Genomic DNA, 57,671 nt, shown 5'->3' with positions numbered 1-57,671 from the left:
CCTTGATACTACTGCGATTTCGGGCGTTAGAAAATGCACGGAAAACGATACTTTGTGTACAAAATCAACATGGATGCAGCGGATTGGAGATCAAATGCGTGCATAAATTCGGTTGTCGACTGTCTTGAACGGCAGGGGACAATCCCTCATAATAAGTGCATACCGGCATAACGAATATGAACCGGGAGGGGACGTCATCGTGTTATGGGAAAAAATCCAATCCGTTATCGATTTTCGCCGCATCCAGTTGATCGGGTCCGGAGACTTTATTGTGAAACCCGGATGGGTTTACGGTCCGATCCGCCATCGGTATCGCCAAATCGTATACTTCCCGAACGGCACCGAGACAAGATACGTGTGCTCGACCCGCTCGATTGTTTTGAGCAAGCCAAGCATCATCATCACGCCGCCAGGGGAGGAGCATGCTTACGAGTTTGACTCGAAGCAGGCGGTACGGCATCTGTTCGTAACTTTCTCGTGGGGCCAGGAGAGTGGAGGCGAGGAGTTGCCTGAACCGGGGGAGCAGTCCGTGCACCTGCAATCCGTGGAGGAGACGTTCGTGCCTTTTTTGATCAAGCAAATTTTGTATTTGTCGAATAAAAAGACGCATCTGTGGGAAGAACAGTGTAAAATCCTGCTGGCGTCCGCTTTGACCGAACTGGAGGGGTTGAAAGGCGCCTCGCCCTCGAAGCTGGCATTGCATTCGGATACGAAGATAGCTTTGCCCATTTTGCAGGCTCTCGACTATATTGACCGCCATCTGGCCGAACCGATCAGCATCGAAAAATTGGCGCAGGAGGCAGGCTGGAGCCATCAGCATTTTACCCGCAAATTCGCTCAGTACATGGGGGTCTCTCCGCAGAAGGCGATTATTCAGCGACGCATCGAACGAGCCTGCCAGCTGCTCTTGCAAGAGAAGGGCACGATTTCGGAAATTGCCTTCTCCGTCGGATTCCAGAACGTGCATTATTTTTATCGAACGTTCATGAACGTAAAGGGCATAACCGCATCCCGGTATCGTGAAAAATATTCCGCCCCGCATCTCAAACATTTGTTCCCGGTCAAAGACTTGGAAACCTCGTATCCGCTGAACCACCGCTTCATTTATGTGTAACGCGGGAATTCTGCTATAATAGTGAGAATGAAGCGGTTGAAGAAAGGCGGCGATAAAGTGGAGAAAGTATTGCAGGAACAATGCGAAGATTCGTGTGAAGGCACGGTTAATATTAATGAGTTGAAGCACAATTTGATTCCGGAGCATATGGCAACAAATCTGGCGGATGTGTTCAAGGCGCTTGGCGATCCGACTCGCGTAAAAATTATTTATACCTTGCTTCAGAAAGAGCTATGTGTCCACGATTTGACGATGGTGCTGGATATGGGGCAATCTGCCGTATCGCACCAATTGCGTTATTTGCGAAACATGCGGATAGTCAAGCGTCGCAAAACAGGGAAGACCGTTTTTTATTCCCTGGATGATGAACATATCGAGCTGTTGTTTGTCCAGATGTTGCAGCACGTCAAGCATTCGTAGCTTTGCATCAATGATGGGTATGCGGAATCCTCCTTTGGAAATGAAAACCGGAGGATTTTTTTCGTTTCCGCAAAATCTGCAAAATTATCTGTTGGAACCGATTATGATATTTTATAATGGAAACAAGAAACAGGAATGAGAAATAAACGTAGCACGACGTGTATAATCATGGAGACTTTTGGAGGGATGCAAAGATGGGATTGTTGGATTGGTTCCGGGAAAATTTTTCAGGAGAAAAAACTTGTCCTCCCGAGCATTTGGAAAGTTATAAACGGTTAGGCGAACAGGTATACGAACTTCAAGTCGAGTTATCAAGCTGTCAGACTACCCGGGCACTCGCTTTTTTACAGGCGGCCAGAAGCTTGCAAACGTTGGCGGATGCACTGCTGGGGGATGTTTTCTCGAGTTCCGGGAAAACTTCGAAGACGGTTCCTGTCGTTACCCATGAACAGGCTGATCTCTGGTATGGAAGAATAACCGATTTGCTGGTTGCAGCACGGCAGGAAGCGGCATTTGCAGGCACATCCCCCATTGCATTGCCCATTAAACTGGGGGGATTGGTGGAAGGACCGAAACCATGCCCAATCGATCATCTTTCCGGCTTGCGCCGCGCGGCAGATAAAATGGAAGATATGGTGAAAGATCATATCGGAATGGCAAGAATGGAAGGAGAACGTTACAAAGAGGCCATCTTGTTGTATGAAGATGCGCGGACGCGCAAGCAAGCAGGGGACTCGATTGTCGGGACCATAACGACGGGAAGGCGTGTATCTCCGGAGAGCCATGAAGACGCGGAAGAGCAGTATGAGAGAGCGCTGTCGAGTTACTTCCTCGTTGCATAAGGTGTGAAAGCGCCAGAAATATTGACTCCGCTTCAAAACCCTCCCGTTCGAAAATGCAAATTGGATTCGGACGACATCTGGAAAGTAACCTCCAGACTTGCGATTCGACCTATCCGTGAAGCCGGCGAGTGGCAACAGGCCGAAAACGATTTAGTCGAGCACTGGGAACATTTCCGAATGACCGATACCGACAGAGAATACGAATCAACGGTGGAGCAGCTGCTTGAGCGCGGGGCCATCAAGGAGACGGCTTATTGGTACTGCTGCCCTTTCCCGTCGGTTTATCGCGTTGGCAAAACTCCTGTTCATGTGCTTGGTCAGGAAATTCCGAGCGGGTATGCGTTTGTATATGAATACGGCGATGACGGGGCGCCGGCCCAATTCATCGTGAGGCCAACATTTGGCGAAGCCGATTCGCGCAAATATTGCGACGATTAGACTATATCGTCCATTGAAAGGAGTCGCTAAGATTGGGGTTTGTAGAGCGACTGAAATCATTTTTCGGAAAGAACGATACGGAGGATCTTGAAGTTGCGCTGCATGTTCATATTGAATCCGCCACAGAAAAATTGCGCGCATTTTCCGTAACCGTAAATCGGATGGAAGCGGAGCAAGTGGTGACCAGCGAGCGTATTCATTTAATTGAAAAAGAAGCATCGTTACTGTGCGAACAGGCCGAACGCGCAATCGAGGAAAACGATGAACGCAAGGCCAGACAATTACTGGAAACCTCTCAAGCGAAAAAAAATCAACTGGAATCCTCAAAAGCGCAATTATCCCAATTAAACGTAACCCTTGGTTCCTTGAAGGCAGACTACTCTGCTATTCAACAACTAATACAGGAAGCCAAAGATAAGCTTCACAGTCTGATCAGGCGGAACCAAAACGCGCTTGCAAAGCAGCATGTCGGATCCATGTCTGCGTACGATGTGGAAGTGCGCCGTGTAATCGAGCGTATGAAAGACGAGATTTTATTGGCCGAGGCCAAAGCGGAGCTTGCCAGTGTTTCCGTGCATGGTTCCCTTGATGACGAGTTTGAAAAACTGGAGCGGGAAAAAAACAATTGAATAGGGCCCTTTCATAAGAAAGACGAGACTGCCCGCAAGGGGGCGTCTCGTCTCTTTACAACAGTGCTGCGGTTAATTCGATGCGCTCTTTCGTTGAATGAGGATGGTCAAGCTTACCAATGTGACAAAAATCGTCGCCCCCATGTCCGACAGGATCGCAATCCAGAGCGTCAACAGACCGGGGATGGTAAGCAGAAGCGCGATAGCCTTCAATCCGATCGCGACGATAATATTGAAGCGGATAATCCTGTTGACGCGTTTCGCTACTTTCACGGCCTCGGGGAGCTTGCCGAGATGGTCTTGCATCAATACAATATCCGCCGTTTCAATGGCGCTGTCGGTTCCTTTCCCCATTGCAATGCCCAACTGCGCGGAAGCAAGCGCAGGCGCGTCGTTGATCCCGTCGCCGATCATCGCGACTTGCCCTTCCCGGGCAAGCGATTTGATTTTATCCACTTTGTTTTCCGGCAACAAGTTGCCGTAATATTCCCTGACCCCGACCGCTGAAGCCACTTTTTCAGCCGTTTTTTGGTGGTCGCCGGTCAGCATAACGGTGCGCCGAATGCCGCTGTGATGAAGCGCGGCGATCACAGCTTTGCTTTCTTCGCGAATTTCATCGGCAATTCCGAATAAACCGAGAATTTGCGTGTCATCCGCAAGTAGAACCAGTGTCAACCCTTCGGATTTGAATGATTCGATGGCCGAACGCACTTGTTCCGGGATCTCCAGATGCTCCATGCTTTTTTCGTTGCCGAGCCGATATTTCTGACCTTCTACAATGGCATGAATGCCTTGGCCGGAAACGGTAGTTATTTCATCCGGCTCCGGAATCGGAATACGGCGACGCGCAATTTCTTTCATGATTGCTTTCGCAAGAGGATGAGACGAATGTTTTTCGATTGCCGCGGCAACGGCAAAGAATCGTTCTTCATCATAGGCAATAACCTTTTCTACATAAGGTTCGCCTTTGGTAAGGGTGCCGGTTTTATCGAAGGCGAGCGTGTCAATTTTGCCCAGTTGTTCAAGGAAAACGCCCCCCTTAATCAAAATGCCGTTGCGGGCATTCCGCGTAATACCGGCCACGATGGCGATCGGCGAAGACAAGATAAGGGCACAAGGACAGCCGACAATCAATACGGCAAGGCCCTGGTACAACCATTTGCCCCAGTCTCCGCCGAAGAGCAGCGGAGGGACGGCGATGACCAGCGCTGCGATGACGAGTATCAAGGGCGTATAGTATTTGGAAAATTTGTTGATGAACAACTCGGTCGGCGTTTTTGTTTCCTGCGCTTCCTGGACAAGATGCAGGATCTTTGCAAGAGAAGAATCCTGATAAGCCTTGTCAATTCGAATTTGCAAAACACCTTCGTTATTGATGCTGCCGCCAAAAACAGGTTCACCGGCGGCTTTCTCCACCGGAAGCGACTCGCCGGTAATCGCGGCTTCATTGACGGAGCTTTTTCCTTCCGTTACCGTACCGTCCGAAGGAATTTTTTCTCCCGGTTTCACGCGTACGATATCGCCGCTTTGCAGCGATGCGATGGGCACGACTTTTTCTTGCCCGCCTTCGATTATCAAGGCTTCTTTCGGCGCAACCTGGAGCAAGGTTTCCATCGAGCGACGCGCCTTCTCCATCCCGAATCCTTCCAGCAGTTCGTTCAAACCGAACAGAATGGCAACTAGCGTAGCTTCTTTCCATTCGCCAATAGCGACGGCTCCGACCAGGGCAATGGTCATTAACGTATCGATATTGAATCGAAAGCGGAGCAAGTTTTTCAGGCCGCGCCAGAACGTGGAATACCCGCTGATAATGGTGGCAGCAAGATACAGGGGGATCCGTATCGAACGGTCCACTTGATGATCAAGAATGATCGCGGCAAAATAAATGATCGCTGCGACAATAAGCAGAGTCAACATGCGTGAATTGCTGCCGCTATGGGAATGATCATGATCATGGCCATGACCATCGCCCGAATGATGTTCATGTCCTTTATGCTCGTTATGGTCATGCCCCGTATGGTCATGATCATGAGTATGGGATTGGTCATGATCTGTGTCATGTTCATGAGCAGAGGCAATGTACGCTCCATCCGATTGCAATATCTTTTTTACTTTCGCCAATGGAACCCGCGGGTCTAACAATAGTCGCCCGGAATGAAAGCTCAGTGTCGCGCTTTCGCCAAATTCAAGCTGCTTGATATCATGCTCAAGCAATTGGGTACAGTTCCCACAGGAAAGTCCTTTTACGCGAAATTCCTTCATCGAAGACCGTCCTTCGCCTAATATATGAATACATGTTCATATGATAAATGAGGTCGCATCATTTGTCAATCATCTACAAATGTTACCGCCAGAACCGGGCCAACTTCTTCAAAGTGCTTCGATTTCGGCTTTTTTGTTTCGCCGTTGTATCATATGCCTTCCCTTTACATAGGGGGAGGGGGGGTGGTAATGTATTTTCAAAGGAGTTGATTTTACAGTGGATGAAACAGAACAACAAGCATGCGATCACCAATCTTCATCGGTACGCAAAAGTCATCACTCGGAAAAAACCAAACTTCAACTAATACAGCGGCTGAATCGGATCGAAGGTCAGGTGCGAGGCGTCAAAGGGCTAATAGAAAAAGACACGTATTGCGACGATGTGTTAAACCAAATAGCTTCCATTCAATCGGCATTGAACGGTTTGGGGAAGCAACTGCTGGAACATCATCTGAAAAGCTGTGTCGTGGAACGGATTGAAGAAGGCGATCATGATGTTCTGAACGAGTTGCTTGTCACGGTTAGTAAGCTAATGAAGTAAAAAGCATCGCCTTGGGCTGGATGATTTAAGCTGCTAACGCGGTGTTTGCCCAGAATGATATGCTTCCGAAGCCGCTTTCTTACAGAAAGCGATCAGCTTCTCCAGAGCAGTCTTCCGCTTCGCTGCTTTGTGAACGAGCGTACTCGCGCGCTGCTGCAAGAAGCAGATCCTGGCGAGCCGCCCCCCTGAGCGGCCCGATTTAGTGCTTGGCAACCCAAATAGGCCATGAAAAATGGCCTATTGGTGCCTTTTCGGGCGGCTCGTCTGCAATAGCCAGTGAAATCACTGGTTATTTGCCCGTGATCGCCTGCAAATAGGCACTTCAAGCGAAATAGCCAGTGAAATCACTGGCTATTTCGCTTGGACGGCCCGTTTTTGGCGAAATAGGCAAGAAAACGTGGCCTATTTTGCGAGTGGGTAATTGGCGGATGGGGAATGGCGCACATGAAGCAGGTTATCCCCGGCTGCTGCGGCGGTTTCAGACGCCGAGCTCGATCGTAGCGCGATCCGCCGCCGATTGGTGGGCCGCCAGCGTGAAGGCAAGCGTTTGTTTCCCGTCCGCGTAGCCGCATAAAATACGGTCCGAAGCGCCAGACGCGACAGCTTCGACGAAAGCTTTATCCTGCTCGTAGATAGGATCCAGCCGGGAGGTAACCGTGATCTGCCGGTCTTTATCCGAGATGGTTACTACTTTGCCGTTGCCGCTGAGCGATACAAAAAAATCATGGCCAAAAAATTTGATCTCCGATTCGTTGTGATAATGCGATACGCATGATTCGGTAATGGTGCCGACCGCTCCCGATTGCAGCGTGAAGGCAACGGCGCCGCCGTCGGCGATCGTCGCATCGGGATACACGCTCCGAATGGAATTATGGCCGAACATCGCGGAGACATTCCGGTACTCGCCGGCCAGGAAACGAATCAGATCCGCCTGATGAGTCACGGCGTCGGCAAGATGCCCGCCGGACATATGCTGCTGCCTCCACCAAGGGGCGGGATGCGAGCCGCCGAAACGATGCGCCTGGATCAAATGGATCGTCTAATCCTTCAAGTATTCCTTCGCCTGCTGCACGGTATCGTAATATCGCAGGCAGTAGCCTACCGAATGGATGACGCCGGACTCGCGAATCGCCTGTTCCTTGCGCTGCACGGACTGCAGCTCGAGCCCAAGCGGCTTCTCCACGAACAAATGAATGCCTCTGCTCGCCGCCATTTCTTCCAGGCCTTCTCTTGCGAACTGCGGCGCGCAAATAAAGACGGCATCGATGGTTTCGGGATCAAGCAAGTCGTCCACGGAGTCCGATACCCGCGCTCCCGTAAGGGAAGCCATCGATTCCGCGCCTTCGCGATTGACGTCGTATACGCTCACGACTTCAGCCAATGCAATGTTTTGCAGCCCTTTTAAATGATGACGGGCCATGCCCCCCGCACCGATCATGCCGATTTTGACGGTCATAACGATCGCTCCTGTCTTGTCTCCGTTTATTATTGTTCCTAGAGAAAATAAGCCCGATCAAGCGCCCGGAAGCGTGACGCTCTTTCCTGTAGCAATGGATTCGTCAATGGCGAAGCTGGCTTCCATGGATTTGTATGCATCGCGGAATTCGCATCTTGTCGCCTTGCCGCTATTCACAGCGCGGACAAAGTCGTCGATTTCCTCCACGAACGGATGATGCGATACGTCGCCGCTGTCCGGCAGAATGGTCGGGATGACGGCGTAATCGGTTTGTCCGGGCCACTTGTGCGTGAACAGCTGATTGTTCATGATCGCCCCTTTTTCCCCGAGCAAATGCACGTTGAAACGGTAAGGCGTTTTGCATTCAAGCGAAGAAGACACTTTGCCAATGCCTCCGTTCTTCAGCTTGAAGATCGCGATGGCGTTTGGGTCGAATTCGTATTCGGAATCGGCCCAAGTTCCGCAGCTATATGCGGTAACCTCCGTAATATCGCCGGCAAAATACCGGACCGCATCTACCGCGTGACAGCCTGCCGACAATATGCTGCTGCCTCCCAGAGCTTTCGTTCTGCTCCAGCTGTACTGGCCGTATTGGGGCCCGACATGATGCCAGTAGTCGACTTGAGCCATAAAGATACGACCGAGCGCATCGTCATCGATTAATGCTTTCGTGTTGGCGAAAGACGGATTCCAGCGCAATACAAAGCTAACGGAGGTGCGAACCGGGTTCAGCTCCAACGCTTCGGCCATGCGGAGCAAGCCCGGACGGTCCATGGCCAGCGGCTTTTCAAGGACGAGATGTTTGCCGTGGCGGGCTGCCGTCACCGCTTGATCCGGGCGAAGATCGGGCGTAGAGCAAAGCACGACGGCGTCTACATTCGAAGCGCCGACCGCTTCCTCGTAGTTATCGGTGACGGCCGCTTCCATGCCGAGGCCGGCCAGCCTGCTTTTCGCATGCTTGATATTCCGCTTACCACCGTTACAACTTCCGCATCGGTTCTTGCCGCAATCGCTTTCAAATACCGCCGGCAACCCAACCCGTACCAACCACGGCAAAACGCAATTTTCCCATTTGGCTTATCCTCCTCAAGATCAGGGATACTGTCGATCTACATTTTGGCTTTTATCGTCTTGGCATACTCCATGGGCGACATCTGTACATTCGTTTTAAATTGCCTGGAGAAGCTGTGCACGCTGCTATAATGAAGCAAATCGGCGATTTCCGTCATATTGTGCGTATTTTCGCGGATCATGCGTTTGGCCTGTTCGATCTTCAACCTGCGAAAATAGTGCATCATGCTTTGCCCGGTTTTCTCCTTGAAAATCGACAAAGCGTTGCTGCGGCTGATGTTGAACGCTTTGCAGATGCGTTCGATTCGAACGTTCTGGAATACATGCTGTTCCATATAAGCGATGACATCCTCGACCCATTCGCGGTCGCTCTGCTGCTTGACTTCGCCTGACAGCCGATTTCGCTGCTGATGAACTTCGGCGTGCTCCAGCAGTCGGATCATCAATAGCTCAAGATGAATGCCGAGCAGTTGTTCTGCGGATCCATGCGCCTCGGGATTTCGATGCAGCTGATGATTGCGTGGGTCGTCGAAGGGCGGAACGAATGCCGCAAACCCGCTTTTCAGTATTTGAACGAGCAGTTGTTGATGTTCGGAATTCAGCGAAAAAATTTTGTTCTCGAACACGCTCATGGCCGGCGAATGGCAAACAAACGAAACGATCATGACGTTCGGCGCGATTTTGCGGTTGGCCCTCAGGTTGTGAAATTCATTAGGTTTGTGAAAAATGATGTCCCCCTGCTTCAGCAGATACACGTCCGTTTCCGCCAAAGCTTCCACTTCACCTCGATCCACATAAACAAATTCCCAGAAGTTATGCTTCTCACCGTCAAACATGAAATCCTTGGAAAATTCAAAGTAGTGAAAAGATACAATTTGCCTGATGGTGATATACTCGGTTAAGCTTGTGCGAGGAAATCGTTTGACTGCCATCAGGAATCAGTCCCCAATATGGTTTCTCGAGGTCAGTATAGCACGACAGCGGGCCTAGCGGTGGTGTTTTGTACGAAATGATCAATGAAACAGACGATTTGATAAAGCGGGAAAGTCATAGGCTGTAATACAATAAGCCCATGACTAATTCAGCCGGGTTTCTACACGGCATGAGGCTGGAGAGATGATGATGAACGTACTCGCTGTCGGTTGTCATCCCGACGACTTGGAGATCGGTTGCGGCGGAACGCTTGCCAAGCTGTCTGCCCTGGGTCATCAAGTTACGATGGTGCATGTGGCGGGCGGGGATAAAGGACATGCGGTCATAAAACCCGAACCGCTGAGGCAAATACGCGCCGTTGAAGCGCAGGAAGCGGGAGCGCTCATCGGTGCCGACGTGATCGGTCTGGACATCCCGGACTTGTCGGTCAAGAGCGACAATGACGAATTGATCCGCAAGCTGGTCGGCATCATTCGCCAAACCAGACCGGCCTATATCATTACGCACCCGCCCGAAGACTACATGAAGGATCATATGGAAGTTTCGAAGGCCGTGTTCGATGCCAGCTTCGCGGCAACGGTGCCTCACTTCGAGGCGGAAGGAAACGTTCGCCACTGCGACAAGCCAATGCCTGTCTATTACATGGATACGCTTGCCGGTGTTGCGTTCCTGCCCACGGAATACGTCGACATTACGGATTATATCGAGACGAAAATGCGGATGAACAACAGCCACCAGAGCCAACTGAAATGGCTGCGCGATCACGACGGGATCGATTTCCTCGACTTCGTCCGCACTGTATCCAAATTCCGCGGGCTTCAATGCGGCAAGCCTTATGCGGAAGGGTTCCGGCAGTGCATGGCTTGGCCGAGGTTGACGACGGAGCGGCTGCTGCCATAAAATTTGACAGATCGTGGAGATTCAAGCATAATAAACAATATAAATGGTCGGGGAAGCACCTCACAAAGATAAACACAACCCGTGTTTCTTTGCTGGGGTTTTATTTTTTTCATAAAGGGGGGAGAAACGCATGAGCCGGAAAAAGAAAACATACGAAGAGGTCATAAAGGAGTCGCCGGTAACTTACGATCTATATGCCAATATGATTGATGACGGCAACCGCTACGAAGTTGCAGGCGGTGTTCTGGAGCTGATGAGTCCTTCGCCAACGACTACACATCAAATGCTCATTTATAAAATGGTATCCGGCTTAGAGGCCAGCTGCGGCAACGAGTTCATTATCCTCCTGTCGCCGATCGACGTCATTTTGTCCGATACGGAGGTGCGGCAGACGGACATCGTCATGATTCATCGCAGCAGAATGGCGATCATTAGCGATCGCGGCATTAACGGCTCCCCCGATCTCGTCGTGGAAATTATGTCCGAGCATTCGCGCAGACGGGACAAAATACAGAAGCGCATCGCGTATGCGAAGTACGGCGTAACGGAATACTGGCTCGTCGACCTCTCCAACTTCACTTTGGAGCAGTACGTGCTGGACGGAGACCGATACGAGCTGGTCGAGGTTTACGCGGAAGACGAAACCATCGACTCCCCAACCGTTCCTTGCGCTTCGTTCAGCATGAACGGCCTTGTGCAAAGCTTGCCTGTGCATCCGAGCATGCTTGATTAGAGAGTTTTGATTAACTAAACGCTGCGGCAAGAATTCCGGACGATGAGCTTCGTCGGAATGACGACAGGCTCGAACGATTCCCCCGGCTGATTCGACTCGATCCGGTTGATTAAACTTTGGCCGAGCTGCACGCCGATTTCTTCAAGCGGTCGATCGATGACGGTAACGGAAGGCCGGAGCCATTGCGTCAATTCCGAGTCCCCGAGCGTAATGAGCGAAAGATCCCGGGGATACTCCAGCTCCGCTTCGTAGATCGCTTCAAGCATGCCGGAGAAACTGGCGTTGTTGATCGAGATTACGGCGGTAACCTCTCCTTTTCTGATTTCCGGCAGAAATCGTTCGATCATGGTTTTGCCAAACTCATGCGAGACCGCTCCGTACACAATCAGGTGCTCGGGAGGAGTCAGACCCTTTTCTAGATAGGCCGCATGAAAAGCATCGATGGCGACCCGGGTCGGACGAATCGGACGAAAGCCGCACGATAAAACAATATTGCGGTGTCCGAGGGAGAGCAGGTAGGCGGCAGCCTCTTTTACAGAACTGTAATAGTCGATGTAAACTCCCGAAGGGATGCCCGGTATATCGCGATCCATAACAACGATGGGAATATTCAGCTTGAGCAGAAAGCGGTGCAAAGCCTGGTCGTCCTCTCGCGCCACATGCAAGACGATTCCATCCAACTTTCTCCCCTGCAAAAACTTGCGCACCTTATCGAAAATATCCTCGCTGCCGGTGTTGCACAACGAAATGGAATAACCGGCCGAATCGAAAACCGAAAGCAGCCCGCGAACGATGGTGGGCATTGCCATATTGGATATATCGGAGACCAGGAACGCGACGTTTTTATACTTCTGCGAGCGCAGGCTTTGGGCCATGCGATCCGGCACATACCCGAGCTTCTCGATGCTGCTCAGCACTTTCGCTTTGGCTTCGTCGCTGATTTTCGGCGAATCGTTCAACCATCTGGAAACGGTCGAGACGCCTACGCCCGCTTCTTTTGCGACGTCTTTGATCGTTACTTTTTTTTGAATCGGCATCTGTTTTCCTCCATCATGAAAAGCTGCCCGTTTTTAATCACATCGGAAAGTTTAAGTTCGGTGAAGCACTAAAGCGCACCGAAACTTGCCGATTGGCATGAAAAGTTACCGCTAAAGCCGGGCCAACTTCTTCGAAGTGCTGCGATAGAAGCTTTTCTTATAATGACACCGCGTTTCAAAGTTGTCAAACAATAGGATATCCCCTCGCCGGCCTGGCGCGCAAAAGGAATTGACAGCCGTTCAAGCGCTGGTGTAAGATGGCAATGAAATCCGTGGTATCGATACCACGAAAAGGGAGGATGGGTGGCCGTTATGACGAATGAAAATAGCGGATACGATCGGATCGTAAAGATCGAAACGTTCCGCTGGGAGCTTGATCCGCGAATTCTGTGGGTGGAAATTACGACGGCGCACGGTTTGGTCGGACTGGGAGAAACGTATTATATTCCGGGCGCCGTAGAAGCCGTGATTCACGAGATGGCGGCGCCGTTACTGCTCGGCCAAAGCCCGTTCGAGATCGAACGGCATTGGGCGACCTTGTTCGGCTGCGCCAACTTTTACGGATATGCCGGAGCGGAGATGAGGGCATTTTCGGCGATTGATATTGCGCTGTGGGATATTGTTGGCCAGTCGGCGGGGAAACCGATTTACAGCCTGCTGGGCGGCAAGGTAAGAGACGATATCATGATTTACAATACATGCGTGGACAGAGCCCGGTTTCAGGATCATAGCCGCATGCTGCACAGCGCCGGGGAGTTGGCCGCGGATCTGCTCGAAAGCGGCATCCGGGCGATGAAGATTTTTCCGTTCGACCACCTGCTGCCGGCTATTGCGCCGGGACATACGATGGGACCCGTCGGTCATTTTCTGTCGCTCGAGCAGTTGAAGGAAGGACTACGTCCGGTGGAAGAAATTCGCCGAGCGGTGGGCGACAAGATGGAAATTATGATCGAAGGCCATTCGCGCTGGGACTTGAATGCGGCCATCAAGATCGGACGTACGCTCGAGCCTTATCAGCCGTTCTGGATGGAGGACATGATGATGCCGGACAGTGCGGACGATCTGGCCCGGCTGGCGGCCGAATGCCGCATTCCCCAGGCGGTCAGCGAACGGTTGTTTACCAAATATCACTATCGCCAAGTGCTTGAGAAAAAGGCTGCTCACGTGCTCATGGTCGATGTGGTGTGGACGGGCGGCATTACCGAAAGCAAGAAGATTGCCGCCATGGCGGACGCGTATCATCTGCCGATCGCGCCGCACGATTGTACGGGACCGGTAGCCGTATTTGCCAGTTTGCATCTGTGCGCAAGCTGTACGAATACCGCTGTCATGGAAACCGTGCGCGGCTTTTACGATGGCGGCTATTACGAGGATGCGGTCACACAGAACATTACGGTAAAGGACGGAAGAATTGCGTTTCCTTCCACTCCCGGTCTGGGAACGGCGCTGCGGCCGGATTTTAAAGCATCGAAGCAAATGGTGAAGCGGGTGACAAAAGAATGAAAATTGCCGTTGTCGGCATCATGCACGAAACGAACACCTTCGCACCTAGGCCAACCGTCATGGAACATTTTCATTCGGAATGGGTAGTTGGCAACGACGCGTTCTATAAGGAATACGAAAATACACGCACCTTGATCGGCGGCGCGATCGACGGAGCCAAGGCGGAAGGGGCCGCGCTTGCCTGCGGGCTGTACACGATGGCTCCCCCCGGCGGGGTCGTGCCGCGAACGGTTGCGGACGAATTGATCGCGTTGATGCTCGAATCGCTCGAGCAGGCGGCCGACGGGATTATTGCCGTGCTGCACGGGGCGATGGTAGCGGAAGGATATCCCGATATGGAGGGGGAAATCGTCCGCAGGTTGCGCGCAGCGGCGGGGGAGCGGGTCCCGCTTGTCGCGACGCTGGATTTGCACGCCAACATAAGCGCGCAGATGGTGGAACAAACCGATATGGTGGTGGGCTTCGATACGTATCCGCATATTGATATTTATGAGCGGGTGTTTGAAGGCGTTCAGCTGCTTGCGCGTCTCATTCGTAGGGAAATCCGGCCGACAAGCGCGCTTGTCAAGCCCGGCATGCTGGTGGTTCCCCAAGTGATGGTCACGGACGAAGAAGGGCCGATGAAAGAACTGATGGAACGGGCCTTCGCCATCGAACGCGATCCGGCCGTGCTGAATGTAACGGTAGCCGGCGGTTTTCCCTACAGCGATATCGCCGATGCCGGAATGGCATTTGTCGTAACGACCGACGGCGACAAGCCTGCTGCGGAGCGATATGCCGAAGAATTGAGCCGGATGGCCCGGGCGCGCCGGGAAAGGTTCGCTTATGCGGCCCGATCCGCCGCGGATGCGGTTGCCGAGGCGTTCCAAGAGGAGGAAGGGCCGGTCATCCTGGTGGAAGGCTCCGATAATGTGGGCGGGGGCGCACCGGCCGACGCTACTCATATACTGGCCCAACTGCTGCATGCGCCGAAAAAATCGCTCATCGTCCTGTATGACGAAGAAGGGGCGGCGCTTGCCCACCGGCTTGGCGTGGGCGGCACATTCGAGGCGCCAATCGGCGGCAAAAGCGATCATATGCACGGCGAGCCTGTCCGCATCACGGGCGTCATTCGCCTGCTGTTTGACGGGAAGTTCGTGCATAACGGCCCTTATATGGCCGGCTATCGCTCGAATATGGGGAAATCCGCCGTGATCGAATGCGGGCAACTGACGATCGTTCTTACCGGCAAACGCGTCGCCCCCTTCGATATCAATCTGATTCGGTGCGTTGGCCTGCAAGCGGAGTCGTTCCACGTGATTGTCGTCAAATCGGCGATTGCCTGGAAAACGGCGTTCGGGTCCGTCTGCCGCAAGGTCATTCCTGTGGATACCCCGGGCTGCTGCGCCTCCAATCTGGCTTATTTTCAATACGAGCACCTGCAACGTCCGATTTATCCGCTGGATGCTGTTTAAGAGAGGCGAAAATCGAAATTGGCGAATGGGGAGAGGAGCGGCGGACATGGGACCGTTTCATACTCAGGTGGCGATCATCAGCGGCGGGCTGGGGGATATCGGGTATGCGATTGGGCAAGAGCTGGGCGGCCTAGGGGCGCGCATTGCGATCGGCGACTTGCTAGAAGAGGATCATTGCGACGTTGGCGAACGTCTGGCCGAACTGCGGAGCAAGCAGATCGAGGTGCGGTACTCCAAGGTCGATGTAAGCAGAGAAGACGAGGTAGCGCGGTGGCTGGAACGGACGACGGAGCAGCTCGGCACGCCGACGCTGATTATTCCGAACGCCGGGATTGTCACCGTCCGCCTCGGATTGGAAATCGGCATGGAGCAGCTGCAGCACGAGCTTGACGTCAACGTCAAAGGAGCGTTTTGTTTGGCGCAGCTGGGCGCCAGGCAGCTCAAGCGAGAACGGCGGGCCGGGAAAATCGTCTTTATCGGGAGCTGGGCGGGGCATAGCGCGCATATCCAGTCTCCGGCATATTGCGCGTCCAAAGCCGCTGTTCGCTCGCTTTGCCGGTGCCTGGCCAGAGAACTTGCTCCCGACGGCATTCTGGTTAACGAAGTTGCGCCCGGGGCGGTAGACGCCGGGCTGGTGAAAAAAATATTCACCCGCAATCCGGGCATGCGCGAGGAAGCCGTAAAAAACATTCCCGTCGGCTCCTTCATTCAAGCCGAAGAAGTCGCCTGGCAGGTCGCGCATCTCTGTCACCCGAGAAACCGCAATATGACCGGAAGCGTCGTTGTCGTCGATGGCGGACTTTCTTTGACGGACGCGTATACATCATGAAGGAACGGGGATCGCGATGCGCTGCAAACTGTGCGCGATCCATTCCTTTTTGGATGTTTTGCGGCATATTTTTGCGCGGGGAGGGCCGTTAAAATGAAAGTACCGGAGCCCGTTGCGGCGCAACCGTTCGAATGCGGTTCGATGCGGAAATCCGGCAATAGACGGGGAGGGGAGAAAGGCAATCAAAGCGCTGCGTCTCAAACAGTATTGGGTTCTCTACTTGCTTGCGCTTCCGGTGTTGGCCTATTATTCGGTTCTGAAGTTGTATCCCATGATCGTGCAAGCCGTTCTGTCGTTCAAGAATTATCGGCTTGCGGACGGCATCTGGCACAGCCCGTGGGTCGGTTTGGCGCATTTTACGCACATTTTTGCCATGTCCGACTTTCACAACGCGCTGCAGAATACGATTGTCATCAGTATGCTGCGCATCGGAATCGGCTTTTTGCCGCCGCTCGTTTTGGCCATTTTTTTGTACGACCTGTATTCCGCCAAGCTTCGCAGAATCAGCCAGACGATCGTGTACATCCCGCACTTTTTTTCAATGGTGATCGTTTACGGCATTGTATTCGCCTTGTTCTCCAATCTCGGCATCGTGAATCAGATGATCGAACGGCTTGGAGGAACGACGGTTAATTTCCTCCTGTCGCCGGGCTGGTTCAAGCCGCTGCTGATCGGGTCTGCGGTCTGGAAGGAGCTGGGGTGGGGAACGATCATTTACCTGGCCGGCCTAAGCGCGATCAACCCGTCCTTGTTCGAGGCGGCAACGATCGACGGCGCCGGTCCGTGGCGCAGAATATGGCACGTGACGCTGCCGAATTTGAAGCCGCTGATGATTTTCCTGCTTACACTTTCGCTCGGCAACATCCTGTATGCCGGGGGCGAGCAAGTGCTGTTGTTCTACAATCCGGCCACCTACGGCGTCGGAGACATTATCGATACGTGGGTATACCGGGAAGGGCTCGGCCAAATGCAGTACGGTGTCGCTTCGGCCGCCCAGCTGTTTCAATCGTTGTTCGGACTGGCCCTCGTGCTGGGCGTCAATAAGCTGTCGAAAAAACTGGCAGGAGTGGGAATATGGTAAAATACCAGATGGTAGCGCTCGCAACCGTGCTGCTTGTTTCCTTCGTATCGCTCTATCCGCTGGTATATATTGTCGCAACCTCGCTGGTGAACGAGCAGGAATGGATCGACAAGGGCGGTCTGGTGCTGTGGCCGTCTCATCCGACACTGCTTGCCTATGAGCGTCTGTTTGCCGGAAGCACGTTCGTGAACGCCCTGAAGATCAGCATCGAACGTACGGTCGTCGGTACGATCGTAACGCTGTCGCTGACGACGATTACAGCCTACATCGCGTCGCGGCATCATCTTCCGGGGCGCAAAGGACTCATTTTTTGCATCTTGCTCACGATTTTGTTTCCCAGCGGGCTCGTGCCCACGTATGTCGTTATGAAGGAGCTGCACTTGCTGGACAGCTTCTGGTCGCTCATCGTGCCGATGGCAATCGACAGCTGGAGCGTGCTAGTATTGAAGCAGTTTTTCGAGAGCATGCCCAAGGAACTGGAGGAAGCCGCCATTGTGGACGGTGCCGGGGAGGGCAGGCTGATGATGAGCGTCATGGTGCCGATGAGCGCCCCGGCCATGGCCGCGATCGGCCTTTTCATTGCCGTTGCCCATTGGAATGCCTGGTTCGACGCGCTCATTTATGTGAACGATAAATCGCTGTATCCGATCCAGCTGCTGATCCGCAATTTGCTGGTCAATCCGGAGCTGGGCCGCTATTTCAACCCGATCAACGTGCTGGATGCCTCCAACCGCGTATCGGTCGAATCGCTGAAAATGGCGGTCGTCGTGTTCGGCACCGTACCTATTTTGTGCGTATATCCGTTTCTGCAAAAATATTTTACCAAAGGCGTGTATATGGGGGCTGTCAAAGGATAGAGGAAGCCAACCACTATTTCCGGGAGGGTTATCTTGGATGAAAAAATCGGTAGGGACGTTGTCTTTGGCGCTGTTGCTCGTTGGTTCGCTCTTGGCCGGATGTACAAGCAAAAATAACGGCAATTCTGCCGCTTCGCCTAGCACGAGCACCGGCACCGCCGCCAGCACGGCTCCGTCCGGGTCGGCGAATTCGTCTTCGCCGAAGCCTGCTGCGGACAATATGGCGGAGAAAGTCAAGCTGCACATCATGGTAAACGGATGGATCAACAATCCCGCCAACGGGGAAGATCCGATCAAAAAATACCTCAACGACAAATTCAACGTCGATATCCAGTTTGACAACATCAACGCCAACGATTTGGAAAACAAGCTGCTGGTGCAGTTTTCTTCGAATCAGCCGCCGGATATTATTTTCGCCTCGGACAAGAACAAAATCGTCAAGCTGCACAACCAGGGCGTGCTGCTCGACGACTTGAAGCCTTATCTGGACAAGGTGCCCTCCATCAAGGCCAATTTCAACGACCTGTCGATTCCGTACGGCACGGTGGGCGGCAAGCTGATCGGTTTGCCGGTGGCGCCGCGAACGAATAACTGGGGCATGATGATTCGCCAGGATTGGCTCGACAGCCTGGGCATGAAGCAGCCGACGAATGAGAAAGAGCTGCTTGACGTGCTGCGCGCGTTCACCTTCAAGGATCCGGACAAAAACGGGAAAGACGACACATGGGGCATCAGCGCAGCGGGGGCGGGCAAAGGCGTCGGCGAAATCAGCTTCCTGGCCGCGATGTTCGGCCCGACCGGCCCGGCGACGTCCGGCGGCGATTCGGTAGGCTATTATATGGACGGCGGCAAGCTGACGAATACGATCATGGACGGCAATCACCAGAAGTTTCTGGACCTGCTGCGGACGATCGTCAGCGAGAAGCTGATCGATCCGGACTGGTACACGCAAGGCTGGGAGCAGCGGAAGGCGAAGCTGTTCGGCGACAAATACGGCATTGCCTGGTATCCGCCGGCGGATCTGTATGGCGAAGCGGACGTATTCGCGAATTCGGGCAAAGACCCGACGACACAATGGTTGCCGATGACGCTGCCGAAGGCGGGAAGCGCCGGCGGTCTTCGTCCTCCGGGCAGCGTGTCGAGCGGTATGTACGCCATCACGGCAGAAGCGGCCAAAAATCCGGTCAAACTGCAGCGGATTCTGAAATTGCTCAATGACGTGACGTATCCGAATGAAGCGTATTTTGCCTTGCGCTGGGGAGTCGGCGTGCCGGGAATCGGCAATAAGCTGGTGGACATGGGCGGCGGCTTGACCTATTTCGATACGGTGCCGGACACGGTGCGTACGAAAAATACGGGGTTGATCGACTGGGGTTCCTGGGTTGCGGTCGGAGACAAAGTGTTTTACGGCGCGGGCCCGCTGACGGACGCGACGAAAAAAAGAATCGGGCTGGACAACGGCGTGGCCGCCTCGCCCGCATACCCCAACTTCCAGGACCTCGTCACGTTCGACAGCGCGCTGAAGACCGCAACCGATCAACTGAAGGCCGAATTCGAAATCAAGTACGTGCTTGATAAAGGAGCGGACTATGCAAGCTTCAAAGCGGACTGGTTGAAAAAAGGCGGGGAAAAGATGCTGACGCAAGCATCCGAACAACTGAAAGCGATGGGAATCGCCAAGTAGCTGCAGACATCCGGCGGATCGGCTCGTTGGCGGCGGGTCGATCCGATCTTCCTTCATCCTCCTACTAAAAAGTGGCACCGTTATCGTGTATAGTGGGGAGGAGGGGAGCGAACGGGTGATGAAATTCCGATTTCGGCAGTTCAGAAACTGGCCGATGGTATGGAAGCTGTCGATTCTGTTTTCGGCGCTGCTTATTGCTGTTATCGTATCGGTGACGATTTATGCGCTCACGACGTTCCGCTCCGCTTCGGAGCGTGAAGTGCGGCAGTATATTCCGCAAATTTTGACGCAAGTCAACCGACAGATGGACCGTTATGTGGAGGGCCTCATTTCCGATTCGCAGTCGATACTGGCGACGGATTCCTATGCGGCGCTCATGAAGCTCGCGCTGGACAAACCCGGAGCGGCAAGCGGCAGTTTGGCCGATACGATCGGGCTGGACGCCATTCTGCGCGCGGTGATCAAGCAATCGGACGGCGATTTGCTCGACGTCGTGTTTTATCTGCCGTCCGGAGCGTCGTACATACGCGCGCTCGAGGGGGGCATGTGGCAGACTCAGACATCGTTTGACCCGGGTTTTGCCATGACAACGCAGTCGGAGCAGAAGGAGTATTCGCCCACCGTGCTCGGCATTGTTTCGGGAGCGTTCTCCAAAGGAAACCGTTATGCGATTTCGATCGTGCAGCCGGTCCGCAATCTGAACGAGCGTGGCGTCGCCGGCATGCTGCAAGTCAACGGTTCGCTGCGGCCGGTGCAGGAGATGATGGCGCCGCTTGATTTTGGAGCGGATTCGCGGGTGTACATCCTCGACCAGCGCGGTCGGATCGTCTACTCTCCCGATTCCGGGCAGATCGGACAAGAGTGGGACGCGCTGTTTCATCTGACGATCGGCGGCGACGATGCTGGCGCGAAGGAGGAACCGGCGGCGCGTACGGTCAGGCTGGAGCAAACGAGCTATTTGTTCAGCTACAATACTTCACTCAAGACCGGCTGGAAAATTGTCGCAATGATCCCGTCCGGCAATTTGAATCAAGGCATTCACAACGTGCAGAAGGTGACCGGCTGGGCCGTCGTGGCCGGCATCCTGCTTACGGTGTGGTTGTCCGTCCTGATCTCGTACGGGATTACCCGCAACCTGCGCAGCCTTACGGTGCAGGCCCGGAATCTGGAAAGCAACCAGTTTCATATTACGATCGATGCCGGCCGCTACGACGAGGTCGGCCGTCTCGCCCGGGCATTCAAGCAAATGTCCGAACGCATTCGCACGCTCGTCGAAGAGGTGCTGCGCAACCGGCTGCTCCGGCAGGAAGCGGAAATCCAAAGCTTGCGCAGCCAGATCAACCCCCACTTCATGTACAACGCGCTCGAAATGGTGCGCATGACGCAGAAATCGGGCAAATACGAAAGCACCGAGATGGGCCTTGTTTCGCTCGGACATTTGCTCCGCTACCATGCCCAGCATAAGCAGGATTTTGTTTCCGTCAGGCAGGAAGTGACGCTGATCGAGCATTTGCTCGTGATCCAGCAGCTGCGATTCGGGGAACGGCTGCAGGTCAGCATGGAGATTGAGCCGGAGGTGCTGGAAGCGACGATTCCTTGTTTCGTGATCCAGCCGCTGGTCGAAAATGCGATCAAGCATGGCGAATCGCCGTACGATCATACGGTCGATATTCGGATCCGGCTGCGGCTGGACGGCGAATATATTGCCGGCAGCGTTGCCGACGAGGGGCCGGGGATGTCCGTGCAGCAGTTGGAGAAGGTCAATGCCGGTCTGCGGAAATCATACCATGAACAAGGCGCGGCAGGCATCGGACTGGCCAATGTATGCCAACGAATCGAGCTGCTTTACGGAGGCAGAGGCTTCTTTGCCATCGACAGCATGGAAGGGGCGGGGACGATCGTATCGTTTCTGCTACCCGTCGATCCGAATCGCAACGAGCGGGAGGGAGCGTCTTGAGAGTTGTCATTGTCGACGATGAACCGGAAATTCGCGAAGGCTTCGTCTGTCTGCTGGAACAAATCAAGCCGCAATTTCCGGAGCTGACCGTAGTGGCGGCGGCCGCCAACGGCGCGGAAGCGATGGAATGCCTGCTTGCCCGCGAGGTGGACCTGGTCATTACGGATATCCGGATGCCCGCCATGGACGGGCTCAAGCTGATCGAGCAGGTGAAAGCCCGCTTTCCTCTCGTGCATTCGGTGATCGTGAGCGGTTATGAAGATTTCGGCACTGTGCAGCAGGCACTTCGGCTTGGAGCGGCGGACTTTCTGCTGAAGCCGCTGCAGATCGAAGAATTGATCGTTACGCTGGAAGCTTGCAAGGAGCGGGTGCGCCAAACGCGCCGGCAGTCGATCAATCGAACCTGGGAAAACTTCCTCGGCACGAAGGGCGACTATCTCGCCGTAGTAGCCGTGGATCCCGACGACACGGAGGAAAGCGCCGCCGGGAGCTGTGCGGATGAGCTTGAACAGCGGATCGGCCGATTGATCGCGCAGCAGGGGCAAACGATGTGCCTGCTGCAAGGCTTTGTCAAGCTCGATCCGGGCAATATGCTCATCGGCGTCGCCGCGAACACGCGTCAGGAGGCGGAGGAGACGATTCGGCAGGTGACGGAAGGATTGTTTTCCTTCGGAGCGGGCCCCCATGCGCTGCTGTTCAGCGCGGGAGTATCGGCTGTCGTCGAGCGGGGCGCAATCGGCCTTGACCAGCTGGCGGTTCAGGCATGCAGCGCGTTGATGCTCCGCGTCTTCGGCCAAACGCAAGTTCGGCGGAACCGGTATTCCACGATGCAGCCGCCGGCAATCCGGCTGAATCTGGAGCGCATTTATGCCGCCTGGGAAGTGACGGATTTGCAGGCGCTCATGCGCGAGGTCGAGCAGGAGGTGAGTCTCCTGTTCTCGCATAACAGCGTGATGCATGTGCAAAGCGGCATCGAGCTGCTGCTGTTGTCCTTGTGCAAAAAAATGCACGAGGGAAGGCACGCTCCGGATCTGTATGCGACGCAGTTCATATCCGAATTAATGATGAAGCTGATCTGGTCCAGAAACGAGCGCGACTACCTGCAGAAGCTGATGAGCGGACTGAGCTTTCTGCTGACCAAGCTCGTGCCGGACAAGCAGGAAGGGCGCGTGCTTCAGCTCGCCAAGGAATACATCCGCGACAACATGCACAAACCGTTGACGCTTGTGGATGTCGGACATGCGGCCTACGTCAGCCCGAATTATATCGGGCGGTTGTTCCGCGAGCGGATGGGCGTCACCTTCCTCACCTATTTGACCGCCCTGCGGATGGAGGAAGCGAAGCGGCTGCTGCGCAATCCGGGCATCAAGATTTACGAAGTGGCGGAAATGGTCGGCTACGGAAGCTGGAAACATTTCAGCCGCACGTTCAAGGAAGTGACGCAATATAATCCCGTCCAGTACCGGAACGAAGTGCAAGCTTGAATGGATGCCGCCGTCATCCCGGTATTGGCGCTGGGGAGTTCACAGGAGGCTGACATGCAACAAATCGGTTCATTCGTTATCCGTTATGAAGAAGACAACTCGCTCATGCCGTCGGCATCGGGCAAGCAAACGAGGTTGACGCTGTCGCGCATCGCGGCCATCGTCGGGCGCCAGCTCGAGGAACGAACGACGGGCGCGGAGATGGCGGGAGAAATGGGTTCGTTGGTGTTGAAGCTGGATCCGTCGCTTTCATCCGAAGGCTTCCGAATCGGCGAAAGCGCTGCGAAGGAGACGACAATCGAGGGAGGAAGCGTTCTCGGCGTCTTATACGGAGCCGGCAAATGGCTTCATACGTCGCGTTTTGCTCCCGGCAGCTGGCAGCCGTCCGCCTGGCGCGGCGTCTCCGAGCCGGACTGCGAATTTCGCTGCCTGTACTTTGCGACCCATTTCTTCAACTGGTATCACGTGGCGGGCCGCGAAGAGGTGACCGCATATCTGGAGGAGCTGTCGCTTTGGGGTTACAACCGGCTGCTGCTGACCGTTCCATTTCTGAATCTGGACGGTTGGGAAGATCCGGAAACGGACGTCAGCATCGCGCAGCTCAAGATGATTTATACCGCCGCCCAATCGCTGGATATGCAAATCGGCATCAACTTCGCTTCGAACAGCATGTTCCGCAATACGCCGGAGGAGCTGAGGGCGACGCCGAATTTCGATCCGCTCGGAAAAAAAGGCAATAACGGCGTTACGTTGTGCCCGGCCCGGCCCGGAGCAAAAGCTTATATCGAAGAAAACGTGCGGGAACTGCTTCGCCGTTTCGCCGACGTGCCGCTCGATTTTTTGGCGTTGTCGCCTTACGACGAAGGCGGCTGCGGCTGCGAGGTTTGCATGCCGTGGGGAGGCAACGGATACCTGCTGCTTTCCCGCGATATCGTCCGGTGGACGCGCGAGTCGTTCCCGGCGATCAAACATATGCTGGGCGTCTGGTGCTTCGATCGGCCGGTGATCGGGGAATGGGAGCTGCTTCGCCAATCGCTGGAACGCGGCAACGACTGGGTCGATTACATTATGGCCGATTCTCATGACGAGTACCCGGAATATCCGCTTCGTCACGGTGTTCCCGGTCATGTGCCGCTGCTTAATTTTCCGGAAATCAGCATGTGGGGGCTTCACCCGTGGGGAGGCTTCGGGGCCAACCCGCTGCCCGCGCGGTTGGACCGGCTGTGGGCGCCGATCCGGCATGTTATCCAGGGAGGGCTGCCTTATTCCGAAGGGCTGTCGGAGGATGTAAATAAAGTAATTGTCAGCCAATTCTATTGGGACCGGAATACAACGGCGGAACAGACGCTGCGGGAATATGCGGCCTTCGAATTTGGCGAACCGTCGGTCGATGACGCGCTGCGCATCTTTCGGCTGATCGAACGCAATCAGACGCTCGTCGAAGCCGGCGAGGCCGCCGATCTGGACGATGCCCGTACGGCCCGGCACCTTGCGGAGCGAATAGCCGGCGATATGCCGGCACAATGGAGCGGCCGCTGGCGCTGGCGGATCGTCTATTTGCGCACGTTGCTCGACTGCGAGCGTTACAGCCGGCTGGCGCCCGAGGATTACCCGTACGATTCCGCACGCAAGCCCTGGGGGAAATTGCTTGAAGACAGCGAAGAAGCGCAGCTGGCGTTTCTGGAGCTGATCGAAATTTACCATGCGAAGCTGGAGGACGACGGCAGCCACAAGGAGCATAGCTGGATTCGTCCGCCGCTGCGGCCCGGCTATGCGAAGCCGGCGCCGGAACCCGGGAGCGGAGCGGCGCAGCGTGATCGGGAGGAGTGAGCGGTATGAACATCCTTGCGGGCGGGCTCCTTCAGGAGACGAATACGTTCAGTCCGATTGCAACGACTATCGACCACTTCCGCAGCCACCTGTTCCGCGCCGGCGAAGAGCTTGGCAACATGCCGTTCCGGAACGAAATGTTCGGCTTCTATGAAGCGGCGCGAGAGGAAGCGGTGGCGGTTATTCCGACCTTGTACTTGCACGCGCACCCGGCCGGTCGGATCGGCCTTGACGATCTGCACGCGATCATCGACATGTTCGTCCGGCAATTCGAGCAGGCGCCTGCGTGCGACGGGGTATATTTTGCGCTGCACGGGGCGATGGCCGCCCAAGGCTGTGACGATGTCGAAGGCGAGTTGGTCGCGGCGATCAGGCGGCAGCTCGGAACGGCGGTTCCGCTTGTCGTGTCGCTCGATCCGCATGCGAACGTCACCGAACGATTGGCGCGTCAAGTGAACGCGATCGTGGGGTATCGGACTTATCCGCACACCGATTTCGATCGGACCGGCTACCGCGCCGGTAAACTGCTGTTTCGCATCGTCCGGGGCGAGTCGAGCCCGCATCTGGCTTTGCGCAAGCTGCCGATGATTGTGCCGGCGGAGAACAGCCAGACGACGCATGGCCCATTCGCCCAATTGTGGCGGGAAGCGGAAGCAGGCGAAAGGGAAGGTCGGTCGACCGTCACTTCCCTGTTCCCGGTGCAGCCCTGGCTCGATATAACCGAGCTTGGTTTTGCGGTTGTCGTTGTCGGGGACGAGCGGGAAGCGGCCGAGCGGGAATGCGAACGGCTTGCCGAGCTTGTGTGGGACAAGCGGCACGAATTTGATGTGCAATTGGCTTCCGTAGCGGATATTGTCAAGCAGGCGATCGAGAAGCGGGGCGACGGAGAGCCGTTCATCGTGTCCGATTCCGCCGACAGCGCCGGCGCGGGAGCGACCGGAGACAGCAATACGGTGCTGAAGGAGCTCCTGGCTGCGGGGGCGCAGTATGAGCTGAACTGTCTCGTCACGCTGGTGGACGCCGCCGCCGTCGAACAGGCGATAGCCGTCGGCGTAGGACGGATGGCGACACTTGACGTCGGGTACGCGATCAATCGCAGGCATGGCAGCCCGATCACGATTACCGGCCTGATCCGGCGCATCGGGGACGGCGATTTCCGCTTCGGCAACGGGTTTATCGCCAACATGACCGGACGAATGGGACGATGCGTCGTGATCGAGATCGGCACGATATCGTTGCTGCTGGCCGAAAAGTCGGCCTTTATCGGCGATTCCAACGTCTATCGGACGATGGGACTGGAGCCCCGCGAAGCCGACATCGTGCAGGTCAAATCCGCGAATCAGTTTCGCGCCGATTTCGGCCGTTATTCCAGCCGCATCTATATTCTGGATACGCCGGGCGACAGCACGCCCAATTTGCGGTCATTGAAGATGCATAGAGTCAGCCGTCCGTTCTACCCGTTTGACGATCATTTCGATTGGCGCGCAACCGGCTCCCGCCCGGAGTAATAAGGGGCCGATGCAATAGGTCAAGCAAAAAATGCGGTGTCAGGGTGGCAACCTTGTACCGCATTTTTGATTTGAACCGGCCGGAGCGCCGGGGTTGCGATGCGATAGTGGAGTGAAGTTTTTTCATTGACAGGGATTTGCAGCGTAGTGTATGATTGCTCCATCGAAGTCGTGGTATCGATACCACGACTCGAATGCAAGAAGGAGGCGGATATAAAATGTGACCTGACAGCCTGATTGTACGGATTACGGAATGAGCGAGGAGGTCGGTGTTCGAATGCCCAAGACAATCAGAAAAATCATTGTCGACCGGTATATGTATGTTTTGCTGCTCCCGGTTTTGCTGAATTTTATTATCTTTCACTACATACCGATGTGGGGGCTGCAAATCGCTTTTAAAGATTTGGACATTATCAAGGGGATAGCGGCAAGTCCGTGGGTCGGATTCAAGCATTTTAACGAATTTTTCCATTCCTATTACTTCTGGCAGTTGATCCGCAACACGCTGCTGATTAATGTGTACCTGCTCGTGTTCGGGTTCCCGGCCCCGATTATTTTGGCGCTGCTGCTCAACGAGATCAAAAACAAGCTGTTTACCAAAACGATTCAAACCGTCGTGTTTCTCCCGTATTTTATTTCGATCGTTGTGGTCGTCGGCATGATCAAAAATATGCTTTCCCCCGAATCGGGCATTGTGAATGTGCTGATCACATCATTCGGCGGCGAACCGATCGCATTTCTGACCGAACCGAAGTGGTTTCGCGCGATTTATACGATGATGGATATATGGCAGTCGACAGGCTTTACGGCCATCATTTACATAGCCGCCATCATGGGAATCGACAGTGACATTTATGAGGCTGCGGAAATCGACGGCGCCGGACGCTTCGGCCAAATGTGGCACGTCACGCTGCCCGGAATCAAACAGACGATCATCCTGCTGCTCATCCTCAAGCTCGGCAACATTCTGAATGTCGGCTGGCAGGAAATCATCCTGTTGTCCAATTCGTTGACTGCGGAAGTGGCGGATGTCATTCAGACGTATGTGTATTTCAAAGGTTTGCTTAACGCGGATTACAGCTTTGCTACAGCCGTCGGCGCGTTCCAATCGGCAATCGGCTTTATCGTCATTGTGATTGCCAACCGGTTGGCCAAAAAATATTCGGATACTTACTTATGGTAGAGGAAGGAGGTTCCCGTGCGATCATCTTCGCGAACAAGCCCGGCGGGGGATGCCATCGTCAGAGGGTTGATTGTAGCTGCCCTTCTGGTCATCGCAGCGCTCTGCATATATCCGGTCCTTTATACGTTCAGCGTTTCCATCAGCGCTAGCGTTGCGGTTGCTTCCAATGAGGTCGTCCTGTGGCCGATCGGGTTCAGCACAACCGGCTACAAACTGGCGCTGGAGCATCCTAACTTTTTGCAATCGTACGCCAATTCGATTTTTTATACGTTTGTCGGAACCTTGTATTCGTTGATCCTCACCATTTTCGCCGCTTATGTGTTGGCCAGGAAAGGTTTGATCGGGCGCAATTTCTTCATGTTTATGATCGCGTTTACGATGCTGTTTCACGGCGGACTTATCCCTTATGTGCTGGTAGTCAAAGATTTGGGCTTGCTGGATACGCGGGCCGCCTTGATTATTCCCGGCGCCGTTGCCGTGTATTTGCTGATCATCATGCGCACCGTATTTCAGAGCATGCCGGAAAGTATGGAGGAAGCGGCCAAAATCGACGGAGCGGGCGACCTGAGAATTTTGTTTCAAATCGTCATTCCGTTGAACAGGCCGGTAATTGCTACCGTCGCGTTGTTTTACGCGGTCAGCCGGTGGAACGATTTTTTCTCGGGGTTGATCTTTTTGACGGAAAAAGATTTGTTTCCTCTGCAGCTGATCGTGCGGGATTTGGTCGTTTCGATGTCCGACAACTTCGTGAAGGATGCCATGCAAACGAGGGAATACGGAGGCATGACGCCGATGGGCTTGCGCTGCGCCGTCATCTTCCTGTCGATGCTGCCGCTGCTGGTCACTTATCCGTTCCTGCAGAAGTATTTCGTCAAAGGCGTCATGATCGGAGCCATTAAGGGCTAATGGAAATGAAATCATCCATGGGAGGTTATTTTTATGGGGAAAAGGGTCTTGATCGGTTTGACGGTTATGGCATTGGTTATCGTTTCCGCTTGTTCAAGCTCGAAGAGCAGTGAACCGCCTGCGAACGAATCGCCCAAAGCGGGACAGGCGAGCGAAGCGCCCAAGTCGTCGGCTCAACCGTCGGCAAATGCAGAAGGGGGGACGCTGCCAATCAGCAAAAACAAAGCGACCATTTCGTACTATGCGGCCAATTTTCCGTTTGCGCCCGTTTCCAATGATATGATCGTCTTCAAGGAGCTTGAAGCCCGAACCAATGTCAATATTGACTGGAAGCTGGTTCCTGCGGAAGAACTGGAGCAGAAGCTGAATGTATTGGTTTCGTCCGGGAATATCCCGGATGTGATGGTGGGGCCGCCGGATATGATGAACAAGTTTGCGTCGAAAGGATTGTTTATCAAGCTGGACGATCTGCTCGCCAAATACGGCCAACACATCATGAAAAAAATGGACGACGAAAACGGGCTGATCAAAAAGATGGTCAAAAACGACAAAGGGGAAATTTACTACATCCCTCAGTTCAGATCGGAAATCAAATATTTGACGGCGTCGATGATTCAAACGAGCGTATTAAAAGAATTGAATCTGAAAGCTCCTGCGACGCTGGATGAGCTGTCCACTACGTTAAAAGCCATGAAAGCGAAATATCCGAACAGCTACCCGATCTCGAAGCGGGAACTCGGGTATCTCACGTTGCCCATCTTCAGCGCATACGATGTTTCGGACGATTTTCGCATTGTAAAGGGCCAATTGACGTATCCTCCTTACGAATCGCCCAAATTCAAGGAAGCGCTCAAGTATTTGAGCACCTTGTACAAGGACAATTTGATCGACAAGGAGTACATCACCAACACCACGGAAATATTCCAGCAGAAGGTAAAAGAAGACAAAGTGTTCTTCATGAGCGACAGTATCGAGTATATTCCGATTTTTAAAGACATGGGCAAGCAGTTTGAAGGTCTCGCGCCATTGAAGGGGCCTTATGGCGACCAATTTTCGATCAGAAGGCCTGCCTACAACAAGGCGCTGTACGTATCCGCCAAAGCCAAAGATCCGGAGCTGATCGTCAAATGGCTGGACTACCTCTTTACCGATGAAGGGATCACGTTGACCAACTGGGGGATTAAAGGGGATACGTATACGGAAGAAAACGGCGTGCGCAAGTTTGCCGATAAGATCGTCAAACATGAAAAAGGCGGGATCAATGGCGCCCGATCATTCGGTATTTTCCCGGAATACTTCGTTCATTATCAAATCCTGGAGTCCAGAGCTTCCTTGCTTTCGCCCGCCGAGGTCGCAGGCATCAAAGCGATGGACGGCACTTACCAACCGCTGCTCCCGCCTCTGTCAGGGACGCAGGAGGAGGACGACAAGTACGCCAAAATCATGACGGACGTCAATAAATACGTGAAGGAAATGATCGACAAGTTTATTGTCGGCAAAGCCAATATCGATACCGAGTACGATGCGTATTTGCAAACGCTGAAGAAGATGAACGTGGAGGAAGCGATCGGGATCAAAAAAGCGCAATACGACAAGTATTTGAAACGGTAATGATTTACAATATATGTAAAAAATTATGGAATCGAATGGAGTGGCGTACATCCATGTTAACTGAACAAGAAGCGAACAAACTCGAAGCCGAGTTGATCGCATTTCGCCGGGATCTGCACCGGTTTCCCGAGCTCAGCAATGAAGAAGTGCGGACGGCCGCCCAGATCGCCGCGAGGCTGCGCGAGCTGGGATTGCCCGTCAAAACCGGAGTCGGGGGGCATGGAGTGGTGGCCGATTTAACCGGGAAGCTTCCCGGTCCGACGATCGCGCTGCGGGCGGACATCGACGCGCTGCCGATTGCGGAACAGACCAACCTGCCTTTCGCATCGGAAGTTCCCGGCGTCATGCATGCCTGCGGTCACGATGTGCATACGACGGTTTTGCTTGGTGCCGCCGCCCTTCTCGCCGGTTCCCGCGATCGTTTGGCCGGAACGGTGCGGTTCATCTTCCAACCGGCGGAAGAGTCGGTAACCGGAGCGAAACGGATGATTGCGGACGGGGTGCTCGAAGGGGTGGACGAAATTTACGGGCTGCACAATTGGCCGACTTTGCCTGCGGGCAAAGTATCGGGGAAACCCGGGATTTTCCATGCTGCAACGGACCGGATCGAAATCGTGATTTCCGGCAGAGGAGGACACGGCTCGATGCCGGATCAATGCCACGATCCGATCGTTGCCGCTGCGGCAGTCATTACCGGGCTGCAGTCGATCGTAAGCCGGGAAATTACACCGGGCCAGCATGCCGTCGTCAGTATCGGGAGCATCCACGGCGGTTTGGCCAACAATGTCATTCCCGCTTCGGTCGAGTTGACCGGCACGGTACGCTCCTATTCGGACAAAGTCAGGGAGCAGCTGCCGGAACGAATCGAGCGGGTGGCGTCGCAAATCGCAGCGGCCCATCGCTGTCGGGCCGAAGTGAACTATATCCATCAGGTTCATGCCGTGATCAATGATGAGCAGTGTTCGAGGCGATTGCGGCAATCCGCCGAACGAGTCGTGGGCAGCGAAAATTGGGTCGAGGCGGAACCTACCATGGGGGGAGAAGATTTCGCGTTTTACCAGCTTGAGGTTCCGGGCTGTTTCTTCTGGCTTGGCACGGGCCCGCATGAAAATGCGGAGAACGCCCACGGTTTGCACAGTCCGCTGTTTGTCGCCGACGAAGCGTGTCTCTTGACGGGCGCTACCGTGTTCGCCACGTTGATTCTGGATCGGCTCGGCATCAAGGAGGAGGGCGGCGACTAACGTCGGGGGGCGACAGCGCCCGTTATACGGGGATTGCGAAATAGGCCATGTTTTATGGCCTATTTTGCCTTAGTCGAACGAGCGAGTACGGTGAACGCTCATTCTTTTGAACTAATTCCGATGCACTATTGCGGAAAACCGGATATAATTGGTTAAGGAGTGATCGCTGACACGAACATGGAGGGGTATTGTTTTGAGAATGAAACCGGGATTGCTCGTTTGTTGTTTGCTTCTTTGTGCCAGCGCGCCCGTTCAGTCAGCGCATGCGCAGACCGTTATTGAGGATCGATCCGGAGACGGGGTTCATATCGACGATGTCGTTTATTCGTTGACCCGATCGGAATCGATGTTCTCCTCCGAGGAAGTAAGAGATTTATTGAGCGGGATGATATCGCCGACCGCAGGAGAAGTAGCTGCAACGATTATGGAAGTATCGGGACCGGGCGTAGATGCGACAAGCCTGGCATTGCCAAGCGTGCCGGAAGGCTATACGATCGCCATACATACGTCCAGCCATCCGGAAATCATCGATACGAACGGGGGAATCACACCGCCGCCAGCGGCAGCGGATGTGGACGTGGTGTTCACGGTAACGCGAATATTCGACGGCACGACAGCGGATACGAGCCCCATCGCGGTATCGGTACCTCAAGCCTCTTCGATTTTTGTCGGCGCCATCATAACGGCGACAGGAGAAAGTCCTTCAAATGAAGGAAAGGAAAAAGCATTCGACGGTGACACGGGCACCAAATGGTATACAGGCTCCAGTACGGGCTGGATCCAGATCCAATTTAAATGGGCCTATGTCTTCTCCAAGTACTCGATTACATCGGCAAATGACATGCCCGACAGGAATCCTAAGAATTGGACGTTACAGGGATCGAATGATGGGGAAGATTGGACGACATTAGATACAAGATCAGACCAATCATTTGCGTCTTACTACCAGAAAAATACTTATACATTCAACAACAACAAGCCTTATCGATATTATCGGCTGGAAGTTACATCCAATAACGGGGGCGGCGAGCTGCAATTATCCGAGATCGAACTGCTCGAAACGCCGCAGGTAACAGTGATCGATCTGTCTACGAATAACAATGGCGGCAATTCGTTCGGATCGACAGAGAATGAAGTCAAACGATTCCAGACGTTTACAGCCATTAATCGTCCCCATCTGGCAAGTGTCGATGTCAACATTCATAAGCGTACCGGCACGGGTCAATCGGACGTGACGGTCGAATTGTTCGCCACCAGCAACAATCAACCGACAGGCGACGCTTTTGCTTCAGCCACGATCCCTGCCAGTTCGGTAAGTACCAGTTACAGCATCATAAATGTGGAATTGCCCTATACCGGCCTGGTCGACGGAACCAAATATGCGATTGTACTGGGACAAGCGACGAATTCCTCGAACAATTACGAATGGGCTATCGGTCCGGTTCGATCCGATCAGAGCTATGGCAAGTTTAATGGCGTTTCGACCTGGACGACAGAATCGTCCGGGAGTTGGTTAAAAGTGAATGTGTACTGATCCGGCATCAACCGGATCGGCGGCAGCGAGCAAACAGCCTCGTCCCGGATGTTTCCGGAACGGGGCAGTTTGTTTTGCCGCGGAAGTGTCCGAGTGTGATATTGGCTACCGATTTGTTGCTTTGCGCCAAATACAAAGAAGGGGACGGTCATTACAATAGGAACTGAATAACGGATTGGATTTTATACGGGAGGGATCGGCTTAAGATGGGGCTGAAAATCGGTGTCGTGGGAACGGGGTTTGCCGGATCGTTTATTCCATTGTTTCAAGCGCATCCGTTGGTGGAGGAAGTGGCGGTGGCGGAGCTGGTCCCCGAGAAGCTGCAAAAAACGGCCGAACGGTTCGGGATCAAACGGACGTATTCGTCGCTCGATGAGCTGTGCAAAAGCGATGTGGACGCGATCGCGCTCTTCACGAACCGGCACCTGCACGGGCCGCATACGCTGCAAGCGCTGCGGGCGGGCAAACATGTGTACTGCGCGGTTCCGATGGCGTCGAGCATCGAAGACATGCAGGCGATTATCGAATTGGTTGACCAATCGGGCTTGATTTATATGACCGGCGAAACAAGCTATTATTACCCGGCGACCATTTATTGCCGCAACCGGTTTGCCCAAGGCGACTTCGGCAACATCGTCTATGGCGAAGCCGCGTATTTGCACGATATGAGCCACGGCTTCTACGATGCGTACAAGCATTCCGACGGGGCGAACTGGAAGAAGGCGGCCGGCCTTCCGCCGATGTTTTATCCGACGCATTCGGTCAGCATGATCCTCGGCGTTACTGGCGCTCATGCCACGCAAGTATCTTGTCTCGGTTACAAGGATACGGAAGGGGACGGCGTGTTCGAGGCGGGGGCGAACTACTGGGACAACGAATTCAGCAACCAGACGGCGCTTCTGCGGACATCCGACGGCGGCATGATGCGCATCAACGAGTTCCGCAGAGTCGGTTGGAGCTGCCGCGGCGAACGCAGCGTGCATATGAGCTTGTTCGGCACGAAAGGGACATTCGAGGAGCAGTTTAATGCGACAGCCTGGACTTCGCTCAAATGGGGCGAAATCGAGGACTTGACCGACATCCTGACGTGCCAAACCGTTGAAGTCGGCGACGCGCACAAGCAGCTGCACGAATTGATCCAACGCGACTATTATTCCGGCGTGGCCAAGGTGCATCCGGTTCACCGGCTTCCCGAGTCATTCAAGGGACTGCACAACGGACACGCGGGCTCGCACCAATTCCTCGTCGACGACTTTGTCAAATCGGTCAGCCAGCACCGGCTGCCGCCGAACAACGCCTGGCAGGCGGCGAGGTATTGCATCCCGGGCCTGATCGCCCACGAATCGTCGCTTCGCGGCGGCGAAATGCTGACGATCCCCGATTTTGGCAGCCCGTCGGCCAAATGGACCCTGCTGGAAAATAAAGATTGAGCGCAATGGAAGGGAACTGCCGCAGAGCGAAAGCCGAAGCGGGGATTCCTTTTTTCTACATGTGGATAAATTCGCAGAATGGTCACCATTTTCACAATCCTTTCACAACATTGCCTCCTTGTTTTCCGTATAATGGTATCGCTGGATGAATGGACACCATCGCGGAAACTCGGAACCAAAACATGGGGAGGATGGAGGACGAATGAACATGAAGCTGGAAGTAGTCAAAAAGTATTTTTCGCTGATCGAGCAATTCCGTACGGATGAAAGCGAGTACACCGATATTTTGCATGCCGAGGTTGAGCAAACCGAGTACCCGAACTGGCTGACGGCCAAGCTTACGATCAGCGACCGAGCGACTCTTTTTGAGCGCTCGAAAAGCGGCTCCAAGCTTTTGGCATCCCAACGCTACGATATTCAACGATCCTATGAATGCGACGAAACCGTTATCACGGAAGTGTTCTGGACGGCAGTCATTGGAACCGATGTCGGATCGTTCAAAAGCGGGCAGAAGCTTGAAGCCTATTTTTGCTGTGTGTTCGACTTCAAGGACGGCTTGATCTATCGACAACGCAATTACGATTGCTTCGAGCGCTTCTAATTGGTTCCTTCCTTTTCATTGCTGACGTTTAATAAAAATGCCGAATCAAGCCCGCGAAATGCGGGCTTTTGATGTTCTGCGGGATCGCGCTCGACCGAAGCGGGAAGAAAAGATATGAGAGAGCAATCAATCCCGAAATAACGCTATTTACGCAGGAAAAAACTTCCTTCCATAATAAAGGTGCACCACTATTTTAATGATGGAGGAGGAGGAATTAATGAAACGACGGAAAGAATGGGCGATGCTGCTTGTTTGGCTGCTGGTTGCGCTTCCCTTGTTCGGAACGGGACAGGGGATGCCAACTGCACACGCAGCCGGCGGCAAAATCGCGCTGACGACGCTGATGGTCACAAACGAAAGCGGGGTCGGCGACGCAACGAAGCTGGTCGACCAGCAGGACATTGCCGACGATCCGAAAGGGGGCCATGGCGGAACAAACGCGACAGGCCTGGCGACAACCAATCAGTGGAATCCCGGCTACGACAACACCGGCTACCCGCTTTACGCGTACATCGATCTCGGGCAACAGTACGACTTGACCGACATTTATTTGTACGATACGTACGCAGGCGGCGATGTGTCGTTCTACAGCGGCAGTCCGGGCAACTGGTCGGCGACGCCGCTGTTCACCGATCCGCTGTCCGGCTACATGAACTGGAACGGGCACGCGCTGACGAGCGTCGCGACGCGCTACCTCCGCGTAAAGCTGCACGTCCAGGCGGCAGCGATGGCCGAAATCGTGCTGTACGGTTCGCCGGCCAGCGGCGGCGGCGACACAACGGCGCCCGCGCAGGTGACGACGCTTGCGGCAGGAAACCCGACGGCTTCGTCGCTGACGCTGACATGGACGGCGCCGGGCGACGACGGAGCTACTGGTACGGCAACAAGCTACGACATCCGCTACAGCACGAACGTTATTACCGCAGGCAATTGGGCAAGCGCCACGCCGGCGAGCGGCGAACCGGCTCCGGCTGCGGCAGGCACGAGCCAGTCGTTTACGGTGACGGGGCTCGCAGCAAGCACACAGTATTACTTCGCGCTGAAAACGACGGACGAGGCGGGCAACGTCTCCGCGCTGTCCAATGTGCCGAACGGCACGACGTCGGCAAACTCAAGCGGCGGCAAAATCGCGCTGACGACGCCGATGGTAACAAACGAAAGCGGGGTCGGCGACGCCACGAAGCTGGTCGATCAGCAGGACATTGCCGACGATCCGAAGGGCGGCCACGGCGGAACGAACGCAACCGGCCTTGCGACGACCAACCAGTGGAACCCCGGCTACGACAACACCGGCTACCCGCTCTACGCGTACATTGACCTCGGCCAACAGTACGATTTGACCGACATCTACTTGTACGACACGTATGCAAGCGGCGATGTATCGTTCTACAGCGGCAGTCCGGGCAACTGGTCGGCGACGCCGTTGTTCACCGACCCGCTGTCCGGTTACATGAGCTGGAACGGGCACGCGCTGACGAATGTCACGACGCGCTACCTCCGTGTAAAGCTGCACGTCCAGGCGGCGGCGATGGCGGAAATTGTGCTGTACGGCTCGCAGGCCGGCGGCGGCGACACGACGGCGCCCGCGCAGGTGACGACGCTTGCGGCGGGCAGCCCGACGGCTTCGTCGCTGACGTTGACATGGACGGCGCCGGGTGACGACGGCGGCACGGGCACGGCAGCGAGCTACGATATCCGCTACAGCACGGGTGTCATTACCGCAGGCAATTGGGCGAGCGCCACGCCGGCAAGCGGCGAACCGGCCCCGGCTGCGGCAGGCACGAGTCAGTCGTTTACAGTGACGGGGCTCGCCGCAAGCACGCAGTATTACTTCGCGCTGAAAACGGCGGATGAGGCCGGCAACGTCTCCGTGCTGTCGAATGTGCCCAACGGCACCACTTCGGCGGCGGCAGCGAGCGGCAAAATCGCCCTGGCCAAATCGATGGCGACCAGCGAAAACGGGAAAGGCGATGCCGGGAAGCTGATCGACGAGCAGACGCTCGCCGGCGATCCGAAAGCCGGCGGCAGCGGCTCGGGCCTGACGACGAGCGGCCAGTGGGAGCCCGGCTACAACTCATCCGATTACCCGGCCTCCGCATATATCGATCTTCGGCAAGCGTATCACATCACCGATATTTACTTGTATGACACGTATGCCGCCGGCAGCATGACGATTTCGATCGGCAGCCCGGGCAACTGGACGCCGCTGTTCACCGATCCGCTGTCGGGTTATATGACGTGGAGCGGCCATCAGAATTTGAATGCCACCACGCGCTATATCCGCGTCACGATGCAGGTGCAATCGGCCGCAATGGCCGAACTCGTGCTTTACGGCTCGCGGGTCGGCTCCGATACTGTCGTGCCCGGCACCGTGTCGAATCTGGCCGCGGGCGGCGCTACGTCGTCTTCGCTGACGTTGACATGGACGGCGCCGGGCAACGACCTCGACACCGGCACGGCGGCGAGCTACGACATCCGGTACAGCACGTCGCCGATCAATGCCGGCAATTTTGCCGGTGCCACGCAGGCGGCCGGCGAACCGTCGCCGACAGCCGTCGGCACGAGTCAGTCGTTTACCGCGACCGGACTCAGCCCCAACACGAAGTACTATTGGGCGTTGAAAACGGCGGACGAAGCGGGCAACGTATCCGCAATCTCGAACGTGCCGAGCGGCAAAACGGCCGAGCTGCCCGACACGACGGACCCGGGTGCGGTGACCGACTTGGCCGTCGGCGGCGCAACGCCGGCTTCGCTGCTGCTCACCTGGACGGCGCCGGGCGACGACGGCAATACGGGCCGAGCGGCGAGCTACGACATCCGGTACAGCACGTCGCCGATCACGAGCGGCAACTTCGCCGGCGCAACGCCGGCGACCGGAGAGCCGGATCCCGCCGCCGCAGGCGCAAGCGAATCGTTCCTGCTGACCGGCCTTTCTGCCGGCACGACGTACTATTTCGCCTTGAAAACGTCGGATGAAGCCAGCCACGTATCGGCCATTTCCAACTTGCCGCATGGTTCGACCGGCGCGGCGAGCGGCGATACGACCGCTCCGTCCGCCATAACCGACTTGAAGCTCGGCTATGCGTCGTCCGATTCGATCAATCTGAGCTGGACGACAACGGGCGACGACGGCAGCGCCGGCACGGCAACGGCATACGATATTCGCTACAGCACGTCGCAGATCAATAGCGGAAACTTCGCCAGCGCGACCCAGGTGAGCCGTGCGCCCGGGCCGTATACTTCCCATTACGGGCAAGCCAAAAACGTCACCGGGCTCAAGCCGAACACGACGTATTACTTCGCCGTCAAGGCGATGGACGACGCGGGCCGGCTATCCGCCTTGTCGAACGTGGCTTCGGCCACAACCGGCTTCGACCAGGACGGGTCCAAAATCATTCTCGACCCGACGATGACATTCAACGAAATCGCCTACGGCGATCCGGCCAAGCTCGTCGACGAGCAGGCGGCTGCCGGCGATCCGAAGAACGGCTCCGGCGGTTCGCCGTCGACGGACTATTTTGTCGGCGACCATCCGACGTACTACCCGGGCAGTGTCGTGATCGATTTAGGCGCCGATTACCACCTCACGGACATCTATATGTACGACACGTATGCGTCCGGCAACGTGAAGATTTCGTACGGCACTCCCGGCAATTGGCAGACGCTGTTTACGGACCCGCTCAGCGGCTATTTCACCTGGACCGCCCGGACCGTCGATGCGACGACCCGTTACCTGCGTTACCAGGAGATTATCAACACTTCATTGCCCGAAATCGTCGTCTACGGCACGAGACTCGGCGCCATGCAGCCGCCGTCGCCGCCGCAGCCGACGATCCCGAATCCGGGGGCGGCCACGCCGATGGATCAGTTTATCGGCATGAACGCTTTTATCGACGATCCGATCGACAAAATGCAGGCGGCCGGCTTCATCCGCGAATACCATACCTGGGGGTGGGACACGTATAACGATATCGGGCACGCTTACCCGAACAACCTGAACAAGTTTAATCCGAGCTTCGGCGGCGTGCCTGGCTGGAATTTCGACAAGTACTACCAGGACTTGAAAAACGCCGGTTTGTTCGTTTTCCCGACGATCCAGCAAAGCGTCAAATGGCTGACGCCGGACGACAACCACCACAAACCGCTGCCTGCCGGCGCGAATCCGGAGACCCCGGCTTCTTATATCGCGCATGCGGATCATATGTTCCAATATGCCGCCCGTTACGGCAGCACGGCCGTCGCAGACAACAAGCTGAAGTTGGAAACCGACCAGCCGCGCAGCACCGGATTAAACACGCTGAACTACTACGAAAACTGGAACGAACAAAACGCGACTTGGCCGGATGACGCCACCTACTTTACGCCTTACCAGTATGCCGCGATGAGCAGCGCCGATTACGACGGCCACCTGGGGACGATGCCGAACACCGTCGGGCTCAAAAACGCCGATCCGAACGCCAAACTCGTGATGGCCGGAACCGCCGGCCTGCAGCCGGAATATTTGAAAGCGATGAAATATTGGGCCGACTGGAACCGGGGCGGCAGCTTCCCGGCCGACGTCATCAACTTCCACTTGTGCGCTTGCACCGGCACGAGCGGAGGGATCGGTCCGGAAGCGTTCAATACCAAGCAGCAGGTGGAAGATCTGGTCCGCTACCGCAATACGTATTTGCCGGGCAAAGAAATCTGGATCACGGAATTCGGCTACGATACGCATCCGTACTCCGTGCAAGCCGCTCCCGCGATCGGTCCGAACGACAACCAGGAAGTGCAAGGGCAATGGTTGGTGCGCACGTATCTGGCACTTGCGGCAGCCGGCGTCGACCGGGCGGCCATGTACATGCTGCGGGATGTATACGAAACGCCGAGTCCGGAGTTCTGGGCTACCAGCGGGTTGACGACTTCGAAGGAAGACGGCTGGGTGCCGAAAAAATCGTGGTACTACGTCTACACGCTGAAAAACGCGCTCGCCGGTTTGCACTATGTCGATGAGCAGCCTTCCGGCAACGCAAACGTCTGGATTTACCGGTTTGCCGACAACACCGGCACGATTCGCGCTTATGCCTTGTGGAGTCCGACAACGAACAACACAACCGTCGGCAACTACCAGCTGTCGCTTGCCGGCAGCCCGTCGTCGGCTACGCTTGTGACGATGCAAACCGGTTCGACGACGGGAGTGTCCTCGAGTTTGACGATTGCCGGCGGCAAAGTCGGCGTCAATGTCAGCGAACGGCCTGTATTTGTCAAAGTGAATTAACGTCCGGCGAACGAAGCGGGAACCGCTGCAAAAGGAAAACCGGGGCTGTCCCGAACGGGGCGGCCCCCTCCACAAAAGAATAAAGGGGAAGCAGCCATGTTAAAGCGTTACGAGCAAGTCAGCTACGACTATTTGCGGCCGCAGCAGGTGAAGGATATTCAGGCCCGTTGTCCGATCGCCTACATCACCGCCGGCGCCATGGAGTGGCACGGTGTGCACAATCCGCTCGGGGTGGACGGGTTCAAGGCCCACGCCGTCTGCTGCGAAGCCGCTTTGAAATATGGCGGCGTCGTGCTGCCTCCTTTTTATCAAGGCCTGCTCGGGTTCGTTAACTGGGGACCGCGCAATTGGGAAGGGTACACGCTGAGCTTCAATGAAGAGGGCATGTTCGAGGCAGCGATGACGGGAATCGCGCGGGCGCTCGCATTCAGCGGGTGGAAGGTGATCGTCGGCGTGACGGGGCACAACGTGGACAGACAGCGCGACATTATGCAGACGGCGATAGAAAGCGCTACAGACGGTGTTGCGTCGACGGGGTTTGCCTTGTTCGAGGGCGACTTGCTCGAGCCTTCGCCCGATTTGCCTTACCGCATGGACCACGCCGGGGCATGGGAAACGTCGTGCATGCTGTACACGAATCCGGGTCTCGTCGATCTGGAGGCGCTCCGCGCCGGCGGCTTCGATATCGCCAGCGACCAGCTTGAGATGATGGGGGCGGAAGGAATCGGCGGCAAAAATCCATATTTGTACGCCTCCGCCGATCTGGGCGAAAAAATCGTCACTCGCACGGCGGACGCGATCGGCCGGAAGGCGCAGGAAACGCTGCAACGCCTGGCGAACCGAAAGTGACGTATCGCGGAAGTCGAGGAACTGTGGGAAACGGCGGAAGGACGAAGCATTCGCAGCGATAATATTCCATCGGCTCGTCGCTTCCGCCGGTCACTCGTTGTCGCCGGCGTAGGACGGAATCGCTTCTTCTGATATGTCCAGGTAGGAGGATTCGTCGTCGATGCCATTGATGACGTCGTCGAGCACTTTTTGCTGCGGCTTCAATCCCCAGTATGAGTACAGAATGTTGCCCCCATATTGCGATCCCGATAAATCATACGGCGCCTGCGTTGTTGTTGCCCGTTTGGCAGGCGCTGACCAGCAGCGACAAACAAAGCGTGACCAATGCGGTCATTGAAGCTTTCGGATAGGTGTTCACAGTCAGTTGTTCCTCTCCCTCGATGTGATAATGATTTTCATTCGTATTTAGCACTGCCGCCGGCCACAAACAGCAGCAGGTCCGCAGGAAGGCGATAAGCGAGCAGATCCTACCCCTCCCACAGCACTTGATGACGGATATCCAATATACTTACTGCCGCTTGATTCCACAGCAGCATCTGCTCGTCCAAGTTCAATGCCCACACCCTGCATAGCCGTTTTGCCAAACGAGAGTAATTGTAAACGATAATCATTCTCAATTAAAATTGCCGGCTTCGAAAATCGCGGGCGTGAGGGAATTGGCCGGTCCGGCAGCCACTCCGGTGCGTTGTAGGATGGGCCGTTCTTTTACGAGTTGACGAGAAAGTTCAAATTGGCCATAAAATATGGCTTATTTGCCCGATTTCGCTCGTCTCATCGAAAATAGCCAGTGAAAACGCTGGTTATTTCGGTCAAATGGCCTTCAATCCGGGCAGTGGGACGCGAATAGCCAGTGAAAACACTGGTTATTTCGTGAGGACTACCCAATTTTGACGAAATAGGCCATGAAAAGTGGCTTATTTTGCAGCTGGCAAGCGGAAAAGCGAGGAGAGCAGTGGGAGGACGAGTGGAAGAGAAGCGGATTGGCAAGTGAAGGCAGGAAGAGCGGTGGGGATTGTCGAAACTATTCAACAGTTGCAGATTGCGGGTGCGGCCCATGCGCAGATACGAGGACAAGCAGCGAAACAGGCAATGTGGGCTCTGGCGATTGGTTTCCAACTTGATGTTATACCAAATGAATCGTTCACCGGCAATCGAAAGCCGGTTTGGAGAGACAATTGCGAGGAAGGGAATCGTGCGGAATGGAATGGCCGGGTTATGAGCTTGTCGAATTGGTCGAAACGAGCGACGAAACCGAAATGTATCGACTGCGACGGTTGAGCGACGGTACGGTCGTCATGGGCTTCACGACGCGGGAGCGGGATCCGGGCGCGGAAGCGCTGGCTGCTTACCGGCGTTCTTTCGAGACGCTGCGGCTGCTGGATGGGGAAGGAGCGCCAAAGCCGGTCGCCCTGCAAGCAGGCGGCAACCGCCCGCTGCTGCTCGTACAGGACTTCGGCGGCGTGCCAGCAACGCAGCTGATTTCGCCGGATGCGGCGCCAACGGAGTTTTCCGACCGTTCTCTTCAGCAGTTGACACGCCTGTTGTCCATTGCGGTTAACAGTGTACACAGCCTCTCGCGCATTCATATCCGGCGGGTCGTGCATAACGCGGTGACTCCCTGTCACCTTCTGATTAATCCAGAAACACTGGAGGTCAAGTTCGTCGGATTCGAACGATCGCTGCACCCGTCGTTGCTGTCCCGATCCGGCGCAGACTCCCGGACGGAGAAGCTGCTTCCCTATATCGCGCCGGAGCAGTCCGGCCGGCTTAACGCTTCCCCGGATTATCGTTCGGATCTGTACGGCTTCGGAGTCATGCTGTACGAATGGCTGACCGGACATCCGCCGTTTCAGGCGAAGCTGGCGATGGAACTCATATATGCTCATATCGCCGGCGTGGCGGTTCCCGCTGCCGAACGCAACGTCTATTTGCCAATAGAACTTTCCGATATCGTTCGTAAATGTATGGAGAAAGCGCCCGAGGAGCGGTACGGGAGCGCAGCAGGCATTGAAGCCGATCTGCAGCATTGTTTGGATCAACTGCGGCAAACGGGCGCCATCGTCCCGTTCGAGCTGGCGAAGGGGGATCGGCCGGAGTCGTCATGGCGTATAGCAGACGGCATCTACGGCAGGGAGACGGAACGGGAACAACTCGCCGGCAGTTTGGAGCGCGTTGCTTACGGACGATCCGAGCTCGTGCTGGTAGGCGGTTCGCCGGGGATCGGCAAAACGGCGTTCGTTCGCGACGTGCTTCGTCGGCGCGGCGATTCCGGTTACGTCATCTCCGGCGAGTTCGATCCTCCTCCGGCCGATCTTCCTTATGCCGCATGGAGAGAGGCTTTCGAGGAGCTTGTCAATCGGCTGTTGACCAGCGAAACCCGGCAAGCCGACCAATGGCAGCTGCGAATCCGCGAATCGATCGGCGATTACGGGCAACTGCTGGTCAGATGGGTGCCCAAGCTGGAGCTGTTGATCGGACCTCAGCCGGGCATACGCGCGTTGCCGCCCATGGAGGAGAAAAGCCGCTTCCACCACGCGCTGGGCTTGTTTCTGCGCCTGTGCGCCAGTCCGCTGCAGCCTGTCATCGTGTTTCTGGACGATTTGCAATGGGCGGATGAAGCCTCGTTGCAACTGATCGATCATCTGATTCAGAATGCGCAGCTTGCGAATCTGCTGATCGTCGGCACATTTCGCGACGGGGAGTCGCCGGATTCCGCCTGGCAGCGCTGGCTGGACAAAGACGACTCCCCGTACGCCCGCGCCAATCGGTTGACGTTGTCCCCGCTGCGCAAGGAGGACGTCCTGTCGCTGCTCGGCGATACACTGCAAACGCAGGCGGAGCGATTGACGGAACTGACGCCTGTTATCATAAGCAGGACCGGCGGCAATCCGTTTATCATCCGGCAATGGCTGCAGCATGCGTTCGAACGCGGCTGGTTTTTCTTCAAGGACTCGACTGGTGCCTGGGAATGGGATTTGCCGCGGCTGGCGGCGACGGAAGACTGGGACTCGCCGCAAGTCGAGCCTTTGTCCAACAATCTGGAACGGTTATCCGGAGCCGCACGCGACGTATTGGCCTGGGCCTCGCTGCTGGGGCGTCAATTCCGTTTGTCGGCGCTTCTTGAATTGATTGGACAAACCGCTGACGAAACAACCCGGGCGCTGTGCGAAGCCGCCGAACACGGCTGGGTGCATTCGCTTGGGCTTACGGAAACGGGGGACAGCTTGTTCACTTTTGCCCACGACCGAATACGTCAGGAATGTCAGGCTTTCGTACCTTTGGAAGAGGAGCCGGCACGGCATTACACGATCGGCGCGATGTGGAGAAGATTGCTTCGCGAGCATCCGTCTGACGAAACGATTCTGTTTCAAGCAGCCAACCATCTGAATCAGGCGACCCGATTGATGGCCGATTCGACCGAACTGCTGGAGCTGGCCGAAATGAACTACCGAGCCGGCATACGGGCCGCGGCAACGACGGCCTACGAACAGGCGCTCGGCTACTATCGCCGGGCCGACAAGCTGCTGGCCGGCCAGCCGTGGAACGACCTGGTGCGCGATGTGGCGAAGCAGCGGGCCATCTGCGAATACTTGTGCGGCAACCAGGCGGAAGCGGGCCGGCTGTTTGAGGATTTTCTTCGACAGGCTCGATCGGATCTGGAGCGGGCGGACATGTACGTGCTCATGATTCAGCTGGAATCGAACCATAATCGTTTCGGCAGAGCGGTGGAGCTGGCCAATCGGGCGCTGGCCATGCTCGGCATGGCGCCGCTTGGCAAACGAAAATCATGGTCGCTGGCCGCACAATGGCTGCGCGTAAGCTGGAAGACAAGAGGCTCCCGCAAGGCCATATTGAAGCAGCTTCCGGATATGACCGACGCGCGGGCGCTGGCAGCGATGACCGTACTGACCCATGCGGGCAACGCGTATCTGATTCATGACAAATCGGAGTGGGCTTCCTCCATCTTGACGATGGTGGAGCTTACGTTCCGTTTCGGCATTGCTCCCGAATCGTCCGTCGGCTGCGCGGGCATGGCGCTGATGCTAACTTACGGATTTCAGAAGTACCAGGAAGCCTATGAATGGCTGAAAATCAGCCTCGACATGGCCAACGATGAACCGGCGATCCGGACGATAACGATCAATACGATTCTAATATGTTATAACAGCTGGGGCAGGTATGATATTGGGCTGTTCGACGAATTGGTTCGCCATGCCGATCGCGCGCGATTCGAATCGGACAGCTTGTGGCATGCCGATCAGAACGTCATTCTGACCGGCGTGATGATGATTTATTTTGGAAAGCCGCTTGCCGAAGTTTACGAGCTTCTGCGTCGCAACGCACACAGCATCAGCAAAAGCCATAATGCCCTGCAACTGAAGCTCAGCGTCGTACTGGCAGTCATTGTGCAGAAATTGACGGGTCACGTCTCGACCGGTTTGTTCCACGGGGTCGATATTCTCGATCCGTCCTTTATTCGCAATGCGGAAGGAAACGAGGATGACAGTCTTCGTGAAGGGGTGTTGCTCTACGGATATTTTACCGCGTATTTTGCCGGGGAATTTCCGCTGGCTTACGACTGTATCGTCAAGCTGGAAACCTTGTTCGCGAAGCGCCAGCCGAACGAGGTGGATTATTCGGCCCAAAGCTACTACTCCGTACTGATTGGCGCCGAAATGCACGCGATCATCGAGCCGTCGCAGAAAAAGTCGCTTGAAGAGTGGGCGGAAAAGCAGTTGAAACGGCTGAAGCAATACGCCGACCGTTGCCCGGAGCTCTACGCGCCCAACTATGGGATCGCTTCGGCATCCGTTGCCCGGATGAAAGGCCAATTCGAGCGAGCGGCGAAGCTGTACGAGCGCGCTTGCGAGCAAGCCCGTGCCATGGGGTTATTCCACAATTTGGGCATTGGCTCCGAATGTGCGGCCAAGATGTTTCTCGAGCAAGGCAAGCTCCATTTGGCCAAAGCTTACATGACGCAGGCTTATCAAGCCTTCTCGCAATGGGGAGCGACGAACAAGGCGGGACGGCTGCTCGAGCAGTATCGCCAACTGATCCTGACAGCCGATGCCAACTCCGTCAAAGCGATCGACTACCGCTCCGTCATGGACGCCGTTCAGGCGATTTCGGAGGAAATGCGGCTCGACCGGTTGTTGCAGCGGCTGATGCAAATTTTGATGAGCAATGCCGGCGCGGAACGGGGCATTCTGGTGCTGGAGAAGGAAGGCCGCCTGTATATCGAGGCCCGCGCCGTCCGTCAGGAGGTCAGCTTGACGCGTTTGCCGCTCGAGGAGGCGTCGGACGTGCCGCTGGCGATGATCGAATACGCGGCGCGTACCGGCGAAGACATCGTGCTCGATTATGCCAGCAAGGAAGGGCTGTTCGCCGGGAACGCTTATGTGCGGCAGCGGCAGTTGAAGTCGGCGCTTTGTTTGCCGATCGCGAAGAGCGGCCGGTTGATCGGCGTCCTGTACATGGAGAACAATTTGGCAGCCGGCGTGTTTACGCCCGAGCGGATCGACGTGCTCAAGCTGCTTTGCTCGCAGTGCGCCATTTCCATCGAGAACGCCCATTTGTATGCAAATGTCGAGCGAATGAAGGAGTCGCTGGAGGAGCAGGTGGAGGCGCGGACCCGTTCGCTCGAAGCGGCCATGAAAGAGACGGCGGCGGCGTTGACGGAAGCTTCCGTGCAGTCGGACCGCAACCGGATCGCGGCGGATGTGCACGATATTATGGGGCACACGATCACGTCGTCGCTGCTGCAAATCGAAGCGGCGCGGCTCCGTTTGCACAAGGACAAAGAGGATGCGGAGAGCCGGCTGCAGAGCGTACAGGATTTGCTCAAGGCGGGCCTCGGTGAAGTGCGCGATTCGATCCATTTGCTTAAAACAGGCGACAACGTGCGTCCGCAGGAGGAATGGAAACGACTGATTGCGGAAATGACGGAACAAACCGGCATTTCGGTAGATGCCGACATTGGAGTGCTTTCCGATTGGAGCGCCAATCGTTGGCATGTCCTCCGGCATGCGCTGCGCGAAGGCATTACGAACGGCATTCGCCACGGAGGAGCGGATCGATTCTTGTTTTCGCTGCACGAAACGGAGGGGGTGTTGCGCTTCCGGCTGGCCGACAATGGCGCGGGCAGCGCCGCGATCGTGCCGGGCTTCGGTCTGACGGCCATGAGGGAGCGTGTGGAAGCGCTTGGCGGGAGTTTGACCGTGCAATCGAAACAGGGGCAAGGCTGCCGATTGATCATCGAATTGCCGTAGATAGGCATAAAGCACTAACGCCACGTTATTGAACGCGGCGTTTTTTGCTTATTCTCCAAATTATGGTCCTTTTGAATCAAAAAAATCGTTTGTCATATGACAAACAATGACAAAGGTCACTATTTGCCTGTTATGACGACTCCGATATTAGAGTTGAAAACGCCGAAAGAGAGGAGGACGAAGCGACCGGGCGTACAACCTGCAACAATCTTCCTTCAATCCAAGAGAGAAAGAGAGTGCGCGAGATGACTGTAAAATCAAAACGTATCATTTCAATTATTTTGACGCTTGTGCTGGTCGCGATGCTGGTACCGGTGGCATTTGCGGCTTCGTCGGGTTCTTCGTGGAGCACTGTAGCGAATGACGCCACCGGCGATATTACCGGAATTGCGTCCGGCTCGAATCGATTCGTAGCCATTACGTCCGACGGCAAGAAAATGCTTTCCAATCTCGGCGACGACTGGACATCTTCAGCTGTTGGTTCTACTGACTTGTATTTTGACGCCATCGCGTACACAGGAAGTCGATATGTTATTTTCGGCACAACCTATGTGGACGATGCTCCTTCCGCTAGCGGCGTATGGACGTCATCCAACGGGCAGACAACCTTTACTGCGAAAAGCTTGGCCGGTACGGATCTGGCGGCAGACCCGACGTTATTTATAAACGCCGTTGCCGCCAATGGTTCTTATGTTGCCGCCGTTGGAAGTATGGGGTTAATTATTTATTCGAGCGATGGCGGGGATACCTGGGCAGCGCCAACCAGCTCCTTGCCTGCAACCGGCAGCATCGACATGAGCGGCATTGCCTTCGGCAGCGGCAAGTTCGTCGCAGTCGGCAGCAGCGGGAAAATTGTCACTTCCGATGATAATGGCGCAAACTGGACGTCCCGAACGAGCGGTACCAGCGAGAGTCTTTATGGGGTTACCTACGGCAGCGGCATATTCGTTGCGACGGGCTCTTCCGGTACGATTCTTACCTCGACCGACGGGATCACCTGGGTATCCCGCACGAGCGGCGTAACCAAAGGCTTGATTGATGTCGCTTCCGGCAATGCCGGCTTTGTTGCTGTCGGCCAAACCGGCACGATCCTGACATCGGCCAACGGAATCGACTGGCTGGATCGCAGCAATCCCGCCATGACCAAGGACCTTTATCACGTTGCCTTCTATGCCGGCGCCTCCAACATCAAATCGTTCGTGGCAACAGGCGAGGATCACACCATTATTCGCTCCGACATCGGTGTCATTTATAACGGCAACGGCAATACCGGCGGCAGCGTGCCGTTGGATTTTACCGTATATACATATGGAGGAGATCCCGCTACGATCTTGGGCAACACGGGCAACCTGGTGAAAACCGGTTATACTTTCGCCGGCTGGAACACGAAAGCCGACGGCACCGGCACCGATTATGCCGCAGCTGCATCGCTGACAATCGGTTCCGATGATACGATTCTGTACGCCAAATGGACCGCGAACCAAGGCGGCGGCGACAATGGCGGCGGCGACAACGGCAACAGCGGCGAAGTTGCCGGCGTTTCGCTGGACGCAACGAAATATTCGCTGCCGGTAGGCGGTACGCATACGACAGTGCTGCGGACAAACGCATCCGACAACAGCTCGGCTGCTCTTTCGTCTGGCGTGACTTTCGAATCGTCGAACACGGCGGTCGCAACGGTCAATGCTTCGACTGGCGTCGTTACGGCCGTAGCCAAAGGCACGGTGACGATCAGCACGTATTACAGCAACGACGGTACGGACTACCGGCGCTTCGCGACGGTAACGGTCGATCCGAAGGCGCCGTCCTACGTGGAAGCCAGCGACAAAAAAGCCGGCGGAATCTACTTGAGCGTGCTGGATCCAAGCGGCGCGGCGGTGAAGGGCGCTACGGTGAAAATTGCCTCCGGCAGCAAAGTGTATCCGCTCGTGACAACGGACGACAACGGCCGCGTGCTGAAATACGTGCCGGCAGGCACGTACAGCGTAACGGTGTACGCGCCAAACGGCACGACGTTGAAAAACTACACGACCAAATCGCTGAAGGTAGTGGCCGGCCAGCGCAGCGAGCCGTTTGCGAAGCAGCAGCTTGCGACCGGTGCGGTGTCGTTTGAGACGACCGCAATCGCTTCGGCCGACAAAACGATTACCGGCACGGCGCCAACCGGCACGGTCGTTACCGCCCGCGTCGGAGCGGCGACCATCGGCACGGCGAAGGCGGATAAAACCGGCAAGTTTACGATCAAGCTGAAGACGGCGCAGCCGGGCAAAACGGTGACGGTGACGGCGGTCGATACGGAAGAGAACGAAAAAACGGTGGCCCTTTCGGTGGCGAAGGCGCCGGCAGTGACCTTGACGGCGGCAACGAAAAACAATGACGCGAACCACGACATCGCGATCACGTTCAAGGACACAATCGGTTTGCTGCCAACAACGGTAACGGCTGTCACGTACAACGGCACTCCGCTTGTGAAAGACACCGCGTACACGATCGCCAAAGGCAAGCTGACGATCAAGAAGGGCACGTTCAGCACGCCGGGGTCGTACCCGCTCGTGGTGAAATCGAGCGCCTATGAGGATGCGTCGGTGACGCAAACCATCGTGGAGAGCACCAAGAAATAAACAAACTGGAAGCGGGACTAAGCGGTTTTTCGGCTTGGTTCCGTTTCCGTTTCGCTTACCAAGCAGGGGAGTGACTGTAATGATTAAACGTATCGTATCTTTCCTGATGACAGCAATCTTGCTGGCAACACTGATCCCCGCCGCTTACGCCACTTCTCCCGGTTCGTCGTGGATCCATCCGAATGTCGATCTGACGGGACAACAGATCTACGGCGCAGCTTACGGCAACGACAAATATGTGGCCGGCACTCCGGCCGGTTCGATTCTGTATTCGGATGACGGCTTGTCCTGGAACGCTGCCTCTATTGAAGCTATGGTGAATATCGATACGCTCGGTTACGGCGGCGGCAAGTATGTTGCTTTCGGGACGAAATTTAGCCAACCGTACCTATTGGCGACATCGGAGGACGGTATGTCCTGGTCTCAGCATACGCTTCCGGCGGATATAAAGCATGTCATCGATGTCGAATACGGGAACGATATTTTTGTTGCGGTCGGCGAGAGCGGGTACGTCGCCACTTCGCCGGACGGTATTTCCTGGACGACTCAAAATGCCGGAGGCAGCACCACCTCGTTATTCAGTCTTGCCTACGGAAACGGAACGTTCGTCGCTGTCGGCCCTCAGGGCGCCATTATGACATCCGCCGATAACGGCGTCACGTGGACCGCCCGAACAAGCGGCACCTCATCCTCTCTTTCCGGCATCGTCTATGGGGAAAATCAATTCGTAGTTGTCGGTGCGGACGGGACGATCCGGGTTTCATCCGACAACGGCGTCACTTGGGCGGCGCGAATCAGCGGAATCAATTCGGAATATATCGTCAACGTAAGCTACGGTCAAGGCAAATTTGTCGCGGTAAGCAATGAAGGAACCGTATTGAGTTCCGCCGACGGCAGCGCGTGGAGCATCGTACACAACAAAGAAGGGCAATATTTGCTTTTCGATCTCGCTTACGGTTCGCACGGTTTTGTTGCTGTCGGGTCGGAAATGAGCGACGGTTACATTCTTCGCTCCCCCAATGTCGTGATATACGACGGCAACGGCAATACGGGCGGCAGCGTGCCGGAAGACAGTAACGATTATACGGCCGGCGCCAGCGCAACGGTGCTGGACAACTCGGGCAACCTGACGAAAACCGGCTATACGTTCGCCGGCTGGAACACCAAGGCGGACGGGACCGGCACCGATTACGCCGCAGCGGCGACAGTTTCCGTCGGTTCCGCGGATACGGTGCTTTACGCCAAGTGGACCGCAAGTTCGGGCGGCGGCGACAATGGCGAATTTGTCGGCGTCTCGCTGGACGCGACGAAATATTCGCTGCCGGTAGGCGGTACGCATACGACAGTGCTGCGGACAAACGCATCCGACAACAGCTCGGCTGCTCTTTCGTCTGGCGTGACTTTCGAATCGTCGAACACGGCGGTCGCAACGGTCAATGCTTCGACTGGCGTCGTTACGGCCGTAGCCAAAGGCACGGTGACGATCAGCACGTATTACAGCAACGACGGTACGGACTACCGGCGCTTCGCGACGGTAACGGTCGATCCGAAGGCGCCGTCCTACGTGGAAGCCAGCGACAAAAAAGCCGGCGGGATCTACTTGAGCGTGCTGGACCCGAGCGGCGCGGCGGTAAAGGGCGCTACGGTGAAAATCGCCTCCGGCAGCAAGGTGTATCCGCTCGTGACGACGGATGACAACGGCCGCGTGCTGAAATACGTGCCGGCAGGCACATACAGCGTAACGGTGTATGCGCCGAACGGCACGACGCTGAAAAACTACACGACCAAATCGCTGAAGGTAGTGGCCGGCCAGCGCAGCGAGCCGTTTGCGAAGCAGCAGCTATCAACCGGTGCGGTGTCGTTTGAGACGACCGCAATCGCTTCGGCCGACAAAACGATTACCGGCACGGCTCCAACCGGCACGGTCGTTGCCGCCCGCGTCGGAACGGCGACAATCGGCACGGCGAAGGCGGACAAAACCGGCAAGTTTACGATCAAGCTGAAGACGGCGCAGCCGGGCAAAACGGTGACGGTGACCGCGGTCGATACGGAAGAGAACGAAAAGACGGTTGCCCTAACGGTAGCGAAGGCGCCGGCAGTGACCTTGACGGCAGCAACGAAAAACAATGACGCGAGCCACGACATCGCGATCACGTTCAAGGACACGATCGGCTTGCTGCCGACAACGGTAACGGCTGTCACGTACAACGGCACTCCGCTTGTGAAAGACACCGCGTACACGATCGCCAAAGGCAAGCTGACGATCAAGAAAGGCACGTTCGGCACGCCGGGCTCGTATCCGCTCGTTGTGAAATCGAGCGCCTACGAGGATGCCTCGGTGACGCAAACGATTGTGGAGAAGAGCGGCAAAAAGTAAAGGAAGCCGCACAAAAACGGCGGACAGGAAGTTTCCTGTACCGCCGTTTTTGCTTGTTTTCGGGGGATTGTGCCGCTAGGAACCGAGAAGCTGAGTCAGTCGGACAATGGCTTTGCCTCTGCTGCTGACGCCCAGCTTGCTGTAGATCAGACTCACGTAATTCCGGACGGTTCCGTCCGAAATATGCAGCCGCCTGCCGATGTCGCGGTTGCTGTAGCCTTGAATCAACAGACGGGCGACTTCCTCTTCGCGTTCGGTTAATTGGGGCATCGTAGGCGGCACATAAAGATGCACAGGGACGGATTCCAGCCCGGACGCCCGCAGCCGCGCCGCCAGCTTCTCCGCAACGATGCCTTGCAGCACGAATTGCCCCGCAACCGCATCGTGGATGGAGGCGACCAACCTTGCGCCCCCCATATCTTTAAGTAAATAACCGCTTGCTCCGTTCGCCAACCCTTCGACGATATATTCGTCCTCGACAAAGGTGGTCAGGATGAGGACCACGATGTGCGGGTACTCTTTTTTGATCAGTTTCAAGCTGGAGATGCCGTCCATCACCGGCATTCTGACGTCCATCAGCACCAGGTCAGGCTCCAGCTTTTTGACCCATTCGTAAGCTTCGGCGCCGTTTTTGGCCGTTCCGACGACCTCCAGGTCGCCGCCCGCCTCAACGATCACTTTTAAGCCTTCCCTGGTAAGCAATTGGTCGTCCGCAATCAGAATGCGGAGTGGATTCGTGTTGATGGAGGTCAAGGGAGGAAGCTCCTTTGCGAAAATAAAGATACACCTGCTACTCTTAGTATCGGAAAATCAGGTCCGATTGTTTATTGCATAAGTTTTTCCAAAGCCCAGCTTTGAAACGCGGTCGTTCGAGAGTATGATAGGAGAGGAATGGCGACAGCACATTGAAGCTGCTTAAAAGAAAGGGAGAGACGAATGAAAGTCGGCATTGCGGATTACGGCATGTACGTGTGGGACGGCGGTTTCTTCGACTACGAGCATCGTTGGAACCAACTGCGTACGATCGGCTACGAGGGCATCGAGCGGCTTACCGCATTCAGCCCGGACGAAGCGCTGGCCAAAGCGGCGCGAATGCGCAAGGACGGCATGGCGTTCACGACAGTTCGCGGACCAAGTGTGGAATTGTCGATTCAATGGACGGCGGGACTCGGTCAGCACTATGTGTGGGTAACGGTGGAAGAGAAAAAACACTTTCCGACGTTCTGCCGGCAAGTCAACATCTTGACCGAAGCCTGCCGACGGTGGGGGATTCATGCGGCGATTCACAACCATATGGGGACGTTGGTGGAAACGCAGGAGCAGCTGGAGCGGTTTCTGGAGGAATGCCCGCAGACCCGGATTGTGTTCGATATCGGCCATTTGGCCGCCATGGGCGGGGATTGTGTCGAAATTGTCAAAAAATACGCGGACCGCATCCAGGTGATTCATGTGAAGGATTGGCTGCTGGAGGACGCGGCGGCTGCGGAATGGCACCGGCGCGGCCGTTTCTGCGGCCTCGGCCAGGGCAACATCGGGCTGGACGCGAAGCTCGTGCTGGATACCGCCGTGCAGCATCGTTTTGACGGCTGGGTTTACGTGGAGCACGACACTCACCTGCAGCAGCCGCTGACCGATCTGGCGGCAAGCCGGGAGTATTTGCGCAAGGCGGGGTATTGAATCGCAAGAATGGCATGTGAATGCTTGGTACAAGCAGCGGAACTGTCTTTTGACAAAGACGGTTCCGTTTTTTTTGTGCAGATAAACAATAATATATCTTGACGAGTATCTTGCGTTAAAACTACGACCCGCTTGTCCGGAATCAATGAGGAAAACAAAGGCGGCCGCATTATGCCGGGGCGGGTAACCAGAATAGCCAATGAAAAATGGCTTATTTGCCCGATTTCGCCCGCCTCGCCTGCAATAGCCAGTGAAAACATGGCTTATTCGTCCCGACAGGACCCAACTCAGGCCTTTTAGCTGAAATAGCCAGTGATTTCACTGGTTATTTTGGAGAGGCTGCCCGTTTTTGGCGAAATAGGCAATAAATCAGGGCCTATTTTGCAATACGCTTCATCAAGCTGGCGCGGCGGCGAGCGTGCGTATATTCGGCAGCAGTTTGCGTCTTTTGGTTATCCCGTCGGCTCAGACTGGTGCGGCTGTGAGTATATGGGGAGAGGAGGGGAGCGAGGCGGCGGTGGTCAACGGAAGAATGTGTTTGCTGGTTATCCCGTTGGCTCAAGTTGGCGTTTGGACGAAACGAGTTTGAAGGGGATACCTGAATGGTGTAACTGCATCGTAGGGGCACTTTTCTAGAAGTGGGATACAAGTTGTTGATACTTGAGATTGAGTCAAGGGGATAGCGATCAGAAAGGAACTTGCTTATAAACCAATTTTATGTGTTTAGGGAAAAATTAGCTTGTATTGCTTGGAAACTTAGCGAAATAAGGCTGATTTCAGCTTTACAGCAGACCGGAACAGCTACCGTCGCTTAACCCGCCAACATTACGCCTCCCCCCATTTTTCCGGGTGCCATATCTCCCGTCGCTCCCCGCGCAAGCCCCGACTTCATCAAACCTTCATCATTCCTTCATGATCGGTTCATGATCGAATTGGCTCGGCGTGATAATATGGCTATAATAGAAGGGAAGGATGAGCTGCCGCGGCTGGTTGAAGCTGTACATACGCTCTCATCGTTCCCACAAAAAAGACCTTATAGGAGGAACCAACACATGTCTCTGATTGGAACAGAAGTCAAACCGTTTAAAGCCCAAGCGTACCAGAACGGCAAGTTCATCGAAGTATCGGAAGCCAATTTCAAAGGCAAATGGAGCGTCGTTTGCTTCTATCCGGCCGATTTTACATTCGTTTGCCCGACCGAGCTGGAAGATCTGCAGAACCAATACGAAACGCTGCAATCGCTCGGCGTGGAAGTTTATTCGGTATCGACCGACACGCACTTCACGCATAAAGCATGGCACGACACATCGGCGACCATCGGCAAAATCACGTACATCATGATCGGCGACCCGTCGCACACGATCTCCCGCAACTTCGACGTGCTGATCGAAGCGGACGGCCTGGCCGACCGCGGCACGTTCATCATCGATCCGGACGGCGTCATCCAAGCCGTTGAAATCAACGCCGGCGGCATCGGCCGCGACGCCAGCATTCTGGTCGGCAAAGTGAAAGCCGCTCAGTACGTCCGCAACAACCCGGGCGAAGTGTGCCCGGCGAAATGGCAAGAAGGCGCCAAAACGCTGAAACCGAGCCTCGATCTCGTAGGCAAAATTTAAGGAGCGGTAAGCGATGATGCTCGAGGAAGATATCAAGGCACAATTGCAGCAATACTTGCAGCTGATGGAAGGCGACGTGCTGATCCGGGTCAGCGCGGCGTCAGACGAAGTTTCGACCGACATGCTGGCGCTGGTGGACGAAATCGCCGGCATGACAAGCCGCATCGCCGTCGAACGAACGACGCTGACGCGGACGCCGAGCTTCAGCGTGAACCGGCCTGGCATCGATACCGGCATCACGTTCGCCGGCATCCCGCTCGGCCACGAGTTTACGTCGCTCGTGCTGGCGCTTCTTCAGGTGAGCGGCCGGGCGCCCAAGGTGGACGCCGACGTCATCGAGCAGATCAAAAACATCAAGGGCGAGTACCGGTTCGAATCGTACATCAGCTTGAGCTGCCACAATTGTCCCGATGTCGTGCAGGCGCTCAATGTCATGAGCGTACTCAACCCGGGCATCTCGCATACGATGATCGACGGCGCGGCCTTTAAGGAAGAAGCCGAAAGCAAAAACGTGCTTGCCGTGCCCAGCGTATTCCTGAACGGCGAACCGTTCGGCAGCGGCCGGATGTCGTTAGAGGAAATCGTCGCCAAGCTCGGCCCTGCGCCGGGCGCGGAGGATTTTGCCGACAAGGCGCCGTACGACATCCTTGTCGTCGGCGGCGGTCCGGCGGGCGCAAGCGCAGCCATCTACGCCGCGCGCAAAGGCATTCGCACCGGCATCGTCGCCGACCGTTTCGGCGGCCAGGTGATGGATACGCTCGGCATCGAAAACTTCATCAGCGTCAAATATACGGAAGGCCCGAAGCTGGCGGCTAGCCTCGAAGAGCACGTTAAGGAATACGGCGTAGACATCATGAAGCTGCAGCGGGCCAAACGGCTGGAGAAGAAGGACCTGATCGAAGTAGAGCTCGAGAACGGCGCCGTGCTGAAGAGCAAAGCGGTGATCGTATCGACCGGCGCGCGTTGGCGCAATGTCGGCGTTCCCGGCGAAGCGGAGTTCAAGAACAAGGGCGTGGCGTATTGCCCGCACTGCGACGGCCCGCTGTTCGCCGGCAAACACGTTGCCGTCATCGGCGGCGGCAATTCCGGCATCGAAGCGGCCATTGACCTGGCCGGCATCGTCAGCCACGTGACCGTGCTCGAGTTTATGCCGGAGCTGAAGGCCGACGCCGTGCTGCAATCGCGGCTGTACAGCTTGCCGAACGTAACGGTGCTGAAAAACGTGCAAACGAAGGAAATCCACGGCGCCGACAAGGTGAACGGCATTTCCTACATCGAGCGCGATACCGGTGCGGTTCAGCATGTCGAATTGCAAGGCGTGTTCGTGCAAATCGGCCTCGTACCGAACACGGATTGGCTGGGCGATACGGTCGAGCGGACCCGCATCGGCGAAATCGTCGTCGACAAGCACGGCGCAACCACGCTGCCGGGCGTTTTCGCCGCCGGCGATTGCACCAACAGCCCATATAAACAAATCATCATTTCGATGGGATCGGGAGCGAATGCCGCCTTGGGCGCCTTCGATTATCTCATCCGGAATTAACCTTCTATACGGTTGCATGAAGAAACGCCCCTTTTCGTTGCGGGGGCGTTTTTTCGTGCGCTTGCAGGCGCGGAGCCTTTACTTCAGCATGCGGCGGAAATCGCGCGGCGCGAAACCGGTGTAGCTTTTGAACATGGAGGAGAAGTTGTGCTGTTCAATGCCGACCGCCAGCGCAATATCGCCGATCGGCGTGTCGGTGGCGAGCAACTGCCGCGCTTTGTCCAGGCGCAGCCGGTTGATGTACTGGATCGGCGAGCAGCCAAGCACGGAGCGGAACGCGCGGATAAAATAGTTCGGATGATAATGCAGCAGCGAAGCTAGCTGTTCGACGGTTATTTTCTCCTCCAAATGGTCGTCGATATAACGCAGTGCGAGGTTCATTCGGCGCGTGGC

41 protein-coding genes (1 of these 41 cut by a window edge) are annotated in these 57,671 nt (G+C 55.6%); 33 read left to right on the top strand and 8 right to left on the bottom strand.

Annotation, left to right across the window (positions count from 1 at the left end; translation table 11 throughout):
• Positions 1-199 precede the first annotated feature (199 nt).
• The 5 genes from EXY20_RS09305 to EXY20_RS09285 all read left to right on the top strand — a co-directional run bounded on the left by EXY20_RS09305 (position 200) and on the right by EXY20_RS09285 (position 3,443).
• Positions 200-1,114 carry an AraC family transcriptional regulator gene (locus EXY20_RS09305; RefSeq protein WP_167859110.1) on the top strand — a complete coding sequence of 305 codons (915 nt, stop codon included), beginning with the start codon at positions 200-202 and terminating at the stop codon, positions 1,112-1,114.
• A gap of 57 nt (positions 1,115-1,171) precedes the next feature.
• Positions 1,172-1,534: an ArsR/SmtB family transcription factor gene (locus tag EXY20_RS09300; protein ID WP_135550074.1), complete on the top strand. Its 363-nt coding sequence runs from the start codon at positions 1,172-1,174 to the stop codon at positions 1,532-1,534.
• A 194-nt stretch (positions 1,535-1,728) separates the two neighbouring features.
• A complete protein-coding gene (locus tag EXY20_RS09295; protein ID WP_135550072.1) occupies positions 1,729-2,376 on the top strand; it encodes a hypothetical protein in 648 nt (215 codons plus the stop codon).
• Between the two features lie 60 nt (positions 2,377-2,436).
• Positions 2,437-2,814, top strand: coding sequence for a hypothetical protein (locus tag EXY20_RS09290; protein WP_135550069.1), 378 nt, complete (start codon positions 2,437-2,439; stop codon positions 2,812-2,814).
• A 32-nt stretch (positions 2,815-2,846) separates the two neighbouring features.
• Entirely contained in the window at positions 2,847-3,443 is a 597-nt protein-coding gene (locus EXY20_RS09285; RefSeq protein WP_135550067.1) for a PspA/IM30 family protein, read from the top strand.
• 72 nt (positions 3,444-3,515) lie between these two features.
• On the opposite strand, the gene EXY20_RS09280 is transcribed toward EXY20_RS09285, so the two are convergent.
• Positions 3,516-5,705, bottom strand: a complete 2,190-nt coding sequence (locus tag EXY20_RS09280) for a heavy metal translocating P-type ATPase (RefSeq protein WP_135550065.1) — start codon at positions 5,703-5,705, stop codon at positions 3,516-3,518.
• Between the two features lie 217 nt (positions 5,706-5,922).
• Between EXY20_RS09280 and EXY20_RS09275 the strand changes: the two genes are divergently transcribed.
• Complete coding sequence (locus EXY20_RS09275) at positions 5,923-6,246, top strand: metal-sensitive transcriptional regulator (RefSeq protein ID WP_135550062.1); 324 nt, start codon at positions 5,923-5,925, stop codon at positions 6,244-6,246.
• A gap of 478 nt (positions 6,247-6,724) precedes the next feature.
• Here the strand turns inward: EXY20_RS09275 and EXY20_RS09270 are convergent, their stop codons facing one another.
• The 4 genes from EXY20_RS09270 to EXY20_RS09255 form a co-directional block, all read right to left on the bottom strand.
• Complete coding sequence (locus tag EXY20_RS09270; RefSeq protein ID WP_268966106.1) at positions 6,725-7,276, bottom strand: Gfo/Idh/MocA family protein; 552 nt, start codon at positions 7,274-7,276, stop codon at positions 6,725-6,727.
• Positions 7,277-7,285: 9 nt separating this feature from the next.
• Positions 7,286-7,702: a Gfo/Idh/MocA family protein gene (locus tag EXY20_RS09265; protein ID WP_135550058.1), complete on the bottom strand. Its 417-nt coding sequence runs from the start codon at positions 7,700-7,702 to the stop codon at positions 7,286-7,288.
• Positions 7,703-7,759: 57 nt separating this feature from the next.
• A complete protein-coding gene (locus tag EXY20_RS09260) occupies positions 7,760-8,629 on the bottom strand; it encodes a Gfo/Idh/MocA family protein (protein ID WP_235885467.1) in 870 nt (289 codons plus the stop codon).
• 182 nt (positions 8,630-8,811) lie between these two features.
• On the bottom strand, positions 8,812-9,609 hold the full coding sequence (locus EXY20_RS09255; protein ID WP_268966104.1) for an AraC family transcriptional regulator: 798 nt from the start codon (positions 9,607-9,609) through the stop codon (positions 8,812-8,814).
• Positions 9,610-9,895: 286 nt separating this feature from the next.
• Between EXY20_RS09255 and EXY20_RS09250 the strand changes: the two genes are divergently transcribed.
• A complete protein-coding gene (locus EXY20_RS09250) occupies positions 9,896-10,606 on the top strand; it encodes a PIG-L deacetylase family protein (protein ID WP_167859108.1) in 711 nt (236 codons plus the stop codon).
• A 130-nt stretch (positions 10,607-10,736) separates the two neighbouring features.
• Positions 10,737-11,339, top strand: coding sequence for a Uma2 family endonuclease (locus EXY20_RS09245; RefSeq protein WP_135550051.1), 603 nt, complete (start codon positions 10,737-10,739; stop codon positions 11,337-11,339).
• A 14-nt stretch (positions 11,340-11,353) separates the two neighbouring features.
• Here the strand turns inward: EXY20_RS09245 and EXY20_RS09240 are convergent, their stop codons facing one another.
• Positions 11,354-12,376, bottom strand: coding sequence for a LacI family DNA-binding transcriptional regulator (locus EXY20_RS09240; RefSeq protein ID WP_135550049.1), 1,023 nt, complete (start codon positions 12,374-12,376; stop codon positions 11,354-11,356).
• A 312-nt stretch (positions 12,377-12,688) separates the two neighbouring features.
• Here EXY20_RS09240 and EXY20_RS09235 point away from each other — a divergent pair, with 312 nt between their 5' ends.
• The 22 genes from EXY20_RS09235 to EXY20_RS09130 all read left to right on the top strand — a co-directional run bounded on the left by EXY20_RS09235 (position 12,689) and on the right by EXY20_RS09130 (position 52,442).
• A complete protein-coding gene (locus tag EXY20_RS09235) occupies positions 12,689-13,879 on the top strand; it encodes a mandelate racemase/muconate lactonizing enzyme family protein (RefSeq protein ID WP_135550047.1) in 1,191 nt (396 codons plus the stop codon).
• Entirely contained in the window at positions 13,876-15,333 is a 1,458-nt protein-coding gene (locus EXY20_RS09230; protein WP_135550044.1) for a M81 family metallopeptidase, read from the top strand. Before EXY20_RS09235 ends, EXY20_RS09230 begins: the two co-directional genes overlap by 4 nt.
• 46 nt (positions 15,334-15,379) lie before the next feature.
• Entirely contained in the window at positions 15,380-16,162 is a 783-nt protein-coding gene (locus EXY20_RS09225; RefSeq protein ID WP_167859107.1) for an SDR family NAD(P)-dependent oxidoreductase, read from the top strand.
• Between the two features lie 271 nt (positions 16,163-16,433).
• Entirely contained in the window at positions 16,434-17,243 is an 810-nt protein-coding gene (locus tag EXY20_RS09220) for an ABC transporter permease (protein WP_135550040.1), read from the top strand.
• Entirely contained in the window at positions 17,237-18,100 is an 864-nt protein-coding gene (locus EXY20_RS09215; RefSeq protein ID WP_135550038.1) for a carbohydrate ABC transporter permease, read from the top strand. Before EXY20_RS09220 ends, EXY20_RS09215 begins: the two co-directional genes overlap by 7 nt.
• Positions 18,101-18,137: 37 nt before the next feature.
• The gene (locus EXY20_RS09210; protein ID WP_135550036.1) at positions 18,138-19,784 is read left to right on the top strand and encodes an extracellular solute-binding protein; all 1,647 of its coding nucleotides are present in this window, start codon (positions 18,138-18,140) and stop codon (positions 19,782-19,784) included.
• 118 nt (positions 19,785-19,902) lie between these two features.
• Positions 19,903-21,741, top strand: coding sequence for a cache domain-containing sensor histidine kinase (locus EXY20_RS09205; protein WP_135550033.1), 1,839 nt, complete (start codon positions 19,903-19,905; stop codon positions 21,739-21,741).
• Entirely contained in the window at positions 21,738-23,225 is a 1,488-nt protein-coding gene (locus tag EXY20_RS09200) for a response regulator transcription factor (RefSeq protein ID WP_167859106.1), read from the top strand. Before EXY20_RS09205 ends, EXY20_RS09200 begins: the two co-directional genes overlap by 4 nt.
• 54 nt (positions 23,226-23,279) lie before the next feature.
• Positions 23,280-25,055, top strand: coding sequence for a hypothetical protein (locus EXY20_RS09195; protein ID WP_135550029.1), 1,776 nt, complete (start codon positions 23,280-23,282; stop codon positions 25,053-25,055).
• Between the two features lie 5 nt (positions 25,056-25,060).
• Entirely contained in the window at positions 25,061-26,563 is a 1,503-nt protein-coding gene (locus tag EXY20_RS09190) for a M81 family metallopeptidase (RefSeq protein ID WP_135550027.1), read from the top strand.
• Positions 26,564-26,840: 277 nt separating this feature from the next.
• Entirely contained in the window at positions 26,841-27,746 is a 906-nt protein-coding gene (locus EXY20_RS09185) for an ABC transporter permease (protein WP_235885465.1), read from the top strand.
• Positions 27,747-27,761: 15 nt separating this feature from the next.
• Complete coding sequence (locus EXY20_RS09180) at positions 27,762-28,652, top strand: carbohydrate ABC transporter permease (protein ID WP_135550022.1); 891 nt, start codon at positions 27,762-27,764, stop codon at positions 28,650-28,652.
• A 33-nt stretch (positions 28,653-28,685) separates the two neighbouring features.
• Positions 28,686-30,263 carry an extracellular solute-binding protein gene (locus EXY20_RS09175; protein ID WP_135550020.1) on the top strand — a complete coding sequence of 526 codons (1,578 nt, stop codon included), beginning with the start codon at positions 28,686-28,688 and terminating at the stop codon, positions 30,261-30,263.
• A gap of 53 nt (positions 30,264-30,316) precedes the next feature.
• Positions 30,317-31,504, top strand: a complete 1,188-nt coding sequence (locus tag EXY20_RS09170; RefSeq protein WP_235885463.1) for a M20 metallopeptidase family protein — start codon at positions 30,317-30,319, stop codon at positions 31,502-31,504.
• A 199-nt stretch (positions 31,505-31,703) separates the two neighbouring features.
• Entirely contained in the window at positions 31,704-33,038 is a 1,335-nt protein-coding gene (locus EXY20_RS09165) for a discoidin domain-containing protein (protein ID WP_235885497.1), read from the top strand.
• A 206-nt stretch (positions 33,039-33,244) separates the two neighbouring features.
• Positions 33,245-34,468, top strand: a complete 1,224-nt coding sequence (locus EXY20_RS09160; protein ID WP_135550014.1) for a Gfo/Idh/MocA family protein — start codon at positions 33,245-33,247, stop codon at positions 34,466-34,468.
• 202 nt (positions 34,469-34,670) lie between these two features.
• A complete protein-coding gene (locus EXY20_RS09155) occupies positions 34,671-35,069 on the top strand; it encodes a nuclear transport factor 2 family protein (RefSeq protein WP_135550012.1) in 399 nt (132 codons plus the stop codon).
• A 217-nt stretch (positions 35,070-35,286) separates the two neighbouring features.
• Positions 35,287-40,326: a fibronectin type III domain-containing protein gene (locus EXY20_RS09150; protein WP_167859105.1), complete on the top strand. Its 5,040-nt coding sequence runs from the start codon at positions 35,287-35,289 to the stop codon at positions 40,324-40,326.
• 96 nt (positions 40,327-40,422) lie between these two features.
• A complete protein-coding gene (locus tag EXY20_RS09145) occupies positions 40,423-41,175 on the top strand; it encodes a creatininase family protein (protein ID WP_135550008.1) in 753 nt (250 codons plus the stop codon).
• 1,199 nt (positions 41,176-42,374) lie between these two features.
• Positions 42,375-47,444 carry an AAA family ATPase gene (locus EXY20_RS09140; protein ID WP_135550005.1) on the top strand — a complete coding sequence of 1,690 codons (5,070 nt, stop codon included), beginning with the start codon at positions 42,375-42,377 and terminating at the stop codon, positions 47,442-47,444.
• 245 nt (positions 47,445-47,689) lie between these two features.
• On the top strand, positions 47,690-50,065 hold the full coding sequence (locus EXY20_RS09135) for a hemoblobin-interacting domain-containing protein (RefSeq protein WP_135550003.1): 2,376 nt from the start codon (positions 47,690-47,692) through the stop codon (positions 50,063-50,065).
• A gap of 79 nt (positions 50,066-50,144) precedes the next feature.
• Positions 50,145-52,442, top strand: a complete 2,298-nt coding sequence (locus EXY20_RS09130; protein ID WP_135550001.1) for a hemoblobin-interacting domain-containing protein — start codon at positions 50,145-50,147, stop codon at positions 52,440-52,442.
• A 75-nt stretch (positions 52,443-52,517) separates the two neighbouring features.
• On the opposite strand, the gene EXY20_RS09125 is transcribed toward EXY20_RS09130, so the two are convergent.
• Positions 52,518-53,195 carry a response regulator gene (locus tag EXY20_RS09125; RefSeq protein ID WP_135549999.1) on the bottom strand — a complete coding sequence of 226 codons (678 nt, stop codon included), beginning with the start codon at positions 53,193-53,195 and terminating at the stop codon, positions 52,518-52,520.
• Between the two features lie 183 nt (positions 53,196-53,378).
• Between EXY20_RS09125 and EXY20_RS09120 the strand changes: the two genes are divergently transcribed.
• The 3 genes from EXY20_RS09120 to ahpF all read left to right on the top strand — a co-directional run bounded on the left by EXY20_RS09120 (position 53,379) and on the right by ahpF (position 57,278).
• Positions 53,379-54,119, top strand: a complete 741-nt coding sequence (locus EXY20_RS09120) for a sugar phosphate isomerase/epimerase family protein (protein WP_135549997.1) — start codon at positions 53,379-53,381, stop codon at positions 54,117-54,119.
• A gap of 1,052 nt (positions 54,120-55,171) precedes the next feature.
• Positions 55,172-55,735 (top strand): alkyl hydroperoxide reductase subunit C, encoded by a 564-nt coding sequence (ahpC, locus tag EXY20_RS09115; RefSeq protein WP_135549995.1) that lies wholly within the window; start codon positions 55,172-55,174, stop codon positions 55,733-55,735.
• Between the two features lie 13 nt (positions 55,736-55,748).
• On the top strand, positions 55,749-57,278 hold the full coding sequence (ahpF, locus tag EXY20_RS09110) for an alkyl hydroperoxide reductase subunit F (RefSeq protein ID WP_135549992.1): 1,530 nt from the start codon (positions 55,749-55,751) through the stop codon (positions 57,276-57,278).
• 78 nt (positions 57,279-57,356) lie between these two features.
• Here the strand turns inward: ahpF and EXY20_RS09105 are convergent, their stop codons facing one another.
• A protein-coding gene (locus tag EXY20_RS09105; RefSeq protein WP_135549990.1) for an AraC family transcriptional regulator crosses the window boundary here: on the bottom strand, positions 57,357-57,671 show its final stretch. Its footprint extends 510 nt past the window's final position; only the last 315 of its 825 coding nucleotides appear in the window; the start codon falls outside the window, past its right edge — the gene reads right to left on this strand; it ends in the stop codon at positions 57,357-57,359.

It is taken from the genome of Paenibacillus cymbidii (assembly GCF_004764705.1).
GTDB classification, from domain to species: Bacteria; Bacillota; Bacilli; order Paenibacillales; family NBRC-103111; genus Paenibacillus_AN; species Paenibacillus_AN cymbidii.
Note: the sequence above shows the minus strand (reverse complement) of the source record. Positions and strands in the feature narration are given on the sequence as shown.

Bases quoted from the DNA above. Each gene is read 5' to 3' on its own strand.
- EXY20_RS09295 (WP_135550072.1), top strand. From the start codon at position 1,729: ATGGGATTGTTGGATTGGTTCCGGGAAAATTTTTCAGGAGAAAAAACT.
- EXY20_RS09280 (WP_135550065.1), bottom strand. From the start codon at position 5,705: ATGAAGGAATTTCGCGTAAAAGGACTTTCCTGTGGGAACTGTACCCAA.
- EXY20_RS09265 (WP_135550058.1), bottom strand. From the start codon at position 7,702: ATGACCGTCAAAATCGGCATGATCGGTGCGGGGGGCATGGCCCGTCAT.
- EXY20_RS09260 (WP_235885467.1), bottom strand. From the start codon at position 8,629: ATGGAAGCGGCCGTCACCGATAACTACGAGGAAGCGGTCGGCGCTTCG.
- EXY20_RS09255 (WP_268966104.1), bottom strand. From the start codon at position 9,609: ATGTTTGACGGTGAGAAGCATAACTTCTGGGAATTTGTTTATGTGGAT.
- EXY20_RS09250 (WP_167859108.1), top strand. From the start codon at position 9,896: ATGAACGTACTCGCTGTCGGTTGTCATCCCGACGACTTGGAGATCGGT.
- EXY20_RS09245 (WP_135550051.1), top strand. From the start codon at position 10,737: ATGAGCCGGAAAAAGAAAACATACGAAGAGGTCATAAAGGAGTCGCCG.
- EXY20_RS09240 (WP_135550049.1), bottom strand. From the start codon at position 12,376: ATGCCGATTCAAAAAAAAGTAACGATCAAAGACGTCGCAAAAGAAGCG.
- EXY20_RS09235 (WP_135550047.1), top strand. From the start codon at position 12,689: ATGACGAATGAAAATAGCGGATACGATCGGATCGTAAAGATCGAAACG.
- EXY20_RS09230 (WP_135550044.1), top strand. From the start codon at position 13,876: ATGAAAATTGCCGTTGTCGGCATCATGCACGAAACGAACACCTTCGCA.
- EXY20_RS09225 (WP_167859107.1), top strand. From the start codon at position 15,380: ATGGGACCGTTTCATACTCAGGTGGCGATCATCAGCGGCGGGCTGGGG.
- EXY20_RS09220 (WP_135550040.1), top strand. From the start codon at position 16,434: ATGATCGTGCAAGCCGTTCTGTCGTTCAAGAATTATCGGCTTGCGGAC.
- EXY20_RS09215 (WP_135550038.1), top strand. From the start codon at position 17,237: ATGGTAAAATACCAGATGGTAGCGCTCGCAACCGTGCTGCTTGTTTCC.
- EXY20_RS09210 (WP_135550036.1), top strand. From the start codon at position 18,138: ATGAAAAAATCGGTAGGGACGTTGTCTTTGGCGCTGTTGCTCGTTGGT.
- EXY20_RS09205 (WP_135550033.1), top strand. From the start codon at position 19,903: ATGAAATTCCGATTTCGGCAGTTCAGAAACTGGCCGATGGTATGGAAG.
- EXY20_RS09195 (WP_135550029.1), top strand. From the start codon at position 23,280: ATGCAACAAATCGGTTCATTCGTTATCCGTTATGAAGAAGACAACTCG.
- EXY20_RS09190 (WP_135550027.1), top strand. From the start codon at position 25,061: ATGAACATCCTTGCGGGCGGGCTCCTTCAGGAGACGAATACGTTCAGT.
- EXY20_RS09185 (WP_235885465.1), top strand. From the start codon at position 26,841: ATGCCCAAGACAATCAGAAAAATCATTGTCGACCGGTATATGTATGTT.
- EXY20_RS09175 (WP_135550020.1), top strand. From the start codon at position 28,686: ATGGGGAAAAGGGTCTTGATCGGTTTGACGGTTATGGCATTGGTTATC.
- EXY20_RS09170 (WP_235885463.1), top strand. From the start codon at position 30,317: ATGTTAACTGAACAAGAAGCGAACAAACTCGAAGCCGAGTTGATCGCA.
- EXY20_RS09165 (WP_235885497.1), top strand. From the start codon at position 31,704: ATGAAACCGGGATTGCTCGTTTGTTGTTTGCTTCTTTGTGCCAGCGCG.
- EXY20_RS09160 (WP_135550014.1), top strand. From the start codon at position 33,245: ATGGGGCTGAAAATCGGTGTCGTGGGAACGGGGTTTGCCGGATCGTTT.
- EXY20_RS09155 (WP_135550012.1), top strand. From the start codon at position 34,671: ATGAACATGAAGCTGGAAGTAGTCAAAAAGTATTTTTCGCTGATCGAG.
- EXY20_RS09150 (WP_167859105.1), top strand. From the start codon at position 35,287: ATGAAACGACGGAAAGAATGGGCGATGCTGCTTGTTTGGCTGCTGGTT.
- EXY20_RS09145 (WP_135550008.1), top strand. From the start codon at position 40,423: ATGTTAAAGCGTTACGAGCAAGTCAGCTACGACTATTTGCGGCCGCAG.
- EXY20_RS09140 (WP_135550005.1), top strand. From the start codon at position 42,375: ATGGAATGGCCGGGTTATGAGCTTGTCGAATTGGTCGAAACGAGCGAC.
- EXY20_RS09135 (WP_135550003.1), top strand. From the start codon at position 47,690: ATGACTGTAAAATCAAAACGTATCATTTCAATTATTTTGACGCTTGTG.
- EXY20_RS09130 (WP_135550001.1), top strand. From the start codon at position 50,145: ATGATTAAACGTATCGTATCTTTCCTGATGACAGCAATCTTGCTGGCA.
- EXY20_RS09120 (WP_135549997.1), top strand. From the start codon at position 53,379: ATGAAAGTCGGCATTGCGGATTACGGCATGTACGTGTGGGACGGCGGT.
- ahpC (WP_135549995.1), top strand. From the start codon at position 55,172: ATGTCTCTGATTGGAACAGAAGTCAAACCGTTTAAAGCCCAAGCGTAC.
- ahpF (WP_135549992.1), top strand. From the start codon at position 55,749: ATGATGCTCGAGGAAGATATCAAGGCACAATTGCAGCAATACTTGCAG.